This is a genomic window from Streptomyces sp. NPDC052107, assembly GCF_040680215.1.
In the GTDB taxonomy this organism is placed as follows: Bacteria; Actinomycetota; Actinomycetes; order Streptomycetales; family Streptomycetaceae; genus Streptomyces.
In genome coordinates this window covers 115344-173014 of the sequence record NZ_JBFAWG010000013.1, presented here as the reverse complement: position 1 = coordinate 173014, position 57671 = coordinate 115344, and the positions used below count along the sequence as shown (strand labels likewise).

General features: G+C 72.0%; 43 protein-coding genes, 3 pseudogenes and 1 riboswitch (2 of these 47 cut by a window edge). Of the genes and pseudogenes, 25 read left to right on the top strand and 21 right to left on the bottom strand.

Annotation, left to right across the window (positions count from 1 at the left end):
• A protein-coding gene (locus AB0M27_RS17600; RefSeq protein WP_365722611.1) for an SDR family oxidoreductase crosses the window boundary here: on the bottom strand, positions 1–720 show its 5' portion. It extends 54 nt beyond the left edge of the window; only the first 720 of its 774 coding nucleotides appear in the window; its start codon is at positions 718–720; its stop codon lies beyond the left edge, outside the window.
• Between the two features lie 212 nt (positions 721–932).
• The gene (locus AB0M27_RS17595) at positions 933–1601 is read right to left on the bottom strand and encodes an MOSC domain-containing protein (protein ID WP_365722609.1); all 669 of its coding nucleotides are present in this window, start codon (positions 1599–1601) and stop codon (positions 933–935) included.
• Positions 1602–1681: 80 nt separating this feature from the next.
• Here AB0M27_RS17595 and AB0M27_RS17590 point away from each other — a divergent pair, with 80 nt between their 5' ends.
• A complete protein-coding gene (locus AB0M27_RS17590) occupies positions 1682–2635 on the top strand; it encodes a LysR family transcriptional regulator (RefSeq protein WP_365722607.1) in 954 nt (317 codons plus the stop codon).
• Between the two features lie 480 nt (positions 2636–3115).
• Here the strand turns inward: AB0M27_RS17590 and AB0M27_RS17585 are convergent, their stop codons facing one another.
• Positions 3116–3445 carry a WhiB family transcriptional regulator gene (locus tag AB0M27_RS17585; protein ID WP_365722605.1) on the bottom strand — a complete coding sequence of 110 codons (330 nt, stop codon included), beginning with the start codon at positions 3443–3445 and terminating at the stop codon, positions 3116–3118.
• Positions 3446–3825: 380 nt separating this feature from the next.
• On the opposite strand from AB0M27_RS17585, the gene AB0M27_RS17580 reads away from it, so the two are divergent.
• The 4 genes from AB0M27_RS17580 (at position 3826) to AB0M27_RS17565 (ending at position 9118) form a co-directional block, all read left to right on the top strand.
• Positions 3826–4437, top strand: coding sequence for a response regulator transcription factor (locus AB0M27_RS17580; protein WP_003948568.1), 612 nt, complete (start codon positions 3826–3828; stop codon positions 4435–4437).
• Between the two features lie 1196 nt (positions 4438–5633).
• Positions 5634–6221 carry a sigma-70 family RNA polymerase sigma factor gene (locus AB0M27_RS17575; RefSeq protein WP_030641278.1) on the top strand — a complete coding sequence of 196 codons (588 nt, stop codon included), beginning with the start codon at positions 5634–5636 and terminating at the stop codon, positions 6219–6221.
• Between the two features lie 164 nt (positions 6222–6385).
• The gene (gene guaB / locus AB0M27_RS17570) at positions 6386–7888 is read left to right on the top strand and encodes an IMP dehydrogenase (protein WP_365722603.1); all 1503 of its coding nucleotides are present in this window, start codon (positions 6386–6388) and stop codon (positions 7886–7888) included.
• Between the two features lie 105 nt (positions 7889–7993).
• Positions 7994–9118, top strand: coding sequence for a GuaB3 family IMP dehydrogenase-related protein (locus AB0M27_RS17565; protein ID WP_365722601.1), 1125 nt, complete (start codon positions 7994–7996; stop codon positions 9116–9118).
• 64 nt (positions 9119–9182) lie between these two features.
• Here the strand turns inward: AB0M27_RS17565 and AB0M27_RS17560 are convergent, their stop codons facing one another.
• Both AB0M27_RS17560 and AB0M27_RS17555 read right to left on the bottom strand, forming a co-directional pair.
• Positions 9183–9746: a hypothetical protein gene (locus tag AB0M27_RS17560; protein ID WP_365722599.1), complete on the bottom strand. Its 564-nt coding sequence runs from the start codon at positions 9744–9746 to the stop codon at positions 9183–9185.
• Positions 9747–9885: 139 nt separating this feature from the next.
• The gene (locus AB0M27_RS17555) at positions 9886–11094 is read right to left on the bottom strand and encodes a nucleotide sugar dehydrogenase (RefSeq protein ID WP_365722597.1); all 1209 of its coding nucleotides are present in this window, start codon (positions 11092–11094) and stop codon (positions 9886–9888) included.
• 281 nt (positions 11095–11375) lie between these two features.
• On the opposite strand from AB0M27_RS17555, the gene AB0M27_RS17550 reads away from it, so the two are divergent.
• The 5 genes and pseudogenes from AB0M27_RS17550 to AB0M27_RS17530 all read left to right on the top strand — a co-directional run.
• The gene (locus tag AB0M27_RS17550) at positions 11376–13085 is read left to right on the top strand and encodes a glycerol-3-phosphate dehydrogenase/oxidase (RefSeq protein ID WP_365722595.1); all 1710 of its coding nucleotides are present in this window, start codon (positions 11376–11378) and stop codon (positions 13083–13085) included.
• Between the two features lie 198 nt (positions 13086–13283).
• Positions 13284–15413 carry a serine/threonine-protein kinase gene (locus AB0M27_RS17545; protein WP_365722593.1) on the top strand — a complete coding sequence of 710 codons (2130 nt, stop codon included), beginning with the start codon at positions 13284–13286 and terminating at the stop codon, positions 15411–15413.
• Positions 15414–15576: 163 nt separating this feature from the next.
• A complete protein-coding gene (locus AB0M27_RS17540) occupies positions 15577–18387 on the top strand; it encodes a protein kinase (protein ID WP_365722591.1) in 2811 nt (936 codons plus the stop codon).
• A 149-nt stretch (positions 18388–18536) separates the two neighbouring features.
• Positions 18537–20228, top strand: a complete 1692-nt coding sequence (locus AB0M27_RS17535; RefSeq protein WP_365722589.1) for a protein kinase — start codon at positions 18537–18539, stop codon at positions 20226–20228.
• Between the two features lie 43 nt (positions 20229–20271).
• A pseudogene (locus tag AB0M27_RS17530) lies at positions 20272–20833 on the top strand (serine/threonine protein kinase); the annotation flags it as partial.
• A 275-nt stretch (positions 20834–21108) separates the two neighbouring features.
• On the opposite strand, the gene AB0M27_RS17525 reads toward AB0M27_RS17530, so the two are convergent.
• From AB0M27_RS17525 to AB0M27_RS17515, 3 genes and pseudogenes are all read right to left on the bottom strand, one after another.
• Positions 21109–21522, bottom strand: a complete 414-nt coding sequence (locus tag AB0M27_RS17525) for a hypothetical protein (RefSeq protein WP_365722587.1) — start codon at positions 21520–21522, stop codon at positions 21109–21111.
• A 312-nt stretch (positions 21523–21834) separates the two neighbouring features.
• Positions 21835–21998 (bottom strand): annotated as a pseudogene (locus AB0M27_RS17520) (IS5/IS1182 family transposase); the annotation flags it as partial.
• A gap of 69 nt (positions 21999–22067) precedes the next feature.
• Positions 22068–22220, bottom strand: a pseudogene (locus AB0M27_RS17515) (transposase); the annotation flags it as partial.
• 249 nt (positions 22221–22469) lie between these two features.
• On the opposite strand from AB0M27_RS17515, the gene AB0M27_RS17510 reads away from it, so the two are divergent.
• The 5 genes from AB0M27_RS17510 (at position 22470) to AB0M27_RS17490 (ending at position 30907) form a co-directional block, all read left to right on the top strand.
• Positions 22470–24686 (top strand): protein kinase, encoded by a 2217-nt coding sequence (locus AB0M27_RS17510; protein WP_365722585.1) that lies wholly within the window; start codon positions 22470–22472, stop codon positions 24684–24686.
• 79 nt (positions 24687–24765) lie between these two features.
• A complete protein-coding gene (locus AB0M27_RS17505) occupies positions 24766–26379 on the top strand; it encodes a serine/threonine-protein kinase (RefSeq protein WP_365722583.1) in 1614 nt (537 codons plus the stop codon).
• Between the two features lie 61 nt (positions 26380–26440).
• Complete coding sequence (locus AB0M27_RS17500) at positions 26441–27310, top strand: serine/threonine-protein kinase (protein WP_365722581.1); 870 nt, start codon at positions 26441–26443, stop codon at positions 27308–27310.
• 136 nt (positions 27311–27446) lie between these two features.
• The gene (locus AB0M27_RS17495) at positions 27447–29060 is read left to right on the top strand and encodes a succinic semialdehyde dehydrogenase (RefSeq protein WP_365722579.1); all 1614 of its coding nucleotides are present in this window, start codon (positions 27447–27449) and stop codon (positions 29058–29060) included.
• A gap of 41 nt (positions 29061–29101) precedes the next feature.
• A complete protein-coding gene (locus AB0M27_RS17490; protein WP_365722577.1) occupies positions 29102–30907 on the top strand; it encodes a GMC family oxidoreductase in 1806 nt (601 codons plus the stop codon).
• A gap of 66 nt (positions 30908–30973) precedes the next feature.
• Here AB0M27_RS17490 and AB0M27_RS17485 read toward each other — a convergent pair whose 3' ends face one another.
• Both AB0M27_RS17485 and AB0M27_RS17480 read right to left on the bottom strand, forming a co-directional pair.
• Entirely contained in the window at positions 30974–32005 is a 1032-nt protein-coding gene (locus AB0M27_RS17485; protein WP_365722575.1) for an LAETG motif-containing sortase-dependent surface protein, read from the bottom strand.
• A 703-nt stretch (positions 32006–32708) separates the two neighbouring features.
• Positions 32709–32987 carry a chorismate mutase gene (locus AB0M27_RS17480; protein ID WP_153539179.1) on the bottom strand — a complete coding sequence of 93 codons (279 nt, stop codon included), beginning with the start codon at positions 32985–32987 and terminating at the stop codon, positions 32709–32711.
• A 284-nt stretch (positions 32988–33271) separates the two neighbouring features.
• On the opposite strand from AB0M27_RS17480, the gene guaA reads away from it, so the two are divergent.
• Positions 33272–34852: a glutamine-hydrolyzing GMP synthase gene (gene guaA / locus AB0M27_RS17475; RefSeq protein ID WP_365722572.1), complete on the top strand. Its 1581-nt coding sequence runs from the start codon at positions 33272–33274 to the stop codon at positions 34850–34852.
• Between the two features lie 3 nt (positions 34853–34855).
• Here the strand turns inward: guaA and AB0M27_RS17470 are convergent, their stop codons facing one another.
• A complete protein-coding gene (locus AB0M27_RS17470) occupies positions 34856–35320 on the bottom strand; it encodes a pyridoxamine 5'-phosphate oxidase family protein (protein WP_365722712.1) in 465 nt (154 codons plus the stop codon).
• Positions 35321–35469: 149 nt separating this feature from the next.
• Here AB0M27_RS17470 and AB0M27_RS17465 point away from each other — a divergent pair, with 149 nt between their 5' ends.
• The gene (locus AB0M27_RS17465; RefSeq protein ID WP_365722570.1) at positions 35470–36267 is read left to right on the top strand and encodes a class II aldolase/adducin family protein; all 798 of its coding nucleotides are present in this window, start codon (positions 35470–35472) and stop codon (positions 36265–36267) included.
• A gap of 15 nt (positions 36268–36282) precedes the next feature.
• Here the strand turns inward: AB0M27_RS17465 and AB0M27_RS17460 are convergent, their stop codons facing one another.
• Positions 36283–37203 (bottom strand): DUF4429 domain-containing protein, encoded by a 921-nt coding sequence (locus AB0M27_RS17460; protein WP_365722568.1) that lies wholly within the window; start codon positions 37201–37203, stop codon positions 36283–36285.
• Positions 37204–37393: 190 nt separating this feature from the next.
• On the opposite strand from AB0M27_RS17460, the gene AB0M27_RS17455 reads away from it, so the two are divergent.
• The 3 genes from AB0M27_RS17455 (at position 37394) to AB0M27_RS17445 (ending at position 39863) form a co-directional block, all read left to right on the top strand.
• The gene (locus AB0M27_RS17455) at positions 37394–38674 is read left to right on the top strand and encodes a hypothetical protein (protein WP_365722566.1); all 1281 of its coding nucleotides are present in this window, start codon (positions 37394–37396) and stop codon (positions 38672–38674) included.
• A gap of 220 nt (positions 38675–38894) precedes the next feature.
• The gene (locus AB0M27_RS17450) at positions 38895–39131 is read left to right on the top strand and encodes a hypothetical protein (RefSeq protein WP_365722563.1); all 237 of its coding nucleotides are present in this window, start codon (positions 38895–38897) and stop codon (positions 39129–39131) included.
• Between the two features lie 201 nt (positions 39132–39332).
• Positions 39333–39863 carry a DoxX family membrane protein gene (locus tag AB0M27_RS17445; RefSeq protein ID WP_365722561.1) on the top strand — a complete coding sequence of 177 codons (531 nt, stop codon included), beginning with the start codon at positions 39333–39335 and terminating at the stop codon, positions 39861–39863.
• A 129-nt stretch (positions 39864–39992) separates the two neighbouring features.
• Here AB0M27_RS17445 and AB0M27_RS17440 read toward each other — a convergent pair whose 3' ends face one another.
• Complete coding sequence (locus AB0M27_RS17440) at positions 39993–40202, bottom strand: hypothetical protein (protein WP_365722559.1); 210 nt, start codon at positions 40200–40202, stop codon at positions 39993–39995.
• The gene (locus tag AB0M27_RS17435) at positions 40189–41640 is read right to left on the bottom strand and encodes a PspC domain-containing protein (RefSeq protein WP_365722557.1); all 1452 of its coding nucleotides are present in this window, start codon (positions 41638–41640) and stop codon (positions 40189–40191) included. Before AB0M27_RS17435 ends, AB0M27_RS17440 begins: the two co-directional genes overlap by 14 nt.
• Positions 41641–41851: 211 nt before the next feature.
• Between AB0M27_RS17435 and AB0M27_RS17430 the strand changes: the two genes are divergently transcribed.
• Complete coding sequence (locus AB0M27_RS17430; protein ID WP_365722555.1) at positions 41852–43141, top strand: PspC domain-containing protein; 1290 nt, start codon at positions 41852–41854, stop codon at positions 43139–43141.
• Entirely contained in the window at positions 43138–43875 is a 738-nt protein-coding gene (locus AB0M27_RS17425; RefSeq protein ID WP_365722553.1) for a response regulator transcription factor, read from the top strand. The genes AB0M27_RS17430 and AB0M27_RS17425 overlap by 4 nt, the downstream gene beginning before the upstream one ends.
• Positions 43876–43892: 17 nt before the next feature.
• Here AB0M27_RS17425 and AB0M27_RS17420 read toward each other — a convergent pair whose 3' ends face one another.
• Positions 43893–44954 carry an NlpC/P60 family protein gene (locus tag AB0M27_RS17420; protein ID WP_365722710.1) on the bottom strand — a complete coding sequence of 354 codons (1062 nt, stop codon included), beginning with the start codon at positions 44952–44954 and terminating at the stop codon, positions 43893–43895.
• A 428-nt stretch (positions 44955–45382) separates the two neighbouring features.
• Here AB0M27_RS17420 and AB0M27_RS17415 point away from each other — a divergent pair, with 428 nt between their 5' ends.
• Complete coding sequence (locus tag AB0M27_RS17415) at positions 45383–45736, top strand: hypothetical protein (RefSeq protein ID WP_365722551.1); 354 nt, start codon at positions 45383–45385, stop codon at positions 45734–45736.
• 3 nt (positions 45737–45739) lie between these two features.
• Here AB0M27_RS17415 and AB0M27_RS17410 read toward each other — a convergent pair whose 3' ends face one another.
• Positions 45740–46705 (bottom strand): tellurite resistance/C4-dicarboxylate transporter family protein, encoded by a 966-nt coding sequence (locus AB0M27_RS17410; RefSeq protein ID WP_365722549.1) that lies wholly within the window; start codon positions 46703–46705, stop codon positions 45740–45742.
• A 442-nt stretch (positions 46706–47147) separates the two neighbouring features.
• The gene (locus AB0M27_RS17405) at positions 47148–48344 is read right to left on the bottom strand and encodes an NlpC/P60 family protein (protein WP_365722547.1); all 1197 of its coding nucleotides are present in this window, start codon (positions 48342–48344) and stop codon (positions 47148–47150) included.
• A 7-nt stretch (positions 48345–48351) separates the two neighbouring features.
• A riboswitch (cyclic di-AMP (ydaO/yuaA leader) is annotated at positions 48352–48520 on the bottom strand.
• A 261-nt stretch (positions 48521–48781) separates the two neighbouring features.
• Here AB0M27_RS17405 and pcrA point away from each other — a divergent pair.
• Positions 48782–51274 (top strand): DNA helicase PcrA, encoded by a 2493-nt coding sequence (pcrA, locus tag AB0M27_RS17400; protein WP_365722545.1) that lies wholly within the window; start codon positions 48782–48784, stop codon positions 51272–51274.
• 51 nt (positions 51275–51325) lie between these two features.
• Here pcrA and AB0M27_RS17395 read toward each other — a convergent pair whose 3' ends face one another.
• Positions 51326–52972, bottom strand: coding sequence for a M23 family metallopeptidase (locus AB0M27_RS17395; protein ID WP_365722708.1), 1647 nt, complete (start codon positions 52970–52972; stop codon positions 51326–51328).
• A gap of 249 nt (positions 52973–53221) precedes the next feature.
• Positions 53222–54070, bottom strand: coding sequence for an alpha/beta fold hydrolase (locus AB0M27_RS17390; protein WP_365722543.1), 849 nt, complete (start codon positions 54068–54070; stop codon positions 53222–53224).
• Between the two features lie 225 nt (positions 54071–54295).
• Between AB0M27_RS17390 and AB0M27_RS17385 the strand changes: the two genes are divergently transcribed.
• Positions 54296–54718: a cobalamin B12-binding domain-containing protein gene (locus tag AB0M27_RS17385; protein ID WP_365722541.1), complete on the top strand. Its 423-nt coding sequence runs from the start codon at positions 54296–54298 to the stop codon at positions 54716–54718.
• Positions 54719–54822: 104 nt separating this feature from the next.
• Here the strand turns inward: AB0M27_RS17385 and AB0M27_RS17380 are convergent, their stop codons facing one another.
• Complete coding sequence (locus AB0M27_RS17380) at positions 54823–56478, bottom strand: DUF5691 domain-containing protein (protein WP_365722539.1); 1656 nt, start codon at positions 56476–56478, stop codon at positions 54823–54825.
• Between the two features lie 186 nt (positions 56479–56664).
• Positions 56665–57671 carry the 3' portion of an SWIM zinc finger family protein gene (locus AB0M27_RS17375; protein ID WP_365722537.1) on the bottom strand. Its footprint extends 349 nt past the window's final position, so only the last 1007 of its 1356 coding nucleotides appear in the window; its start codon lies off the right edge, out of view; the stop codon is at positions 56665–56667.

The following is a 57671-nucleotide window of genomic DNA, read 5'->3' as shown; positions in this document are numbered from 1 at the left end:
GCGCGGAGCCACCTTCACCAGGCCCATCAGCGCCTTGTAGCGGGGGTCGGGGATCGACAGGGACTTGCCGCGGGCCAGGTCGGACAGGGCCGCCGCGACCAGTTTGTCGGCGTCCAGCCACATCCAGCCGGGGATGTTGTCCGTGCCCATCCCGGCCCGCTGGTGGAACTCGGTGCGCACGAAGCCGGGGCACAGGGCCATCAGGCGGACGCCGCTGCCGGCGAGGTCCTTCGCCGCGCCCTGCGTGAACTGCACGACCCACGCCTTGGAGGCGCCGTACGTTCCCCGGGGGACGAAGGCGGCCACGGAGGCGACGTTGACGACCCCGCCCCTGCCCCGCTCGCGCATCGCCTCGGTCGCCGCCGAGGTCAGCCGGAGCACCGCCTCGCAGTGCACCTTGAGCATCTTGAGCTCGTCGGCCATGGGCACCTCCAGATAGCGGCCCTTGTTGCCGAACCCGGCGTTGTTGACCAGCAGGTCGACCGGGTTCTTCCGGTCGCCGAGGCGGTCGGCCACCGTCTCGATGCCCTTGTCCTCGGACAGGTCGGCGGTCAGCACCTCCACCACGATGCCGTGCCGGTCGTGCAGTTCGGTCGCCTGTTCGCGCAGCCGCTTGGTGTCCCGGGCCACCAGGACGAGGTCGTGCCCGTCGGCCGCCAGGCGCCGCGCGAACGCGGCACCGATCCCCGCGGTCGATCCCGTAATCAGAGCCGTTGTCATGGCCCAAGGGTATTGACCCGGAGCGAGCGCGTCCGCTCCGCTCGGACACGGGAGTTGGCCGGCGTGGATCCTGGGCCATGGACCGTGGGTGGTGTGTGCGGGGCCCTGGCCGGGGGTGGGCCGGCGCGGCGGACGCCCGCCCCGCTGCCCCGGGCCACCCGGTCGGCGGACGCCCCGCCGTGTCCCGGCCCTCTCGGTCGGCTGACTGCCGCTCAGCCCTCCTGCGCGGCCACGTACTTGCGGACCTTCTCCAGCGTCTCCGAGTGCAGCGCCTCGCCCGCCGCGAGCAGCCGCGGCAGCAGCTCCCGCTCGGTGGTGACCGCGCGGAACTGCATCGCCGCCGTCACCCCGTGGTCCGGCCGGTGCACGATCTCGATCGGGTCGCCCGCCCGTATCTCACCCGGTTCGATCACTCGGAGGTAGGCACCCGTCGCGCCCTTCTGTGTGAACCTCTTGACCCAGCCGCGTTCGCCCATATGGCCCTGGAACGTACGGCACGGGATCCGGCCCGAGGTCACCTCCAGGACCACCCTGGAGCCGATCCGCCAGCGCTCACCGATCAGCGCACCGGAGACATCCAGACCGTCCGTCGTCAGGTTCTCCCCGAAGCAACCGTTGGCCAGCGATCGGCCGAGTTCGCGCTCCCAGTCGTCGAGGTCCTCGCGCGCGAAGGCGTACACCGCCTGGTCGTACCCGCCGTGATGCCGCAGCTCGCACACCGCGTCCCCGGCCAGCCCGCTCCCGCCGACCCCCTTGGGACCCGGCGCCGCCACCCGCACCGGCCCGTCGGCCGGCTTCTTGCCGATACCCGTCACGCCCTCCGCCTGGTCCGTGTACGGCACCAGCTGCGGGCGGCCCAGATTGACCGAGAGAAGCTTCATGACCGCACGGTACGTGACCGCACCTCAAAGCGTCGAGCGAATATGGCGTTCCATCCCCAAGCTGCCCTTATGATCGAAGGGTGATCGAGGCCCGTCATCTCCGCGTCCTGCGCGCCGTCGCCGCCACTGGTTCCTTCTCGGCGGCGGGGCGCGAGCTCGGCTGCACCCAGCCCGCCGTCAGTCAGCAGATGAAGGCCCTGGAGACCTCGGTCGGCACCCCGCTGCTGATCCGCAGCGGCCGCGAGATGCGGCTGACCCAGGCCGGGGAAGCCCTGGTCAGGCACGCGTCCGGCATCCTCGCGGGGCTCACCGCGGCCGAGGAGGAGGTCGCCGCCATCGCGGGTCTGCGCGCCGGCCGGGTCCGGCTGGTCTCCTTCCCCAGCGGCAGCTCCACCCTGGTCCCCACCGCCCTGGCCGCCCTGCGCGCCGCCCACCCCGGCACCCGTGTCTCCCTGGAGGAGGCCGAGCCCCCGAGATCCGTCGAGCTGCTGCGCGAGGGCGACTGCGACCTGGCCCTGGCCTTCCGCTACGAGGGAGCGGCCGTCGCCGAGGACTGGGACGACCTGGTCGTACGGCCCCTGCTGATGGACCGCCTGGTGGCGCTGGTGCCCGAGCGGCACCGGCTCGCGCGCGCGGAGAGCGTCGCCATCGGCGAGCTGGCCCAGGAGCCCTGGATCGCGGGCTGCCCGCGCTGCCGGGGCCAGCTGGTCGACGTGTGCGAGGGGGCCGGTTTCACGCCGCGCATCGACTTCGCCACGGACGACTATCCCGCGGTCGTCGGCCTGGTCGGCGCCGGCCTCGGCGTCGCCGTACTGCCCCAGCTGGCGGTGGAGTCGGTACGGCCCAGGGGCGTGTGCACGGTACGGCTGGAACCGGCGGTACGGCGTGAGATCGTCGCCCTCACCCTGCCCGACCTGGCACAGGTGCCGGCCGTGGCGGCGACGCTGGAACAGCTGACCCGGGCGACGGTGCGTGGTCAGGCGGGGGAGCGCGGTCAGGCGACGGAGCGCGGGCAGACGGTCGAGCGCGGCTAGGGCGGGTCGGGTGTGGCTAGGGCGGGTCGGGTGTGGCTTGGGCGGGTCGGGTGTGGCTTGGGCGGGTCGGGTGTGGCTTGGGCGGGTCGGGCGTGGCTAGGGCGGTCGGGTGCGGCTTGGGCGGTCGAGGTGCGGTCCGGGTGGTGGAGCGGGGCTTGGATGGCTGGGCGCGGTTCGGGCGGTGAGGCGCGGCTTTCGGTGGGGCGCGGTTGGACGGTCGGGCGCGGCCAAGCGGTGCCGCGGTCGGGCGGAGTTGCGGCCAGGCTGTCGCGCCGGTGGCAGGGCGGCCGGGCCGCCAGGCGTGGCGCGGAGTACGCGAGCGCGACGGGCGCGGGCATCTCGCCCGGAGGTGCGATGCGACCGGAGATACGCCCCTCGGGGCGGGCGGCGGCAGAGTCAAGGGCACGCACGTGGTGACGCGACGTGCCCTGGTGGTTGGAATGAGGGCACCCATCGGGCTGTAGGTGCTGAAACGTTCCTTCAGTGATTCGGGGCGGTGTCCGCGCCGGGGGCCGAAGCCGTCACCAGGCGGTTGCGCGCGCGCCCCATCAACTCCTCACGCTCGTCCTCGGTCAGGCCGCCCCACACGCCGTACGGCTCGCGCACCGCCAGTGCGTGCGCCGCGCACTCTGCGCGGACCGGGCACCTCATGCAGACCTCCTTGGCCGAGTTCTCGCGAGCGCTCCGAGCCGCCCCGCGCTCGCCCTCGGGGTGGAAGAAGAGCGAGCTGTCCACGCCGCGGCAGGCAGCCAGCAGCTGCCAGTCCCACAGGTCCGCGTTCGGTCCGGGAAGGCGGGAGAAATCTGCCATTACGTGACCCCTTGTAGCCGTTCTGAGCGGATACGGTGCCAACGACCGTACATCTCCGGTCTAAGGAGATGAAAATATGACTCATTGCGAATCTAGCCTCGGACACCTCAAAACGGGAAGAAAATGGGCCAAACGGGGCATAGTTGTGATGAAAAGTTGTGGGTACGTTGTTCATGTCTGCACCGTGTCGAGCCCCTCACGTAGAGTGCCGAAGACGGCACGTAGCCCCGTAACTCTTTCGAGTGACCGTCGTTGAGAGTGCGGAGGCGGTTGAAAACAGAAGCGCTCGGGCAGGCGTCCGAGACGGTCGACCGCACAGGTGACGATTCCGTACCAGCCTGGAGGCTCAAGGTGACGCGCATCAGCTGCGGAGGGCGGTCATGACATCCGTCCTCGTCTGCGACGACTCCCCGCTTGCCCGAGAAGCGCTCCGCCGCGCGGTCGCGACCGTGCCCGGTGTCGAGCGTGTGACGACGGCGGCCAACGGCGAGGAAGTCCTCCGCCGCTGGGGCGCCGACCGCTCCGACCTCATCCTGATGGACGTGCGCATGCCCGGCCTGGGCGGCGTGGAAACCGTGCGCCGCCTGCTGTCCGCGGACCCCGGCGCGCGCATCATCATGCTCACCGTCGCCGAGGACCTGGACGGCGTGGCCCTCGCGGTCGCCGCCGGCGCCCGGGGCTACCTGCACAAGGACGCCTCGCGCGCGGAGCTGCGCGCCACGGTGACGCAGGCCCTCGCCGACCCGACCTGGCGACTGGCCCCGCGCCGGCTCCGCTCGGCCGAGATGGGCGCCGCGCCCACGCTCACCGCGCGCGAGATCCAGGTCCTGGAGGGCATGAGCCACGGCCGTTCCAACGCCGAGATCGGCCGCGAGCTCTTCCTCTCCGAGGACACCGTCAAGACGCACGCGCGGCGCCTGTTCAAGAAGCTCGGCGCCTCGGACCGGGCCCACGCGGTGGCGCTCGGCTTCCGCTGGGGACTGGTCCGGTAGACAGTGCCCAGCCCTGCGGGGCAGGCAGGGCCGGCCTGGCACCGGGCGCCAGTTCCGGAGGCGTATCCGCCTCCCCTGGCAGCAGCGGGATGTCTCACCGGCCCCCTCGGGGAGCCACCGGGCCGACCGCCGACCCGAACGCGACGCACGTACTGCACCATGCCGGGCTCAGGTACGGGAGCTCCGTGCCTTGGCCCAGCCCGGTGCTGGACGGCCGCGCTCTCCGGCGGCACCGTCGGTCCCAAGGTCATACCGACGCGCCCTGACGGCACGCACGCGTGCACGCAAACGCCCTGCGGCTCGTTTGCCGCGGGGGCGCGTTCCGCCCAGCCCTGCGCGCGTGGCGTGGACGACCGCCGGTGCGGTGGCGTGGGCGACGGCGCTCCTCGGTTCAGCTGCCGTACAGGCGCGTCGCGCCCCAGCCCTGCGGTGCGTGGCGCGGACGATCGTCCATGCGGGGTGTGGCGACATGCGCTGTGGGTTCGATCGCCCCTGCGAGGCGCGGCGGCCATGCGCGCCCTGCGGACGACACCCTGCGAGGCGGGGCGCCCCTGCCCTGTGCGGACGACCACCCTTGCGCGGCGTGCGGCGCTCACACGCTGTGCGGAGGACAGCCCTACCGCGGCCGCGGCGCCCAGTCGCGGCGCGGCGCCCATCCCCGGCGCGGTGCCCACGCGCGGCGCGGACGGGTGTGGACGAGCGCGCCCCTGGCTGCGCCGCCGTACCCCCACGTCCCGTTTCCGGTCCGCTCGAGGAGGTCGGTGCTGGTGAAATGCCATGCCCGGTGCTCCGGTTGCCCGTGGACGCGGTCGTGAGGGGCGCTCGCGGGGTGGACCCCGTCACAGTCGAGGAGTCGTGCGGCAGCCGTTCGGCCGGAGGGTCGGTCGCGCGCGTGAGCGGAGATCCACTCCGGCAACACCCGTGGTCGGCGCCGCACGGCGAGGTGTGGGGCGCCCCCGGCGTACGACTGCGCAGGACGCCTCGGCGGGCGAGGCGCAAGGCGGCCCGCCGGACGCGCGCTGCTCGTTTCGGCGCGGATGCCGCATCCTTGAGTTGTGGAGTCTCTCGGGGACGAGTCGGTCGAGCGGAAGGGGAGGGCGCAGGAGATGAGTGCCGGCGCACCTGCTCATAACGCTTCGGTGCACAACCACGAGCACAATGCGACGGACCGGACGGCCACAAGGCACCATGGACCGATGCGCGACGACGAGGCGGGCACGGCCCATGGGGCGATCGGTGCGCTCGTCCATCGCGCCGTCGACGGTGACGAGCAGGCCACGCACGATCTGCTCGCCCATGTCCACCCGCTGGCGCTGCGCTACTGCCGGACCCGGCTGTCCCGGCTGCCCGGCGACGCGCGTCACTTCGTAGAGGACCTCGCCCAGGAGGTCTGTGTCGCGGTCCTGCTCGCGCTGCCCCGCTACCGCGACACCGGCCGCCCCTTCGAGGCGTTCGTCTTCGCCATCGCCTCCCACAAGGTCGCCGACCTGCAGCGGGCCGCGATGCGCCACCCGGGATCGACCGCCGTGCCGTCCGATGAAATGCCCGAGCGGCCGGACGACTCCCTCGGCCCCGAGGAGCGCGCCCTGCTCAGCAGCGACGCCGAATGGGCCAAGAAGCTGCTGGCCAACCTGCCGGAGAATCAGCGCGAACTGCTCCTGCTGCGCATCGCCGTGGGCTTGACCGCGGAGGAGACCGGGCAGATGTTGGGAATGTCACCCGGCGCGGTCCGGGTCGCCCAGCACCGGGCGCTGAGCCGCCTCCGCGCGCTCGCCGAGCAGTAACACCCTTGTACGGAGCCTCTGCAGCTCCCTTTGGTGAACAGACATGCTTCGGCTTCCGTACGAACATACGAAGCCTGAAGTCACCCCGTACCGTGGAATTTGCTAGCGATGCTTCCCGTTAGCATGGACATCCGCACCGATCAAGGCCATTTGGGGAAGGTGTCATGACTGCCAACGTCGACGGAGTGCCCGGAAAATTCGCGACACTCGGGCTGACCTACGACGACGTGCTGCTGCTGCCGGGTGCCTCTGAAGTGCTCCCCAACGCGGTCGACACCTCGTCCCGCATCTCCCGCAACGTCCGGGTGAACATCCCGCTGCTGTCGGCGGCGATGGACAAGGTGACCGAGTCGCGCATGGCGATCGCGATGGCCCGGCTGGGCGGTGTCGGTGTGCTGCACCGCAACCTCTCCATCGAGGACCAGGTCAACCAGGTCGACCTGGTGAAGCGGTCGGAGTCCGGCATGGTCACCGACCCGATCACGGTGCACCCGGAGGCCACGCTCGCCGAGGCGGACGCCCTGTGCGCCAAGTTCCGCATCAGTGGCGTGCCCGTCACCGATCCGGCCGGCAAGCTGCTGGGCATCGTGACCAACCGCGACATGGCCTTCGAGTCCGACCGCAGCCGTCAGGTGCGCGAGGTCATGACGCCGATGCCGCTGGTCACCGGCAAGGTCGGCATCTCCGGCGTGGACGCGATGGAGCTGCTGCGCAAGCACAAGATCGAGAAGCTTCCCCTCGTCGACGGCGCCGGTGTTCTCAAGGGCCTCATCACGGTCAAGGACTTCGTCAAGGCCGAGAAGTATCCGAATGCCGCCAAGGACGCCGAGGGCCGCCTGCTCGTCGGTGCCGCCGTGGGCGCCAGCCCCGAGGCCCTGGAGCGTGCCCAGGCGCTCGCCGAGGCCGGCGTGGACTTCCTGGTCGTCGACACCTCGCACGGCCACAACAGCAACGCCCTCAGCTGGATGTCGAAGATCAAGTCGAGCGTGAACGTCGACGTGATCGGCGGCAACGTCGCCACCCGCGACGGCGCGCAGGCCCTGATCGACGCCGGTGTCGACGGCATCAAGGTGGGCGTGGGCCCCGGCTCCATCTGTACGACCCGTGTGGTCGCCGGCATCGGCGTCCCGCAGGTCACCGCCATCTACGAGGCCTCCCTCGCCGCCCGCCCGGCCGGCATCCCGCTGATCGGCGACGGCGGCCTGCAGTACTCCGGCGACATCGGCAAGGCGCTCGCCGCCGGTGCCGACACGGTGATGCTGGGCTCGCTGCTCGCGGGCTGCGAGGAGTCGCCCGGCGAGCTGCTCTTCATCAACGGCAAGCAGTTCAAGTCGTACCGCGGCATGGGCTCGCTCGGCGCCATGCAGTCGCGCGGCCAGGCCAAGTCGTACTCCAAGGACCGCTACTTCCAGGCCGAGGTCTCCTCCGACGACAAGCTCGTCCCCGAGGGCGTCGAGGGCCAGGTGCCCTACCGCGGCCCGCTGGCCAACGTCCTGCACCAGCTCGTCGGCGGTCTGCGTCAGACCATGGGCTACGTGGGCGCGGCCACCATCGAGGAGATGGAGTCCAAGGGCCGTTTCGTCCGGATCACCTCCGCGGGCCTCAAGGAGAGTCACCCGCACGACATCCAGATGACGGTTGAGGCGCCGAACTACGGCAGCAAGTAGTCGTCAGTCGTCCCGAGGGCGGTCCCGGAGCATCCGGGGCCGCCCTTGTCGTACCCGTCGGCGATACTGGAAGACGCTGCAACGCATCAGGGAAAGGCCACAGACGTGACTGAGATCGAGATCGGGCGCGGCAAGCGCGGCCGCCGGGCGTACGCCTTCGACGACATCGCCGTCGTCCCCAGCCGCCGTACGCGGGACCCGAAGGAGGTCTCGATCGCCTGGCAGATCGACGCCTACCGCTTCGAGCTGCCGTTCCTCGCCGCCCCCATGGACTCGGTCGTCTCCCCGGCCACCGCGATCCGCATCGGCGAGCTGGGCGGCCTCGGCGTGCTCAACCTCGAGGGCCTGTGGACGCGGTACGAGGACCCGCAGCCGCTGCTGGACGAGATCGCCGAGCTGCCGGCCGAGCAGGCGACCCGCCGCCTCCAGGAGATCTACGCGGCGCCCGTCAAGGAGGAGCTGATCGGCGCCCGCATCAAGGAGGTGCGCGACTCCGGCGTGGTCACGGCGGCCGCGCTCTCCCCGCAGCGCACCGCCCAGTTCTCCAAGGCGGTCGTGGACGCGGGCGTGGACATCTTCGTCATCCGCGGTACGACGGTCTCGGCGGAGCACGTCTCGTCCTCGCACGAGCCGCTGAACCTGAAGCAGTTCATCTACGAGCTGGACGTCCCGGTGATCGTCGGCGGCTGTGCCACCTACACGGCGGCCCTGCACCTGATGCGCACGGGTGCCGCGGGTGTGCTCGTCGGCTTCGGCGGCGGCGCCGCCCACACCACGCGCAACGTGCTGGGCATCCAGGTCCCGATGGCCACGGCCGTCGCGGACGTGGCCGCGGCCCGCCGTGACTACATGGACGAGTCCGGCGGCCGGTACGTGCACGTGATCGCGGACGGCGGTGTCGGCTGGTCCGGCGACCTGCCCAAGGCGATCGCCTGTGGCGCCGACGCGGTGATGATGGGCTCCCCGCTGGCCCGCGCCACGGACGCGCCCGGCAAGGGCCACCACTGGGGCATGGAGGCGGTCAACGAGGAGCTGCCCCGCGGCAAGAAGGTCGGCCTCGGCACGGTCGGCACCATCGAGGAGATCCTCACCGGTCCGTCCCACACGCCCGACGGCTCGATGAACTTCTTCGGCGCCCTGCGCCGCGCGATGGCCACGACCGGCTACAGCGAGCTGAAGGAGTTCCAGCGGGTCGAGGTGACCGTCGCGGACAGCCAGCACCGCCGCTGACGCGGACGACGCACAGGGCCCGGCCACCGAGAGGTGGCCGGGCCCTGCCGCTTGTGGGAAGGCGTTACGCGGCGGCCTTCTTGGCGCCGGAGAACGCCGCGAACGCGGCGATGGCGAAGAAGAGGAAGGTCAGCGGGTCGGCGTCTTCCTTCCAGACCTTCTGGACCACGTCGAAGTGCTGGAAGAACAGCTCGTTGAAGCCGACGTGCAGCTGGTCGGCGCCGATCATGGCCTCGCCCACCAGCTGGCCGATGTACACCGAGCCGAGCGCGAGGATCGCGCTCACGACGGGGAGGACGGGGTTGCGGCCACCCGCCTTGCCCGCCGCGAGACCGACGACGAAGCCGACGCCGACGGCCGCGTAGCCGATCTCGTGCTTGGTGGCGCCGATGATGACGCCGTAGAGCGCCGCGGTGGCCACGGCGGCGACGACCGCGGCGACCAGGCCGAGGACGAGGTTGTTGCGGGCCGGAGCGGTCGGCGCCGGCGGGGTGAAAGCGCCCGGCTGGCCGGCAGGGGCGCCCGGCTGCGGCGGGTACGGCGCGCCGGCCGGGGCCTGCTGCGCGTACGGGTTGCCGTCGACCGGACCGGGCTGCGGCGACTGCGGCGGTGGAGCTGACTGGCTCATGACAGAAATCCCCCCGATGTGGAGCACGACTGAAGGACGGAAACGAAAAACCCCCGGCACACGCGTGTGCGGCGAGTCCGGGGGAGACTAACAGCCGGGGACGACAACGCCCCCGGCTGTTTTCCGTTCGTGACCGGGCTCAGAGCCGGTGTGCCGCCCCCGTGGGCGTGGCCCCGCGCGTGTCCAGCAGCAACTGCGCCTTCACCGACAGCCCCTGCAGGTCGTACGTGCGGTGCTGCTGCAGCAGGATCGTCAGGTCGGCGTCGGCGGCGGTCTCGTAGAGCGACTCCGCGCGCGGGACCGGGCGGTCCAGCACGTTCCAGGAGGCCACCAGGGGGTCGTGGAAGCTCACCGAGGCGCCCAGCTCCATCAGCCGGATCGCGATCTCCTGGGCCGGTGTGCCCTGCAGATCGGCCAGGTCGGGCTTGTAGGCGACGCCGAGCAGCAGCACGCGCGCGCCGCGGGCGGACTTGCCGTGCTCGTTGAGGAGGGTGGCCGCGCGCTGCACGACGTACCGGGGCATCCGGCTGTTGACCTGCTGGGCCAGCTCCACCATCCGCAGGGTGCGGGTGGCGTGCCCGGTCAGGTCCTGCGGTACGCCGTGCCCGCCGACGCCCGGGCCCGGCCGGAACGCCTGGAAGCCGAAGGGCTTGGTCTCCGCGCACCGGATGACGTCCCACAGGTCGACGCCCAGCTCATGGCACAGCACGGCCATCTCGTTGACGAGTGCGATGTTGACGTGCCGGAAGTTGGTCTCCAGCAGCTGTACGGTCTCCGCCTCGCGCAATCCACGCGCGCGTACCACCTTGTCGGTGAGCCGGCCGTAGAAGGCGGCGGCCGACTCGGTGCAGGCGGGGGTGAGGCCGCCGATGACCTTGGGGGTGTTGGCGGGGACGTGGTCGCGGTTGCCGGGGTCGACGCGGCTGGGGGAGTAGGCGAGGTGGAAGTCGCGGCCAGCGCGCAGCCCCGAGCCCTCCTCCAGCAGGGGGCGCAGGAACTCCTCGGTCGTGCCGGGGAGCACCGGCGACTCCAGGATGACGGTGATGTGCGGGCGGAGCCGCTCGGCGAGGGTGCGGGCGGCCGCCTCCACCTGGCCGAGGTCGAGTCCGCCGTCGGCGCCGCGCGGGGTCGGCGCGCAGATCACCGCGGTGCGCACCCGGCCGAGCTGGGCCGGGTCGGTGCCGGGCCGGAAGCCCGCGGAGTGCATCCGGCGCAGCTCGGCGGGACTGAGCGAACTCGCCTCGGGGCCGGTGGCGTAACCGACGGTGGGGATGCGTGCGGCGACGGCGGCCTGAGCGAGCGGCAAGCCGTAGGGGCCGAGTCCGATGACGGCGAGGTCTGCGGGCATGGCGTGGGCGGTCCTTCCCGATAGCCGAAGCGGGACAGGCGCGCAACCGCTGTGGACAGGATGAGCGCATGCAATGTCAGACTAGGTACACATATGACTGTTATGTGTGATTCTGTTCGTGTGTCTTCCGAGGGTTGTGCGTGAGTTGTCCACAGGTTGGGAACTCGTGGTGGCTGAAGTCGGGCAAGCCGGTCAGAATTTGGGCATGAGGAGGGGATGAACCGGGCTTCGCCCGCCGGGGTGCGGCCGACGCGAGTGAGTCTGCGACAGCGGGAGGCAGCGTGAGGACAGCGACTCTGGGGCCGACGCAGCGCGCCGAGGCACTGGCGGCGATGGCGGAGCGTGAGCTGGACGTGCTGGTGATCGGCGGCGGAGTCGTCGGCGCGGGCACCGCGCTGGACGCCGTCACGCGCGGCCTGTCCACCGGTCTGGTCGAGGCCCGCGACTGGGCGTCCGGCACCTCCAGCCGGTCCAGCAAGCTGATCCATGGCGGTCTGCGCTATCTGGAGATGCTCGACTTCGCTCTCGTCCGCGAGGCCCTCAAGGAGCGCGGACTGCTCCTGGAGCGGCTGGCCCCGCACCTGGTCAAGCCGGTGCCGTTCCTGTACCCGCTGCAGCACAAGGGCTGGGAGCGGCTCTACGCCGGTTCGGGCGTCGCGCTCTACGACGCGATGTCCATGGCCCGCGGCCACGGCCGGGGCCTGCCCCTGCACCGCCATCTGACCCACCGTCAGGCCCTGCGTGTCGCCCCCTGCCTGAAGAAGGACGCCCTGGTCGGCGCCCTGCAGTACTACGACGCGCAGATGGACGACGCCCGCTTCGTGGCCACCCTGGTGCGCACCGGGGCGTCCTACGGCGCGAAGGTGGCCAACCGTGCCCGCGTGACCGGGTTCCTGCGCGAGGGCGAGCGGGTGGTCGGCGCCCGGGTGCAGGACGTGGAGGGCGGCGGGGAGTACGAGATCCACGCCAAGCAGATCGTCAACGCGACCGGGGTGTGGACCGACGACACACAGGCCATGGTGGGGGAGCGGGGCCAGTTCCACGTGCGCGCCTCCAAGGGCATCCACCTGGTCGTGCCCAAGGACCGTATCCACTCCACCACCGGCCTGATCCTGCGCACCGAGAAGTCCGTCCTCTTCGTCATCCCCTGGGGCCGGCACTGGATCGTGGGCACCACCGACACCGACTGGAACCTCGACAAGGCCCATCCGGCCGCGTCCAGCGCCGACATCGACTACCTGCTGGAGCACGTCAACTCGGTGCTCGCGGTGCCGCTCGGCCGCGACGACGTGCAGGGGGTGTACGCCGGTCTGCGCCCGCTGCTCGCCGGCGAGTCCGACGCCACCAGCAAGCTCTCCCGCGAGCACACCGTCGCCCATCCGGCGCCGGGACTCGTGGTCGTGGCGGGCGGCAAGTACACCACCTACCGCGTGATGGCGAAGGACGCGGTCGACGAGGCGGTGCACGGCCTGGACATGCGGGTCGCCGACAGCGTGACGGAGGAGACCCCGCTGCTGGGCGCGGAGGGCTACCAGGCGCTGTGGAACGCGCGCGCCCGGACGGCCGCCCGCACCGGGCTCCACGTGGCCCGCGTGGAACATCTGCTGAACCGGTACGGCTCCCTGGCCGAGGAAGTCCTCGACCTCGTCGCCGCCGACCCCGCCCTGGGCGAGCCTCTGCAGGCGGCCGACGACTATCTGCGCGCCGAGGTGGTGTACGCCGCCTCGCACGAGGGCGCCCGGCACCTGGACGACGTGCTCACCCGCCGCACCCGCATCTCCATCGAGACCTTCGACCGGGGCACCCGCAGCGCCCGTGAGGCGGCCGAGCTGATGGCACCGGTCCTCGGCTGGGACAAGGACCAGATCGAGCGCGAGGTAGAGCACTACGAGAAGCGGGTGGAGGCCGAGCGAGAGTCCCAGCGCCAGCCCGACGACCTGACGGCGGACGCGGCGAGGCTGGGCGCGCCGGACATCGTGCCGTTGGTTTGAGCGAGCGCGGCCGAAGCCGGCCCATGCGCCAGGTGCCCGGCGGCAGCCGAACACCCGTCACCCCCGCCGAAACCAGGCGCATTTCCCCGAAACCGGCGCACCGGCTCCCGCCTGAGGCGAAGGGCACCCTGGGCGCTCGGCACTTGTCGGGTGAGAGACAATGGAGGCTCTGTCAGGGCGGGTTGTTTGAGGGGACGCATGTCGGAGGCGGAGCGGGCGGGTACATCTCGTCAGGGGACTCGTCAGGACAAGAGCGAGCGTCGTCTCCTCGCCGGGCGGTACCGGCTGGGAGATGTGCTGGGCCGGGGCGGGATGGGCACGGTCTGGCGCGCCGAGGACGAGACCCTGGGCCGGACGGTCGCCGTCAAGGAGCTGCGGTTCCCGTCGAACATCGACGAGGAGGAGAAGCGGCGCCTGATCACGCGCACCCTGCGCGAGGCCAAGGCGATCGCCCGGATCCGCAACAACAGCGCGGTGACGGTCTTCGACGTGGTCGACGAGGACGACCGGCCATGGATCGTCATGGAGTTGGTGGAGGGCAAGTCCCTCGCCGAGGTCATCCGCGAGGACGGCCTGCTGGAGCCGAAGCGCGCCGCCGAGGTGGGGCTCGCCGTCCTCGACGTGCTGCGCTCCGCGCACCGCGAGGGCATCCTGCACCGGGACGTGAAGCCGTCGAACGTGCTCATCGCCGAGGACGGCCGGGTCGTGCTCACCGACTTCGGTATCGCGCAGGTCGAGGGTGACCCGTCCATCACCTCCACCGGCATGCTCGTCGGTGCCCCCTCCTACATCTCCCCCGAGCGGGCCCGCGGCCACAAGCCGGGGCCGGCGGCCGACCTGTGGTCGCTCGGCGGCCTGCTGTACGCGGCGGTCGAGGGCGTGCCCCCGTACGACAAGGGCTCGGCGATCGCCACGCTCACCGCGGTGATGACCGAGCCCCTGGAGGAGCCCAAGAACGCGGGGCCGCTCAAGGACGTCATCTACGGCCTGCTCACCAAGGACCCGGCCGAGCGGCTCGACGACGCGGGCGCCCGGGCCATGTTCAACGCCGTGATCCATGCGCCCGAACCGGAGCCGATGGACGCCACGCGGGTGGTGCCGCTGCCGCCGCAGCCGGGTTCGTCCCAGGGCAGGCGGGGCGAGGAGGCCGGGGAGAAGCTGCGCGGCGCGCTGCGTTCGGTCCGCAAGGCGGCCGGGGCGGCCACGGGAGCCGGGTCCGCCCGGACGAAGAACGGCGGCGACACGGCCGCGCCGGGTGCCGGTGAGGCCGCGGGTGCGGGCGGTGCGACGGCCGGCGGGGCACGCCCTGCCGCGCAGGGCGGGGGACGACTGGCCTCCTCCGGCGGAGTGCGACCGGCGTCCTCCGGCGGAGCGCGGCCCGCCTCCTCCGGTGGGTCCGGCGCCGGGGCCGCCGGCAGACAGGCGGGTCCTGCCGTCGGCGCCTCCAGTGTCTCCGGTGCCGCCGGTGTGACGAACTCCAGCGCGAACAAGCCGAGTTCGGGTTGGCCCGTGATGCCGCCGCCGGACCTGGACCTGCCGCCGCGGCCGGTGCCGCGGGCACCGCTGACCGACGTGGTGCCCAAGCGCACGCTGGTGATCATCGCGGTGATCGTCGCCCTCGCCGTGCTCGGCACGGTCCTGGCCATCGCCCTGAGCGGCGACGACAAGAGCGGCAAGAACAGCGGGGCCAAGGCGGCGGCGAGCGCCAGTGCGTCCACCAAGCAGGACAAGGACGACAAGACCACCGGCAGCGGGGCGCGGACGGACGGGACGAGCACGTCGTCGTCCGGCACCGGAGCCGCCCCGGGCGCCGCCGCCGACGCGAGCGCGTCCACCGACGACTCAGGCTCGGCCGACTCCTCCGGCAAGTCCGGTGCCAAGGACGGCGGAAGCGCACCGGTGGTGTCGACCCGCAAGGGCGGCCAGGGGTACTCGATCGGGCTGCCCAAGGGATGGACGTACCAGTCCACCGGCAGCGCGGGTGACCGGTACGCCGGTCCGGACGGGCAGAAGCTGCTCATCGGCTGGACCAGCAGCCCCAAGAGCGACCCGGTGGCGGACTGGAGGAACCAGGAGGGTTACATGGTGCGCTCCCAGTACCACAGGATCCGCATAGAGAAGGTCGACTACCGCGACTGGAACACGGCCGACTGGGAGTTCACCTACGTCGACGGTGGCACCAAGTACCGCACCATCGACCGCGGGTTCGTGGTCGACGGCCATCTCGGTTACGGGCTGATGTACACGGCGAAGGCCGCGAACTGGGACAGCGACCTGCGCAAGGACACGTGGAAGACGCTCACCGCCTCCTTCCAGCCCAAGCCATAGGCTTCGGGCGTCGGTTCGGGGCGTGAGAATCCGTCATCCACTCCGTGCGGTTTGCCTCCGGCACGTATCGTGAATGGTTGCGGACCGTACGCAGCCGGAAGTGTGTGCGAAACGGGTCGCGAGGCGAACGGATGTGACCAGCCGGGCGGCCGGGGGAGGCAACGTGGACGACTACGCGGGTCGGGTGCTCGCCGACCGCTACCGCCTGCCGTTGCCGCCCTCCGACGAGTACGAACTCACCGAGACCCGCGCCTTCGACACCTACAGCGGTCAGGAAGTGCTCGTCCGGCAGGTGCCGTTGCCGGAGGTCGTCGAGGCCGAGGTGCTCGACGCGGAGGGGCTGCCCGCGGGCTTCACCGCGCGTGAGCGCGGGGCCGGGACCCGGCGGACGCCGGACGCCCGGACCGCCACCCGGCGGCCCGCCGATCCGGCCGTACGGCGTGCCGTCGAGGCCGCGCAGGCCGCGGCCCGCATCCCCGACCATCCGCGCCTCGACCAGGTCTTCGACGTGTTCGCCGAGGGCGGTTCGCTGTGGATCGTCAGCGAGTTGGTGGCCGCGCGCCCGCTGGCCGCGCTGCTCGCCGAGCAGCCGCTGTCGCCGTACCGGGCGGCCGAGGTCGCCGCCGACGTCCTCATGGCGCTCCGGGTGCTGCACGGCCATGGCTGGGTGCACCGCAACATCACCGCCCGCACGGTGCTCGTCTGCGACGACGGCCGCGTGATGCTGACCGGTCTCGCCATCGGCGCCGCGGAGGAGGCGCTGTGCGGGTACGACCCGGTGCCGGGCCGGGAAGGACGGGAAGAGGGGGCCGTCGGAGGAGCGGGGACGGAGGCCGAACCTACCGGACCGACCGGGCCAGGCGCCGGTCCCGGGGTGGCAGTTCGGGCCGCTGGTGGTCTGGGCGTTCCTCCGGGGTCGGGCGGTGGCCTGGATGTGCCACCGAGGCCGGGTGGGCTGGGAGCGGGCCGGGGGCCGGGAGGGACTCCCTTCGCCGGAGCCACCGGGGACTCCCCCGGTTCCAGCGACCGGCCGAGGGGTGTGGCCGGCGGGGCGGCCGGAGCGAGCGGTGTGCCCTCCGCGGACGTCGACCCCGAGGCCGCGCGCCGGGCCGCGATCCAGGCAAGGGCGGCCGGAGGGCTGCCGGTGCCGGGGGCGAACGGGGTGTCCGGCGGGCCCAACCCGGCGGGTCAACGGCCCCTGGAGAACGGGGCGGACATCCGTGCCGCCCGCGCCGGGGCCATCGCCGCGTACCGTGCGGGTGCCCGTGCCGCCGCCCGCGTGCAGGAGGCCCGGCAGAGCGGGCGCCCCAGCCTGCCCGGGGCCCGGCCGCCCGCCGAGGGCGACGCCGGCCCCGCCCGGGCCGACGGCACGCCGCAGCCGCCGTACTCCGGTGGCCCGGGCACCACGACCCCGCCCGGACGGATCGCCGACCCGTACGGAGTGCGGGGCGCCCCCTGGCACGGCGCCTCACCGCGCCCCGCTGCCGGCGGCCCCTCCCCGGCCCTGCCGGGCGGCCCACAGCGCCCGGGGCTCCCCTCGGCGAACCCCCGACCGTCAGTCCCCGGCCAGGCCCCCGCCTCCGCCCCGGACCCCACCGTCGACCTCGCCCACCAGGCCTCCGACCTGGCCCCCTACGCGACCCCCGCAGCCACTCCCCACACCGGCCCCCACCCTGCCGACCCCCACTGGAACGAGCCGGGAGCCGCCGTTGCCCGCCGGGGCCCCGCGACTGCCCTGGCGGCCGAGCGGGCCCGGCAGGTGCGGATGACCGTCGTGGGGCCGGTGACCGAGCGGTGGGCGCCGGAGCAGGCCGGGCCCGTGCACGAGAACTGGCAGCTGGCGGCGCCGATCGGGCCCGCCACCGATCTGTGGGCGCTGGGCGCGCTGCTGTTCCGGGCCGTGCAGGGGCATGCGCCCTACCCGGAGGAGTCGACGGCCGAACTGGTGCAGCTGGTGTGCGCCGAGCCGCCCGCCTTCGCCGAGGAGTGCGGCCCGCTCCGGCCGGTCGTGGAGTCGCTGCTGCGCCAGGACCCCACCGAGCGTCTGGACGTCGAGGAGCTGAACGGCTGGCTGCGCTCGCTGGTGCGCTCCGCGCCCGAGCCGGACGCCGGCACCCACGTCGTACCCGTGCCGCCAGCCGACCCGAGCCGGCTGCCGATCGTCCGGCGCCGCGGCGAGCTGGTGCGGATGCGGCGGCGACGCGCCGGGCTGCCCGAGGTCCATCCACACGGCCGGCACAAGCGCGGCCGGGCCCGGGAGGAGGCGCGTTCGCCGCGCAGTCTGGGCCGGACCCTGCTTGTGCTGATCCTGATCCTGCTGGCCGGCGCGATCGCGTACGCGATGCTGTTCATGCCCAAGCAGGGGGAGAGCGGGGCCGCGGGGAGCACGGACCGTACGGGCAGCGCGGGTGAGGCCGGTCCCGCGCCCTCGCCCACCCGGCAGTCACCCTCCGAGCAGGGCGGCGGCCCCTCCGCGTCCGCGCCCGCCACCGAGCCCCAGACCGGCGGCGACCCGTCCGTCGCCGACGGCTTCACCCTGCGCAAGGATCCGGAGGGGTTCCAGGTCGCCGTCGCAAAGGGCTGGGACCGAACCCCGAAGAACGGCAGCGGCCAGGTGGCGTACGGGCACGGGAACTTCGAGCTGATCGTCGTACCGGGCAGGGACAGCGCGTCGACGTACGGCAGCGACCCGATGGCCTACCAGCGGGACAAGGAGAGCGAGCTCCAGCCGTACCGCGACTCCAGCTGGGCCACGGCCACCGGCCTGAGAACCATCGAGGTGGGCGGACGGACCATGGCCGAGGGACAGTTCACCTGGACCGACGGCCAGGGCCGCGACCTGTTCGTGCGCAACATGGCGATCCTGCTGAACGGCCGGTACCACCTCATTCAGGTCCGTGGCCCGGAAGCCGAACGGGACCAGGTGACACGGCTGTACGAGCAGGCGACGGCGACGTACCGCTACACCGGTTGAGCGCCCCGTATACCGGTTGGCCGGTACCGGCCGATTCCTGCGGCGACAAGCGTCACAGTGCTGTCACCTTGGGACCCCGCCGGTTCCCAGTTGGTTGACGGGTCCTTAGTCTGACCCTGTCAAGAGCATTGCGGGGCAACGTGAATCAGATGCAGGGCCTGCTCATAGCGGGCCGCTACCGGCTCGCCGAATCCATCGGCAGCGGCGGCATGGGCCGGGTGTGGCGCGCCCACGACGAGGTGCTGCACCGGACGGTCGCCGTCAAGGAGTTGACCGCCGCGCTCTACGTCTCCGACAGCGACCGGGCCGTGCTGCTCGCCCGCACCCGGGCCGAGGCCCGCGCCGCGGCGCGCATCAACCACTCCGCGGTCGTCACCGTGCACGACGTCCTCGAACACGACGGCCGCCCGTGGATCGTCATGGAGCTGGTCGAGGGCAACTCGCTGGCCGACGCGGTCAAGGAGCGGGGACGGGTGGAGCCCAGCGAGGCCGCCCGCATCGGGCTGTGGGTGCTGCGTGCGCTGGGCGCCGCGCACTCCGCCGGCGTGCTGCACCGGGACGTCAAGCCCGGCAACGTCCTCCTCGGCCGGGACGGCCGGGTCCTGCTCACCGACTTCGGCATCGCCCAGATCGAGGGCGACTCCACCATCACCCGCACCGGAGAGGTCGTCGGCTCGGTCGACTATCTCGCGCCCGAGCGGGTGCGCGGCCACGACCCCGGCCCGGCCTCGGACCTGTGGGCGCTCGGCGCCACGCTGTACACGGCGGTCGAGGGCCGTTCGCCGTTCCGCCGCACCTCGCCGCTGACCACCATGCAGGCGGTCGTCGAGGAGGAGGCCACCGAACCGCAGTACGCCGGTCCGCTCGGCCCTGTCATCATCGCCCTGCTGCAGAAGGACCCGGCGCAACGGCCCGGCGCGGACGAGACGGAGCAGATGCTCGCCGAAGCGGCGGAGGGGCGGCGGCCGAACGCGGCGCAGGTGTACGTGCCCACGCAGCACGGCCGCTTCCAGCCGGAGGCGCAGACGGGTCCCACGCGCTCCGGCGCGGAGAGGACCACCGGAACGCCGTATCCGCCGGTGACCGGGCCGACGCGGGTCGTCGGTCCGTACGACAGGGGTTCCGGGCACCACACGCCCGTCCCGCAGGGGCAGCCGGTACAGCCGGTACGGCCGCCCAAGCGCCGCAGGCTGCGCACGCTCGCCCTGGTGGTCGTCCTCGCCGCGATCGTCGGCGGAGGTGTCGCGGTCGCGCTGCAGCAGTTCGGCACGGGCAGCCCCGGCGACTCCGCCTCTATTTCGTCGACTCCGAGTGTCAGCGCCAGTGCCAGTGCCACGCCGAGCGACGAGGGCGGTCAGGGGGCGGTTCCCGCCGGTTGGGAGCGGCGCAACGACCCTGTGGGCTTCAGCATCTCCCTGCCCAAGGGGTGGAAGCGGTCCGTCTCCATCGACCAGGACGGCCTCCGGCAGGTCGACTACTCGCCCGACAAGGGCAAGCACCTCGTGCGCGTCGCCGTCGACACCGCGCCGGACTTCCGCACCTCGTACGAGCACATGAGCAACCTGGACCAGCGGGTCTCACGGCGGCTGCTGGACTACAAGCAGCTGAGCCTCAAGGAGGAGCTTTTCCGCGACCAGCCGGGCGTCCGCTGGGAGTACACGTGGAACGCGCTGGCCAAGGACCCGCCGCACTACTTCCCGGGGCCCTACCATGCGATCGACGTCGGGTACATGGAGAGTGACGGCACCGAGTACGCCATCTACGCGGCCTCGCCGGCCGACGACTGGGCCACCACCAGAAAGCAGTTCGACTGGATCGTGCGGGGCTTCCAGGAGGGTTGATCCGAGTGGAACAGAAGGTTCCGCTGTCACTGTGGTCGCTCTCATCGCCCCGGAGCGGGTGTTGGGGAAGCGGCCGGGTCCTGCCTCCGATCTCTGGTCGCTCGGCGTGGTGCCGTACGCGGCGGCGGAGGGCGTCTCGCCGTTCCGCCGCAGCAACACCCCGGTGACCCTGCAGTCCGTCCTCAACTCGACGCCGCCCGCGGCGCCGGCCTCGGCCGAGGGGCCGCTGGCCGACGTCATCAACGGGCTTCTGCAGAAGGACCTTCGCGCCGTCCGGACGCCGGGCAGGTGCGGGCGTTGCTGGAGACGGCCGCGCATCCGCCTGCTCCGGCCGGCCGCGACTCAGGCGGTGCAGTCGGCCGAGGGGGCGTCGAAGGGCGGCATCCGGCTCGGCCGCAAGACCCTGTTCGGGCTCGGCGCGGCGGTCGTCGCGGCCGCGGTGGCGGCGTATCTGGTGATCTCGGACTCGTTCGTGGGGCCGCTGCCGGACGGCTGGGAGCGGGTCAAAGAAAAGGACGTCGTCGGCGGTGCCGGAGGGCTATGTGCGGGGTGTCCCCAGCCGGGAGTCGGGCAAGGAGCACTGGGTTACCTACACCGACCCGAGCCACGTTGTGTCGGCGGGCCTGTCCCTGTAACAAGAAGTCCGAGAACGTCGTGACCTACGTGGAGAACGACTTCAGGGAACGCGGTCGCGTATCGGCCCATCCGAAAATCGCGTGGGCCGATACGTCAACGATTCGAGGCCGACCCCGAGCGCTTCCCGTCTGCTCTCAGGTGAGCGAAGCTCGCTGGCGAATGACAGTAAAAGAGGGCGCCGACAACCACTGTGCTTCAGCGAGGGGTAATCCGCAGTCGGTCGGCGTCACCTTCATCGCGGGGCTCAGGCATAGTCCGTGCAAGAACGGACTATCGTACTCCCTTCTATGACCGCCACCTGCGCGCCGATGTAGTCGAGATCATCGCCGGAGGGCGACGCGTAAGTGGTGAAGGAGGTAGTCGATCCGTTTCCGTCGTATTCGGAATGCCAGGGCCACTCGGTTACCCACCCAGTGCCGTCGTCAATGGAAACCAGTCGAATGGCCACATGGTGACCATCGGCAGCGGTGTCCTTGACCCAACCGCTGATGTCCACATGGTGGGCTGTCCAGTTGGTGAACGTGAGACTCCCCGAGGCGCCGGTCACCGAGCACGCGGCTCCGCCACTCGCCGCGCTGGCATTGGTCACTGTGGCCGTAGCGAATATTGCCACCGCCGCGACGCTCGTGACGGAAAGGCGCTTAAGTGTGTTTCCCATAAGGAAAAGGTAAGGGTTCCATGATTCACATGACAGCATGATTCAAGCCACCCGTTTTACCCTGTATGGCGTGTATCCCTTGGTAATTTGCCATGTTTTGTATCTTTTTCAAAGCAGGTTGTGGCCGAAAATGATCGCCCCTGGCCGCCCGGCCCGACCTGGTGTTGCTCCCGGATCTTCGTAGACAAGGCGTCCGGCAGGAACAGGGCCAGTCGGAGCTCGGCAAGGCGCTGGACTACCTCCGTGAGGGCGACTTTGCCGGTGGTCACCCAGGGGCCGCCGCCCTGGTAGGCGAGGTCGGCCCAGGTTGGGGACGCGGTCGCACTCGGCGAGGGTGCCGTCCAGCAGGGCGAAGTCCGGTGGGCCTCGCGCAGGACCTTCAGCAGACCCGGCGCGCGTTCGGCGAGCAGGTGGATGACCGCGAGGGTGTAGGCGTGAGCGGTGGACTCGCTGATCCCGACCTCGGCAGCGATCTTCGGACGCCGGTATCGGGCGGCGAGGTAGGTGTCCTTGGTGTGACAGGCGGAGATCGCGGCCTGGACGAGCGCTCCCTTGAGCCACGGGTCACCGGGGCGGGGCTTGCCGGAGGGGCTCTTGCCCACGGACTCGTAGTTGCACGGACGCAGTCCAGCCCAGGAGGCGAGCTGGCCGGCGGACGGGAAACGGGAGATGTCCGCACCGATCTCGGCCAGGATCACCAGAGCGGCGCGCACTCACCCCGGGGATCGTGGCCGGCAGCTCGACCTGCCGTTCGAACGGCCGCATGTGTTCCTCGATGCGAGCGTTGAGGCGCCGTTCCATCGCCGTGGCCTCGTCGATCCGGTCCGGCATGGTCCGCGCCGAGGCCTGAGTTCCCAGGAGTGTGCCACCGGCTGTCTCGGGACGGCGGCATACTTGGCCGATCGCCGCCCCGGAAGGCGTCCGTCCGATGCGGCATGATGGGGCGCATGGGGACCGAGGGGGACGTCTTCCGTGTGATCGCGGGCCGTTACCGCCTGGAGGCGAGGATCGGGCGCGGGGGCATGGGCGTCGTGTGGCGGGCCCTCGACCAGGTGCTGGAACGCCGGGTCGCGGTCAAGGAACTCCTCCCGGACGACTCGCTCTCCGAGGGCGACGCGCGGCGCCGCCGGGAGCGTACGTTCCGTGAGGCGCGGGCGGTCGCCCAGCTGCGGCATCCGCACATCATCGTCGTGCACGACGTGGTGGAGCAGGACGAACGTCCCTACCTTGTCATGGAGTTGGTCGACGGGGGTTCGCTCGCCGACCGTATCCTCCGGCAGGGCCCGGTCGACGCCGGCGAGGCCGCGCGGATCGGCATCGCCCTGCTCGGCGCGGTCCGCACCGCGCACGAGGCCGGGGTGCTGCACCGGGACATCAAGCCCGCGAACGTGCTGATCGAGTCCGGTACCGGCCGGATCGTGCTGACCGACTTCGGCATCGCGCAGGTCGCGGGCGCCACCACGCTCACCGAGACCGGCTCGTTCGTCGGCTCGCCCGAATACACCGCGCCGGAGCGGATGTCCGGGGTCCGCACCGGGCCGGAGTCCGACCTGTGGTCGGTCGGCGCGCTGCTGTGCACGGTGCTCAGCGGCGAGTCGCTGTTCCGGCGCGACTCGCTCGGCGGCATCCTGCACGCCGTGGTCGCCGCCGAGATCCGGCCACCCGTCGAGGCCGAGCCGCTGCTGCCGGTCGTACGGGGGCTGCTGGAACGCGACCCCGACCGGCGCCTCGGCGCGGCCGACGCCGAGCAGATGCTGTGGACGTTCCTCGAGACGGGCCGGACCCCGGAGGCACCGGGAACGCCGGGCGGGCCGGCCTCCGGGCGAGGCCACCGGATCGGCGGGGGCCGGGCACCGAGGTCGGGAGTGGCGGGGGGTTGGACGCATAGGTCCCGGGCGGCGGGGAGCCGTAGGCCTGGGTCCGATGCGGTTCACGGCCGTCCATCGGGGTCCGATGGGGCCCCGGACGGTATGCCGGGGATCGGTGCGGCGCAGGGCGGTACGCCGGGGTCCGATACGGCCCGGGGGCATACGTCGGGGTCCGATGCGGCGCAGGGTCGTACGCCGGGGTCCGGGGCGGCGGGGAGTCGTCCCTCGGAATCCGATGTGGTGCAGGGGCCTGTCTCGGGGTCCGAGGCGGCCCACGGCCGTACGTCGGGGTCCGATGCGGCGCAGGGTCGTACGCCGGGGTCCGGGGCGGCGGGCAGTCGTCCCTCGGAATCCGATGCGGTGCAAGGGCCTGTCTCGGGGTCCGAGGCGGCCCACGGCCGTATGTCGGGGTCCGATGCGGTCCAGGACCGTACGTCCTGGTCCGACGCTGCAGGGCCGCGTGTACCGAGGTCGGATGCGGCCTCGGGGTCTGCGCCGTGGGCCGATGTGGCCCGGGGCCGTACGCCGGAGGCCGCCGCGGCCTACTCGCCGACCCGGCAGGACCTTCCGCACGGCGGACCCCACTCGCCGCCCACCGCATCCGCGGCGGCGGAGCCCCCGGCCCGCACGTTCACGCGCGGGGTGCTGATCGCGGCCCTGCTCGTCGCCGCGCTGGCGGGGGCCGGTGTGTCGGCGGCGACGCTGCTGCTGCACGGGAGCGGGGACGGCGGCGGTGGCAGCCCCGGCGGGACAGCGACCTCCCCGGCGACCGGGACCGGAACGAGTCCGTCCGCGCTGCCGTCCCCGTCGCCCAGCGGGACCCGCCCGACGGCCTCGGCCGGCTCGCACACCGCGCCCTCCGGATACCGCACGGCCCGGGACCCGGCCGGCTTCTCCCTCGCCGTACCGGAGGACTTCACGCGCAGTCCGCAGGGCGAGCGCGTCTTCTATCTCTCACCCGGTGAGACCTTCCGTCTCGGCGTCAAGGTCGCCGATCCCCAACCGGGCGGCCCGCAGGCCGTGATGGATCAGTCGGCCGCCAAGGGCCCCGTCACCAACCCCGGTTACCACGACGGCCGGGTCACCTCCACCACACACGGCGGACACCCGGCGGCGCTCTGGGAGTTCAGCTGGAACGGCTTCAGCGCGGCGGAGGGACCGCGGCACACCTACGACCTGTGCTGGGAGGAGAGCGGGAGGATGTACGACGTGTGGGTGTCGGCGCCGGTCGGCAAGGTGCGGGAGGCGCGGGAGTACTTCGACGTGGCGGTCGACACCTTCCGGGCGGGGTCCTGAACGGCCGCTCGGTCACGGGTCGGTGACCGGTTCGTCTTCCCTGTGGCTGTGGGGGCCGATGGCGCGATATGGATGATGCATGAGCAGTGACGGGGGAGTCGGTCACGGCACCGACGACACGACGAGTTTTGTTCTGCAACCGCCGCAGCCGCCACAACCGCAGCCGAACGCACAGCCGCACCCCATCCCGGCTCAGCAGGAGGACCCCGGCGCCGGGCGGCTCGTCGCCGGCCGGTACCGACTGCTCGGCAAGCTGGGCCATGGCGGGATGGGGACCGTGTGGCGGGCCCAGGACGAGACGGTGGACCGGGAGGTCGCCGTCAAGGAGCCGCGCGTACCGGACAGCCTTCCCGAACGGGAACGCGCCAACGCCTTCGAGCGCATGCGCCGCGAGGCCCGCGCGGCGGCCCGTCTCGACCACCCGGCGGTGGTGAACGTCCACGACGTCGCGGTGGTCGAGGGCCGGCCCTGGATCGTGATGGAGCTGGTGCGCGGCCGCACCCTCGGCGACGTCCTGCGCGAGGGCACGCTGGACGCCCGCGAGGCCGCCCGGATCGGACTGCAGGTGCTCGGCGCGCTCGAGGCGGCGCACGCGGCGGGTGTCCTGCACCGGGACGTCAAACCCGACAACGTCCTGCTCGGCCGGCACGACCGGGTGGTCCTGACGGACTTCGGGATCGCCCGGATCGAGGGCGACACGCGGCTCACGGACACCGGCGGCTTCGTCGGCTCGCCCGAGTACATCGCGCCCGAGCGGGTGCTGGGCCGGCGGCCCGGCCCGGCGAGCGACCTGTGGTCCCTGGGCGTGCTGCTCTACACGGCCACCGAGGGTGTCTCGCCGTTCCGCCGCAGCAACACCCCGGCCACCCTCCAGTCGGTCCTCAACTCCACCCCGGCCCCGCCCGCCTCCGCCTCCGGCCCGCTGGCCGAGGTCATCAACGGGCTGCTCCACAAGGACCCCGCGCACCGGCCCCATGCGGACCGGGTACGGGCGCTGCTTCAGGAGGCGGCCAAGCCCCCGGCGCCGCCGACACCCACCCAGCCCGTCCAGATGGTCGCGCCCACCCCGGTCAGGCGGCTCGGCCGCAGGGCGTGGCCGGTCGCGGGCGCGGCGCTGGTCGTGACGGCGGTGGCGGCGTACCTGGTCCTGGCCGATCCCTTCGCGGGCCCGCTGCCCGACGGCTGGGCCGAGCGCCCGGCCCCGAAGCTCGGCGCCACCCTCGCCGCCCCGGCGAGCTACAAGGTGGTCACGCCCGGCAAGGACGACCAGGACCGGAACTGGGTGACGTACGAGGACTGGAGCGGCGGCGTCTGGATCACGCTGGAGCTGGCGAAGAAGTCGCAGGACTCCCTGGGCGAGATCAAGAACACCGCCCGGTCCCAGATGTACGCCGACGACGAGAAGTTCCGCGGCGACGGCGACTACTCCCTCGACATGCCCGGCGGTGCGAGGACACACCCGGACGACACCGCGACGTACCACGGCAAGGAGGCCGCGAAGAACACCGTCGTCTACAAGAGCAACGACGGCGGCAACCCCAGCCCGCGCGAACTCCAGATCTTCTACTACCGCACGGGCGGCGGCGACCTGTACAAGCTCACCGTCGGCTACCCGAACAAGGGCGACTTCACGGCCCGCGGCCGGGAGGTGGCCGAGGCGGCGATCGCGAACCTGGACATCAAGAAGCTGTGAGCGCCGGGTTTTTGAGGGTCCCGCTTCGACAAGGGCCTGGTGCTCGCGGTACTCATGTGACATGAGTGGAGACGGTGAACGCCCGCCCGACGCACGTCTGATCGGTGGCCGCTACCGGCTGGCCGGACGCCTCGGGTCCGGGCCCACCGGGACCGTCTGGCGGGCCCTGGACGAACAGGAGCCGGGTCGCCGGGTCGCCGTCAAGGAGCCGCTGCTGCCCGGCGATCCGGCCGACGACGAGGACAGCCGCCGTATCGCCCACCGGCTCTACCGGGAGGCCCGCGCCGCGGCCCGGGTGCGCCATCCCTCCGCCGTCACGGTGTACGACGTCGTCACCGAGGGCCATGTTCCCTGGATCGTCATGGAGTTGGTGGCGGGCGATTCGCTGCGGGAGGTCCTGCGGAGCGGCCCCCTCCCGCCCGCCGAGGCCGCCCGGATCGGGCTCGCCGTTCTCGGTGCCCTGCGCGCCGCCCACGCCGTCGGCATCGTGCACCGGGACGTCAAACCGGCCAACGTCCTGCTGGAGTCGGGCACCGGGCGGGTGGTCGTCACCGATTTCGGGACCGGCGACGGACACCCTGCGGAAGCGCCCTCCGGTTTCGTCGCTCCCGAGCGTGCCGCGGGACCCGGCGCCGGCCCGGCCTCCGACCTGTGGTCCCTCGGCGCCCTGCTCCGTGCCGCCCTCGCGGACACGGACCCCGGCCCGCTGGGCCCCCTGCTGGACCGGCTGCACGCCGACGAGCCGGAGGCCCGTCCGGGTGCGCAGGAGGTCACGGCGGCCCTGCGGGACTACCTCGGGCTCACGCCCGTACCGGACCCGGCACCCGAAGCCGCGCCCGAGCCCCCTTCGCCGCCACCCTCCGACCCGCCTCGCCGCACGCCGAGGACGGCGCTGGGACTCCTCCTGGCGAAAAAAGCCGGACTGGAGTGATCCTTCTGCTCGCGACCGTGTCAACGCCCTGATCAGCACATTCGCTGCCAGTGATCACTGGCGGTATGTGTGCAGTCCGTGAATCCCCGTTACCGACGGGTACACAAAGGCTGTCCCGCGGCATACCCTGCGCGTCATGACGGACACGCAGGCCCCGGACAGCACCGGCACCAACCCCCTCGCGCCCGCCCCCGAGGGCGCCCGCACCGCCGCCGACGTGGTCACGCCGGAACTGGTGGCCCAGCTCACCAAGGGCGTCGCCGGCTCCGGCCGTACCGCCAACCACACCCCGTTCACCGGCGAGAAGCTGGCCGACCTGCCCGAGTCCACCCCCGAGGACGTACTCAAGGCCTTCGAGGCCGCCCGCGCCGCGCAGGCCGTGTGGGGGAGGACCCCGGTACGGCAGCGGGCCGCCGTCCTCCTGCGCTTCCACGACCTGGTGCTGGAGCGGCAGGCCGAGGTGCTCGACCTGATCCAGCTGGAGACCGGCAAGGCCCGGCTGCACGCGCACGAGGAGGTGCAGGCCGTCGCCGTCGCGGCCCGCCACTACGGCCGCAAGGCCCCCGCCTACCTGCGGCCCAAGCGGCACACCGGCGCCGTCCCCACGCTCACCAAGGTCACCGAACTCCGTCATCCGCGCGGCGTGGTGGGCCAGATCGCCCCCTGGAACTACCCCCTGGAGCTGTCCGTCGGCGACGCGCTGCCCGCCTTCGTGGCCGGCAACGCGGTCGTGATGAAGCCGGACACCGAGACGTGCCTCACCGCGCTCTGGGCGCGTGACCTGCTGATCGAGGCCGGGCTGCCCGAGGGCGTCTTCCAGGTCGTGCTCGGTGAGGGCCCGGTCGTCGGTCCCGAGCTGGTCAAGCACGCCGACTACGTCTCCTTCACCGGCTCGACCCGCACCGGCCGCGAGGTCGCCCAGGGCGCCGCAGCCCGGCTGGTCGGCGTCTCCCTCGAACTCGGTGGCAAGAACGCCATGCTGGTGCTGGACGACGCCGACATCGAGAAGGCCGCCGCCGGTGCCGTACGCGCCTGCTTCTCCTCCGCCGGGCAGCTCTGCATCTCCATCGAGCGGCTGTACGTCCACGAGTCGATCGCCGACGCCTTCCTGGAGCGCTTCGCCGCCCGCACGAAGGCCATGCGGCTCGGCAACTCCCTCGCCTACGGCGCCGACATGGGCTCGCTGGTCGGCGAGCGCCAGCTGAAGACCGTTCAGCGGCATGTCGAGGAGGCCGTGGCGAAGGGCGCGAAGCTGATCGCGGGCGGGGCCGCCCGTCCGGACATCGGCCCGTACTTCTTCGAGCCGACCATCCTCGACGGCGTCGAGGACTCCATGGCCGTGTGCGAGGAGGAGACCTTCGGCCCGGTCGTCTCCATCTACCGGTTCACGAGCGACGACGAGGCGATCGAGCGCGCCAACGCCACGCCGTACGGCCTCAACTCCTCCGTCTGGACCAAGAGCGCCCAGCGCGGCCGGGAGGTCGCCGCCCGCCTGCGCACCGGCACGGTCAACGTCAACGAGGGCTACGCACCCGCCTACGGCAGCGTCCAGTCCCCGATGGGCGGCATGAAGGACTCCGGCCTCGGCCGCCGCCACGGCTCCGAGGGCATCCTCAAGTACACCGAGGCCCAGACGGTGGCCCAGCAGCGGTTGCTGCCGATGGCTCCCTCGCTGGGCATGACCGACGAGGGCTACGCCCGTTTCATGAGCACGAGTCTGCGCCTGATGAAGGCATTCCGGTTCCGCTAGAAGCACCGTTCGCCCACACCCGTTCTCGACGAGGAGAGCACGTGTCGCAGGAGAAGTCTGTCCAGACCCGGGACGAGGACGGGTACGACTACGACGTCGTCGTGGTCGGATCGGGGTTCGGCGGCTCGGTGACCGCCCTCCGCCTGACCGAGAAGGGATACCGGGTCGGTGTGCTCGAAGCCGGCCGCCGCTTCACCCGGGACTCCCTGCCGAAGAACTCCTGGGACCTGAAGAACTACCTCTGGGCGCCCAAGCTCGGCATGTTCGGCATCCAGCGCATCCACCTGCTGGGCAATGTCATGGTGCTGGCCGGCGCGGGCGTCGGCGGCGGTTCGCTCAACTACGCCAACACCCTCTACGTACCGCCGAAGGCGTTCTTCGACGACCCCCAGTGGCGGGAGATCACCGACTGGCAGGAGGAGCTGAGGCCGTACTACGACCAGGCCCGGCGCATGCTCGGCGTACGGCTCAACCCGACGATGACCCCCTCCGACGTGCATCTGAAGGCGGCGGCGCAGCGGATGGGCGTCGGCGACACCTTTCACCTCGCCCCGGTCGGCGTGTTCTTCGGCGACGGCAAGGACGCGGACGGGAAGGCGAAGGCCAGGCCCGGCGAGCAGGTGAACGACCCGTACTTCGGCGGCGCCGGTCCGTCCCGCAACGCCTGCACCGAGTGCGGCGAGTGCATGACCGGCTGCCGGCACGGCGCGAAGAACACCCTGAACGAGAACTACCTCTACCTCGCCGAGAAGGCGGGCGCGGTGGTCCACCCCATGACGACGGTCGTGTCCGTCACGGACGACTCGCGCGGCGGGTACGCGGTGGCGACCCTGCCGACGGACCGGAAGAAGAAGGGCGAGAGCCGGCTCTTCACCGCGCGCAGGGTCGTCCTCGCCGCCGGCACCTACGGCACCCAGACCCTGCTGCACCGGATGAAGACCGGCGGCCAGCTGCCGTATCTCTCCGCCCGGCTCGGCGACCTGACCCGCACCAACTCCGAGGCGCTGGTCGGCGCGCAGACCGACAACCGCCGCTACCGCAAGGCGACCGGCGAGCCGAAGGCCGACTTCACGCGTGGTGTCGCCATCACGTCCTCGATCCACCCCGACGAGAACACCCACATCGAGCCGGTCCGCTACGGCAAGGGCTCGAACTCGATGGGCGGCCTGTCCATCCTCCAGGTCCCCTACGCCGAGGGCTCCTCTCGCGCGCTGGCCTGGCTGGCGAACGCGGCCCGGCATCCGCTCCTGGTCCTGCGCTCCCTGTCCAACCGGCGCTGGTCCGAGCGGACCATCATCGGCCTGGTGATGCAGTCGCTGGACAACTCCCTGACGACGTACCTGAAGCCGGGCGGCGTCGGCAAGGGTCTGCTCACCGCGCGGCAGGGGCACGGCACGCCGAATCCCAAGCAGATCAAGGCCGCCACGGAGGCCGCCTCCGCGCTCGCCGCCGAGATCAACGGCTTCGCCGGCAGCAACGTCGGCGAGCTGATGGGCACCCCGCTCACCGCGCACTTCCTCGGCGGCTGCCCCATCGGCGACTCCGCCGGGACCGGCGTGATCGACCCCTACCACCGTCTCTACGGCCACCCGGGCATCTCCGTCGTGGACGGCGCCGCGGTCTCGGCGAACCTGGGCGTGAACCCGTCGCTGACGATCACCGCGCAGGCCGAGCGCGCGATGTCCTTCTGGCCGAACAAGGGCGAGGAGGATCCGCGTCCGGCGCAGGGTGCCGTGTACGAGCGGCTGAAGCCGGTGGAGCCGCAGGCCCCGGCGGTTCCCGCGGAGGCGTTCGGCGCGCTGCGCCTGCCGTTCCTGGGGATGCCGGCGGTGCCGCCGAAGCAGTAGCGCGGGCACGCCGAAGGGGCCTGCACCCCCCTCCTGGCGCAGGCCCCTTCGGTTGTGCGACCGCGCTTACGCGGCTGCGTTCGAACCGGCGCCCTTGCGGCGGCGGACGGTGAACACCGCTCCGGCGCCGGCGACGACGGCCACACCGCCGACGAGACCGATGGTCGGCAGCATGGAGCTGGAACCGGTCTCGGCGAGCGAGCCGGTGACGGTCTGGGTGTTGGTCTTGCTCGGCTTCTGGGTGGGAACCGGGACCTTGCCACCCTCCTGGGGCTTCGTCCCGCCCGTGTCGGTGCCGGCCTTGACGATCTTGATCAGGTAGCTGGCCTGGTCCGAGCCGATGCAGTTCTCGTCGTCGTCGAAGTACATGCCGCCACCGATGGTGAGGCCCTCACCGACCGGCGCGTTCGCCTTGACGTTCAGCCGGAGCTGGTAGTCCACCGTCTGGCCGGCCTTGATGTCGGCGAGGTCGAGGTAGCCGTTGGAGTGGCCGGCTCCGTCCTCGACGTCGTACCAGGCGCCGGCGTACTTCACCTGGAGCTGGACCTGGCTGGTCTTGAACGCGTACTGGGCGTTCGGGTCGCTCGGGCCGACGCCCGCGTAGAAGATGACGTCCTTGAGGTTGGTCGACGTCGGGTTCTTGACGCTGAGCGTGAAGGGGTGCCAGCCGCTGCCCACGGCGATCTCGCCGGGCAGACCGCTGAGCGAAACGTGGATCTTGGACTTGTAGTTGGCGTCGTCCTCCTCGCAGATCCCGGACGGCGTCGTCGGCTCGTCACTGGGCTCGGCGCTCTCACTGGGCTCGGTGGACGTGGACGCCGACGGGGATGCCGACTCGGACGCGGAGGCGGACTCCGACGCGCTCGGGCTCGCCGAGTCGGAGGCGGACGGGCTGACCGACGTCTGGCCGGCGGGCGAGCTCTCGTCGGCGGCCGGGCTGGTGCTCGGGTCGGCCGCGGGAGTCGTCTCGGTCGAGGTCGAGGTGCTGACCGAGGGGCTCGGGGAGTCGTCGGCGAACGCGGCAGGGGCACAGACCAGTGCGAGCGGCGCGAGGGCAGCCGTCGCGGCCGCGGTCATCATGGCGCGGCGAAGCTTCATTGAGGACCTCTTGTGGGGCTCCCGTGCTGCCACGCGGCAGCACGTGTCTCGGAGGCCTCCGTGTGTGGGGCACGGGCATGGCCGTTGGTTGCGTAGGTGAGACCCGTGACCTGTGAGAAGGGTTGTGCGCATGCCGGGCGTAAGACTGTGTGATGCCAGTCACATTCGACCGGGCGTTCGACCGGGCATTCCGCCGGGCATTCGGCCGGGCATTCGGCCGGGGCATGACGAAGGGCCCCGCGGGACGGAGAGACCGCGGGGCCCTTCTTCTGGTCAGCACCGACGTCAGGGCAGCGCCGGTGCCTGGGGCGGCGCCGGGGGCGCACGCTGGTTCGTTGGTCCTGCCCCCGGGGGGCGGACGGTGTGCAGCAATACCGTTTCGGTGCGGGCACCCGGCAGGTGACCCGGCACTGGTGCGTATGTGCAGTTTTCCGCCGGTCGGCCCCGGGCGTCCCCGGAGCCGACCGTTCTCTTGGGTGACCGGGCTGCTGTCCCCTGCCGTCCGGTCACTTCCCTGGAGCGAGGTCCCACGGCGTACGGCACGACCCTTACGCCTCATCGCTCCAGCGAGCCACGCGTGGTTCTGTCGGGCCCGCCCCTGGCTGGCACGGACACCTCGATCAACGAAGTGCCGCGCGAGCCAGTCACGCGCCGTATGGGTGAGGCAGCTCTCGAACTCACATACGACGCTGGGTTGCGGCGCTCAGATGCGACCCCGGCACAGCTCCAGCAGGGTCATGGCGAGGCCGGTGCCCGGCTTGCCGAGGGCCTCGCGGTAGCGGCCGAGGATCTCCATCTCACGGGAGAGGTGCACCCGGCGTCCGCCGGAGGCGATGCGGGTCTGCTGGACGACGGCGGAGACGGCCATCCGCTCCTGGATGAGACCGATGATCCGGTCGTCGAGCACGTCGATGCGCTCACGGGCGCCGGCGATGGTCTCTTCCGGGGTCGAGGTGGTCTCTTCCGGGGTGGTGGTGGTCATGTCGGGGGCTCCTGGTGAAGGTGGCTGGGACGCCCCGGAACGGCAGGACCCGGAAACGACAGACGCCCCGGGCCTTGTCGGCCCGGGGCGCCTGGTAAGTCGCTTGGCGTTGCGCTCAAGCAGCACGACCATGGCAGCCGGCGGGCCGGATGCCATAGGTAAAGACGAAGGTCGAGTGCTTGCGCATGGGGTCAGTATGCCATGGCTCGGCGCAGGGGAAGCCTCCGCGCCCACCCCGTTAGACTCGTTAGCACAGACCCCGCCCGACCACCAGAAGGCACCCCGTGTCATCAGCGACTTCCACTGCCGCCACCCCGGACACCGTCCTGGTCGTCGACTTCGGCGCGCAGTACGCCCAGCTCATCGCCCGTCGCGTCCGCGAGGCCCGGGTCTACAGCGAGATCGTGCCGAGCACCATGCCGGTGAAGGAGATGCTCGCCAAGAACCCCGCGGCGATCATCCTCTCCGGCGGCCCCTCCTCGGTGTACGAGGCGGGCGCCCCCACCCTCGACCGCGAGATCTTCGAGGCCGGCGTCCCCGTCTTCGGCATGTGCTACGGCTTCCAGTTGATGGCCCGGTCCCTCGGCGGCACCGTCGACAACACCGGCGCCCGCGAGTACGGCCGTACCGATCTGCACGTCTCCCGGACGTCCTCCACCCTCTTCGAGGGCACCCCGGACGAGCAGCACGTGTGGATGTCGCACGGCGACGCCTGCTCCGCCGCCCCCGAGGGCTTCACCGTCACCGCGTCCACGGACGTCGTCCCGGTCGCCGCCTTCGAGAACGACGAGAAGAAGCTCTACGGCGTCCAGTACCACCCCGAGGTCATGCACTCCACGCACGGCCAGCAGGTGCTGGAGCACTTCCTCTACCGCGGCGCGGGTCTGCAGCCGAACTGGACGACCGGCAACGTGATCGAGGAGCAGGTCGCCGCGATCCGCGAGCAGGTCGGCGACAAGCGGGCGATCTGCGGTCTGTCCGGCGGCGTGGACTCCGCCGTCGCCGCCGCCCTCGTCGCGCGGGCCATCGGCGACCAGCTGACCTGCGTGTACGTCGACCACGGCCTGATGCGCAAGGGCGAGACCGAGCAGGTCGAGAAGGACTTCGTGGCCGCGACCGGCGTCAAGCTCGTCGTCGTGGACGCCGAGGAGCGCTTCCTGACCGCGCTCAAGGGCGTCTCGGACCCCGAGGAGAAGCGCAAGATCATCGGTCGTGAGTTCATCCGCGTCTTCGAGCAGGCGCAGGCCGACATCATCGCCGACGAGGGCCCAGCCGTGGAGTTCCTGGTCCAGGGCACCCTGTACCCGGACGTGGTCGAGTCCGGCGGCGGCACCGGCACCGCCAACATCAAGTCGCACCACAACGTCGGCGGCCTGCCCGAGGACCTCGAGTTCAAGCTGATCGAGCCGCTGCGCAAGCTGTTCAAGGACGAGGTCCGCATGGTCGGCCAGGAGCTTGGCCTGCCGGAGGAGATCGTCCAGCGCCAGCCGTTCCCGGGCCCGGGCCTTGGCATCCGCATCGTCGGCGAGGTCACCAAGGAGCGCCTGGACCTGCTGCGTGACGCCGACGCGATCGCCCGCGAGGAGCTCACCGCGGCTGGCCTCGACCGCGACATCTGGCAGTGCCCCGTGGTGCTGCTCGCCGACGTCCGCTCCGTCGGCGTCCAGGGCGACGGCCGCACCTACGGCCACCCGATCGTGCTGCGCCCGGTGTCCTCCGAGGACGCCATGACCGCCGACTGGTCCCGGCTGCCGTACGACGTCCTGGCCCGCATCTCGACCCGGATCACCAACGAGGTCCGGGACGTCAACCGGGTCGTCCTCGACGTCACCTCCAAGCCGCCGGGCACCATCGAGTGGGAGTAGGCCCTAGGCGCGCTTGAGCGTGCGCAAGGGCGCACCGGGCTTCCAGACCTGGACGACGAGGTACTTCTCGTCCTCGACGTAGGTCCGTACGACCTCCGTCAGCTCGGTGCGGAAGAGGTGGAACGGCTCCGGCGGTTCCACCTCTTTCGTGTACCAGGACTTCCGCTCACCCCCGACCTCGTACGCCCGCCCCGCGATCCGTACGTCCCCGCCGCCCATGTCCGTGCCCTCGCCCGGGTTGGCCTGGAGCGAGAAGCGGGGGTCGCGGCGCAGGTCGAGGGCTTTCAGCGAGCCCGCCATCATGCCGAGCCACAGCTCGCCGCCTCGGAAGTCGGCCTCCAGCCCGGAGGTGCGCGGCGAGCCGTCCTTGCGCAGGGTGGCGAGGACGTGGTGACGGAAGGCGCCGAAACGCTCCTCGACGAGCCGCGCCGACCCGGGTTCGGCGGAGGCGAAGGCCGCCCAGTTCATATGTGCCATGCACGCCAGTCTGACCGGCAAACCGGACATCCTCTGTCGTGTTTCCACCGCGAACGTCATCTTTACAAAACAGCTCTGCCCTTTTGCGCTGCCCGGCGGTAACTTCCGGCGCGTACAGCAATCCCAGTGCTGGAGGACCTATGCACGGGCCCACCCCGCCGCCCCTGCCGCTGCCCACCGACCAGCTGCAGTTCGCCATGCCGCCGATGTTCGGCTCGGTCGAGGACGAGCGCCGGCACCGCAAGGAGCGGCTCGCCGGTGCCCTGCGGATCTTCGGGCGGTCCGGGCTCGAGGACGGAGTCTCCGGGCACATCACCGCCCGCGACCCGGAGTTCACCGACTGCTTCTGGGTCAACCCCTTCGGGATGCCGTTCAAGCACGTCACGGTCGGCGATCTCGTCCTCGTCAACCAGGACGGGCAGGTCGTCGAGGGCCGCTACCACGTCAACCAGGCCGCGTTCACCGTGCACGCCCAGGTCCACGCCGCCCGCCCGGACGTCGTCGCCGTCGCTCACTGCCACTCCGTGCACGGCCGCGCCCTCGCCGCGCTCGGCGAGCTGATCGACCCCATCACCCAGGAGAGCTGCGCCTTCTACGAGGACGTGGCGCTCTACGACGCCTACAGCGGAGTCACCGTCGACATCGAGGAAGGCCGCCGGATCGCCGGGGCCCTCGGCTCCCGCAAGGCGCTCGTGCTGCGCAACCACGGACTGCTCACTGTCGGCGACTCGGTGGACGCCGCCGCCTGGTGGTTCCTGTCCATGGAGCGGTCCTGCCAGGTGCAGCTGATGGCGAAGGCGGCCGGCCGCCCGATCCTCATCGACCACAAGCTGGCCGTCGCCACCCGCGAACAACTCGGCGGCGACCTGGTGGCCTGGATCAACTACCAGCCCCTGTGGCAGGACATCAGCCGCAGCGAGCCCGACCTGCTGAGCTGAACCCTCCGGGCATGCTCAGCCGAACCCCCTGAGCACCGCCGCCTTGGTCATCGCGAACTCCTCCTCCGTGAACACCCCGTCCCGGTGCAGCTCGCCCAACTCCCGCAGCCGGCGCAGCAGTACGTCATGGTGGTCGGCCTGCTCCGGTACGGCCGCCCGCTGCCGGTCCCGGCCGTCGTACGCGCCGCCCGTGCGCGTGGAGGGATGCGGCAGCCGGGCGGTGACGGCGGTCGCGACCAGCGCGGTCAGCAGATCGCGCCGCACGCTGCCCCACAGGTCCAGGGTGTAGGGGTCCCGCTCGGGCGGCAGCTTGGAGAACACCGTCTCCGGGGTCACGAACCGCAGGAAGCCGTCCTCGTACCCGGAGTTGGGCAGCCACTCCACCTGCACCAGGTCGCCGAGGGCGATGATCCGCGGGCCGGTCGCGCGTTTGACCCGGTCGGAGGTGTCGGCCCAGTCGATGCGCACCTGCGTGCCGTCGAAGGAGACCGTGCCGTCGGAGGACCGCACGGACACCGGCACCGGCGGGCCCGGCAGCAGATAGGCGTTCGTGGGCTCCTTGGGGATCCGGTCGAGGAGCAGGGCGTGCCGGATCTCCTCGGCGACGTACTCCGCGACCCCGCCGCGGTCCGCCTCCACCGTCAGCCGGTAGGGGTCGGCCGGGTCCGGCAGCCGCCCGCCCGTCGCCTGCAGCTGGGGGCACCGCCCACGCCCTTGAGGCAGTGGGGGAGGGTCGGCGCCCTCGCGCAGCCGCATCCGCAGCCGGCCACGCCTGCGCTCGGGTTCCCAGACCACGTCCGAGACCGCCTCCAGCGGCACGGAGATCTCCCCGTACGTCTGCCGGAACAGCGGCACGCAGCGGTGCAGTCCGGGGGTGATCCGGATCGTGCTGCCGTCGAAGGCCCAGGTCCCGTCCCGCTGGATGATCTCGGCCATACGGAAATTCTCGCAGCCGGGTCAACACGCTGGCTCGTACTTCACCCGCCACGACGCGGCCCGACGGTCCCGGACGGCCCGGCGTAGGGCACAATTCGCTGTCGACGCAGGGCAGTTGCGCGGGGGTGAGTCCTTCCATCGAGGGACCGCCGGCCGTGCCGGGAGGTCGTGGGGAAGGCGGGCGCCGGTCGTGGCGGTGCAGGAGGCGAGACAGGGCACGGGTGCCGACGGGATCCACGAGGGCGGCTGCACCTGCGGGGACTGCCCGCACGGCGCCCGGGAGGGACACCGGCGGGCCGTCGCCGCGTTCCTGCGCCGGCGTGACGAGTTCGCGGCCGGGCTGGGTCTGCCGGCGGCCGTGGCGCACTCGGCCTCGGCTTCCCGCCAGTGGGTCTCCGAGGAACTGACCCAGCGGGCGGAGGCCGTCGCCGAACGCGGCCGCGCCGAGGGTGAGGCCTGGCTCGCCCGGCTGTGGCTGCGGACGGTGTGCGTCGTGTGGGGCGTGGTGCTCGCCCTGCTGCTCGGCGAGGCGCTCACCGCGGTCGCCGCGGGCTGGACCGGTGCCCGCACCGCGGCCCTGACCGCCGCGCTCCTCGTCGCCGGTGTGCTCACCGCCGCCTCCTGGCTGCACCGGGCGCGCGGCGGGGCGCCGGCCCCGTTGATCGGCGAGGACAACCGGATGTCCACCTCCCGTACGGTCGCCGCCTGCTGGGTGCTGTTCGTCGGCTACGCCGTCCTGGTGCTGGCCGTCCGGCTGGCCGCCGCCTCCGACCACACCGAACGCGACGCGCTGATCTCGGGCCTCGACCTCGCGCGCGGCGCGGGCGTGGTGACCGTCCTCGCCGTGGTGTGCGGCATCGCCGTCCTGGTCCGCCGGGTGGTGGGCCTGCGCATCCTCGCGCAGCGGCTGCAGAAGGTGCCGGCGCACCGGCCACGCGCCGCCGACCTGCTCACCGACGACTCCGGCCGGGGCGCCTTCACCGACATCCAGTACGTCGCCATCAGCGCCGTCGCCCTGCTGTTCGCCGCCGTACGCCTGGCCCGCCGCCCCGACCAGCTGCCCGACCTGCCCTGGGGCCTGGGCGTGGTGGTGCTGATCTCGGCCGTGACTTACCTGGCCGGCAAGTACGCCGAGGGCGGCCGCCCGGTCGTCCTCTCCGTGGTCCGCGCCCGTGAACCCGGCGACCTGGACGGGCCGATCCGCACCGGCGACGACATCGAGATCCGTGGCGCCGGTTTCGTGCCACCCGGCGCCCAGAGCGCCGACCGGCTCTCCCGCATGGTGGTCCGCATCGGCAGCGTCGACGTGCACGTCCCGCTGGTCCCCGTCACCGGCGGTTTCAGCAACCCCACCGACAGCGTCCTGACCGTGCCCGTGCCGGCCGAGGTCGAGCCCGGGGCGGTGGAGGTGCAGGTGGTCACCGCGGCCGGGGTGGCGACCAACCGGTGTGTCGTCCAGGTCACCGAGTGAGCAGCGGGGGAGCGGTCGGCCGATGAGCGAGAGCGTTCTGTCGGTGATACCGACCGACCCGCACCGGCAGCCGGCACCGGACGCCGGGAAGCGCGTCGCAGCCCTGGTCCTGTAACTGGTCTCCGGCTCCCCCGACGACCTCCACGCCGACCCCGACGCCGTCGAACTGGACGTCGACTGGCACGAGGCGATCACCGCCGTCGACTGCGGCTCGAACCTGGTGAGCATCCGCTGCCCGCACTGCGACGGCGCCATCGGCCCCGAGTGGTACGGGGCCCTGCTCGACGCGTACGACGAGCAGGGCCACGACAGCCTGCCCACCCTCGACATCACCGCCCCCTGCTGCGCCACCGACACCTCCCTGGACCGACTGGACTACGACTGGCCGTGTGGTTTCGCCCGCTTCGAGATCGCCGCCTGGAACCCGCAGCGCTCCCTGCTCACCCCGAGGAACTGACCGCCGTCGCCCGGGTCCTCGGCCATCCCGTGCGGCAGATCATGGCCCGCATCTGAACGAGGTCCGACAGGCCCTTCCCGGCCTCCCGCATGAGGGGCCGAAATCCGGAAAAACATCCGAGTCGGGATTGAACTGCGTCCCCTCGTCGTACGTATGGTCAAGTGAGGGGCGGGACGGCGGGCGAGAGGGCGGTTTGCGACGATGACTCACGGCATTCGGACGGACACGCACATGAACCGGCTCAACGGCACCGGCGGCTGGCGGGAGACCGCCGGCCACTACGCCCTGCTGCCGCTTCGTGTCTTCCTCGGCATCACCTTCATCTACGCCAGCCTGGACAAGCTCACCAGCAGCTCCTTCCTGAAGTCCGGCGGAGCCGGATCCATCGGTGACACCATGCGCTCGGCCCGCGACTCCGCCGCCATCCCGGCCCTGGTCGACCTGGCCCTGAAGTCCCCGGTCGGCTTCGGCTACGCCATCGCCCTCGGTGAACTGGCCGTCGGCATCGGCACCCTGCTCGGTCTGCTCGGCCGGCTGGCCGCGCTCGGCGGCGCGCTGATCTCGTTCAGCCTGTGGATGACGGTGAGCTGGTCGACGACCCCCTACTACTACGGCAACGACCTCGCCTACTTCATGGCCTGGATCCCCCTGATCCTCGCCGGCGCCCCCTACCTCTCCGTGGACGCGGCCTGGCGAGCCCGCCGCCGACAGCGACTGGGCGGTTACCGATAGCCGACGGACGGTCCCATGGCGCCGACGCCCTGGCCGCCGGCGGCCATGGGGCCGGCGGCCGCGGGAGACCCACCGCCGTCGGACGACCACTGGCCGCCGCACGCCGACCGGCCCGGTGTACCGGGACCGTCAGACGCGCTCGGCGTGACCCCGTCCGCGTATGCCCCGGGCCACCGCTGCCGTGGCACCGGCGAGGAACAGGCCGCCCACGATCAGCGGCACGACCGCGAACCACGGCGTCTCCCACAGTCCGCCCGCGTCTCCCGCGAAGACCACGCCGGTGGCGGTGAGGAAGAGCCCGGCGACCAGCCTCCCGGGCTGGAACTCATGGCGCAGCACGATCCACCTCCACCTGTCCGACCCCGACCTTCAGCGTGAGGTCGAGCGTGCCGGCCTCCTGGGCGCCCTTGGCCGGCGCCAGCGTCACGTTCTTGAGCCTGCGCGGCTGCACGTCCACGTCCTTCCTGCTGTCGCCGGGCAACCGGATGTCGCCGACGCCCACCTCGATGCTCATCCGTACCGTCGCGTCCGCCAGCACGATCACCTTCAGCTGTCCCGCACCCACGTGGGCGTCCGTCGTGACCGTCCGCCCCTTGCCCGGATGCACCCGGCTCAGATCCAGCGTGCCGCGCCCGGTGCCCAGGTCGTACGCCGGTCGCACCTGCGCCGTCGCGGCGGGCGCCCAGGAGGTGTCTCTCCAGTGGGTGGTGATGTCCTTGGGCATGGCCGACGCCCCGGCGAGCAGCGCCGCCGTGACGACCGCCAGGAAGACCGTCCCGGCTCCCGTACGGCCCAGGAACGCGCTGATCGTGATGCCCAGGCCGAAGACCGCCAGCGCGCACGCCAGACCGGTCTGCAGACTGGTGCCCAGCGGGTGCGTGTCCCAGGTCAGCCCGGTGCCCAGGCCGCCCGCCACCAGGGCGAGCAGGAACACCCAGCCACCGATCCAGCGCGGGCCGCGTGGTCTCGGGGGCGCACTGGTCCGCGGCTGTACGGAGCCCTGGTGGCCGTGGGTCCAGGGGGTGGCGATGCCGACGTCGACCATCGAGGTGAGGTCCCGGTCGCGGGCGTCGCCGGGCCCCCACAGATAGCCGGTGCCGCCGACATGGGTGCCGTCCTTGACGATCGGGTCCCGCCACCACGACGGGAAGACGGTGACGACCGGGGGGGCCTGGGCCTCCGGCGGTGCGTCGGCGGCGGCCTGGGCGGCGAGCGGGTCGGGGCCGGGGGCGCCGCGGCGCCGCGACCAGTACCCAGCGCCCGCCAGCAGAAGGGAGAGCACCACCGCGAAGGCCAGCACCCCGCCGTTTCTCAGCATGGTGAGGAAGATCCCGCAGCCGACCAGGGCGAACAGCACGGCGGCGAGCGCCTGGCCGTCGACCCGGCCCGTCAGCAGCTTGCGGACCTCGTTCTCCTCCTCGTCCTCGTACGGCACCAGCAGCCAGGCGAAGCCGTAGAAAATGAGGCCGATGCCGCCGGTCGCCGACAGCACGGCCAGGGTGATCCGGAAGATCACCGGGTCCATGTCGGTGTGCCGGCCGAGGCCCGCGCACACGCCCGCGATCATCTTGTGCCCGTGGTCGCGCCGGAACCGCTCGGGGGCCCCGGCTGCGGGCTGTTCCTGATCCTGCTGCACTGCGTCGGCTTGCGTGCCGGCGCCGGCCGCTCCCGTCTTCTCCGTCGCGGCGGGCGCGGCATCCGTCGGTCCGGTGCCCGGGGCCGGGCGCGGGCCGGAGCCGGGTCCCGGACCCGTCGCGGCGTGCTCGTGATCCGTCATGCGTCCATGGTGACGGCCAGGCCGCCGCCGCGGCAGTCGGGACGACCCTGGCCGAACCCTGAAATCGGCCCTGAGACAAGGCGGGGAACCGTTCGAGCCGCACCCGGCCGGCCCCGCGAGGAGCTCCCCGACCCGGCCCCGAGGAAGATCAGGGGCGTCTCGGGGGCCGACCCTGATGCCTGGCCCCGCCGGGCATGTGACCATCGTTGGCATGCCGGAAGCCGCAAGCCTGCCAGTCGACGACCCGCGGCCGCCGCGCAAGCTCTACCGCAGCAGCGACGGACGCTGGCTAGGCGGAGTGGCGCGGGGCCTCGCCGGGCATCTCGGGCTGCCCGTCATCTGGGTGCGGCTCGCCTTCGTCGGCCTGTTCATGGCGAACGGCCTGGGCGCGCTGCTCTACGCGGCGTTCTGGTTCTTCGTCCCGCTCGGCGTCGGCGGCGTCGGCGGTCACAAGCAGCCGTTGGTCGCCACCGAGACCGCGCCGGGCGGCCGACGCAGACTCGTGGCCCGCAAGCCGGACCGCGGGCAGATCGTCGCGCTGCTCCTCATGGTCGTCGTGTCCCTCGTATTCGTGGGCAGCGTGAACCTGACCAGTGCGGCCAAGGCGTATCTGCTGCCCGCCGTCCTCGTCGCGGCCGGTGTCGCCCTCGTCTGGCGCCAGGCGGACAACGCCCGCCGGGCCCGCTGGGTCGAGGTCGGCGGCCGGCGCCGCACCCTCACCCTGCTGCGCGCGGCCGGCGGTGTCCTGCTCGTCACGGCCGGTGTGTCCGCGATCTTCTGGCTGCAGGGCTCGGCCGCCCATCTCGGCGCGGTCCTGCAGGCGGCCCTCGCCGTCCTCGTCGGCATCACGCTCCTCGCTGGCCCGTATCTGGTCCGCATGACCCAGGACCTGTCCGAGGAACGCCTGATGCGCATCCGCGCCCAGGAGCGTGCGGAGGTCGCCGCCCACGTCCATGACTCCGTGCTGCACACCCTCACCCTGATCCAGCGCAACGCCGACAACGCGAACGAGGTGCGCCGCCTCGCCCGCGCCCAGGAGCGCGACCTGCGCACCTGGCTGTACAAGCCGGAGGGCACCGGCAAGGACGAGGCCGACGAGCCGGACACGGTCGCCGAGGCGGTGCGGCGCAATGCCGCCGAGGTGGAGGACAAGCACGGTGTGCCCATCGAGGTGGTCATAGTCGGCGACTGCCCGCTGGACGAGAGGACCGGCGCGCAGATGCAGGCCGCGCGCGAGGCGATGGTGAACGCCGCCAAGTACGGTGGCGAGGGCGGTGCCGTACAGGTCTACGCCGAAGTCGAGGGGAGGACGGTCTTCGTGTCCGTGCGCGACCGGGGACCCGGTTTCGACCTCGACTCGATACCCGCCGACCGCATGGGCGTCAGAGAATCGATCATCGGCCGTATGGAGCGCAACGGCGGCACGGCCCGGCTGCGGTCGGTGCCGGGCGGCGGCACGGAGGTCGAGCTGGAGATGGAGAGGGCGGAGAGGACGTCATGAGCGACGCGACCGAGGCGAACGGCACGGCGGGCGCCCCCGAGGGGGCCGGTTCCGCCGATGGCGGCGCGGGCGGACGGCACGTACGGGTGGTGCTCGTGGACGACCACCGGATGTTCCGCACCGGCGTCCAAGCCGAGATCGGGCAGACCGCCCAGACCGGCGTCGAGGTGGTCGGCGAGGCCGCGGACGTCGACCAGGCGGTCACGGTCATCACCGCCACCCGGCCCGAGGTGGTCCTCCTGGACGTGCACCTGCCGGGCGGCGGTGGTGTCGAAGTGCTGCGCCGGTGCGCGGCGTTGATGGCGGACACCGAGCAGCCCGTGCGCTTCCTCGCGCTGTCCGTGTCGGACGCGGCGGAGGACGTGATCGGTGTGATCCGCGGCGGCGCCCGCGGCTATGTCACCAAGACCATCACCGGCACCGACCTCGTCGACTCCATCTTCCGCGTCCAGGAGGGCGACGCCGTCTTCTCCCCGCGGCTGGCCGGGTTCGTGCTGGACGCCTTCGCCTCCACCGACGCCCCGCCCGTGGACGAGGACCTCGACCGCCTCACCCAGCGCGAGCGCGAGGTGCTCCGGCTGATCGCCCGTGGCTATGCCTACAAGGAGATCGCCAAGCAGCTGTTCATCTCGGTGAAGACGGTCGAGTCCCATGTCTCGGCGGTCCTGCGCAAGCTCCAGCTGTCCAACCGCCATGAGCTGACCCGCTGGGCGACGGCCCGCCGCCTGGTCTGACCCCTGCGGGCCCGCCCCTAGGACACCCGGGTCGCCCCCGCGAACGGCATCAGGTCGACCGGGGCCAGCCGGACCGGTGCCGAGGGGTTCGGGGCGTGGATGATCTGCCCGTTGCCCACGTAGATGCCGACGTGGCTGATGCCGGAGTAGAAGAACACCAGGTCCCCGGGCCGGAGTTCGGAGCGGGAGACGCGACGGCCCGCGTCGATCTGGGCGTAGGTGGTGCGGGGCAGGGAGATACCGGCGGAGCGGTAGGCGGCCTGGACCAGGCCCGAGCAGTCGAAGGCGTTCGGGCCGGCCGCGCCCCACACATAGGGGCTGCCGAGCTTGGCGAAGGCGTAGTCGACGGCCGCCTCGGCGCGCGCGTTCGGGGCCGCGGCCGACCCGGCCTGCTCCAGTGCGTCCCGGGCGTCCGAGGCCGAGCGGGAGGCACGTCCCGGTGCGCTGCCGTCACCGCTCTCGGACCGCTGCTGTGGAGTGAGCCCCGCCAGCAGCCGCCGGGCCTCCCCCAGCTTGCCGGTGATGGTCTTCTTCTGACGCTGCAGCTCGGCCTGCCGTGACCGCAGCGACTGCAGCTCGATGCGTGCCGCGCCCCGCAGCTGCTCGATCTCCCGCAGCTGTTCGCGCACCCGGGACACGGCGGCGGCCTGCCGGTCACCGGCCCGCTCCACGAACGCGGCGTCGTCCAGGTACCGGTCGGGGTCGCCGGACAGGGCCAGCTGCCAGGTCCGTGCGAAGCCGCCCTCGCGGTACTGCGCCGCCGCGAACGAGCCCAGTGCGTCCCGGGCGGTGTTGAGGTTCTGCTGCTTGCGGGCGGTCTCGTCGCGCAGCGCGTTCAGCCGCCGCTGCCCCGTGTCCGCCTTCTCCTTCACGCCGTCGTACTTCTCGGTCGCGGCCTCGGCCTCCTGGTACAGCTTGTCCACCTTGGCCTTCACCTGCGCCGGCGTCAGCTGCGGTTCGGCGTGTCCGGTCCCGTCGAACCCCGTCGCGGTGGCCGCGCCCGCCAGGGCGAGCGTGGCGGCCGTCCGGGCCGTATGGCCGCCCATCGAGCGTTGCCGGGCCTTGCGGTGCACTGCCACCTGGACCGTCACGTCCTTCCGTAGGACTCGCACGACCGAGACGTCCGTGTGTCCGGCGGCGGCCCGCACAGGGGAAGCGGGCCACCGCCGGACCCTTCTCGGCGGTGGTGGCCGACGGCCGCCCCTGGCCCGGGCGGCGGTGGGGAGCCGGTCACCTGGGGGAGGACGCTAGGCCCGACTGTGACGAGTGGGTAACGCAGTGTACGGAACTGCCCCCGACCGACGGGATGTGACCGCAAGTGACCGCATGGCCATTCTGGAGGCGTCGTCTTCACAGAGCGTGGTGACCGAAGCGCGGAAAGCGGGACGGACGGGAGGCGTGGGGTGCTATGGGGCGCATATATGCAAGATCACCTGTGTGATCGCCGACCGCTGTGACCGGGGCCGGTGGCAGGAGGCCCCTGGGCCCCTGGTTAGGCTCCGGGCCCATGGACGTACTCATCCATCTCTTCGTCGGCCTGCACATCATCGGCATCGCCGCGCTGCTCGGCGGTTTCCTCACCCAGATGAAGGCGATGGGCCAGGGCACGGCCCGGTTCGTGCCCGCGATGCTGCATGGCGCGCTGACCATGCTGGTCACCGGCGTGGCCCTGGTCGGCCTCAACCAGGCCGACGACCACCACGTCAACACCATCAAGATCGGCGTCAAGCTGGCGCTGCTGATCGTGATCCTCGGGCTGGTCTATGTGAAGCGCGACGAGGAGAAGGTCGACAAGGGCGTGTTCGGGCTGGTCGGGTTGCTGACCACGGCGAACATCCTCATCGCCGTCCTGTGGACCTGACGGTCATCCGCCCCTGCCGTCGGCGCGGGCCGCGAGCAGCGCACCGGCGGCGACCGCGAGCCACACCGCCACCGCCGCCCACAGCAGCACCCGTCCCGGCCAGTCGAGCCACGGCACGCTGAAGACGGTCGCGACGGACAGCGTCGCCACCGCCGTCATCCCCATCGGGAACACCGTCGCCCACCGCAGCACGTGGTAACCGGGCCGGGGCCGCGCCGCCTCGGCGGCCAGCAGTACGACGTAGCAGCCCAGATCCAGCACGAGCAGCGCGACCGTCACGGTGCGCAGCACGCCGCGGTCGTCGTCGTTCCACAGGTACATGCCCGAGTCCCCGGCGATGAGCAGGTTCGCCCCGGCCAGCGCCGAGATCGCGAGCGCCCCGCCCGCGATCCAGTGGTCGCCCGGCCCCTCCAGCACCTGCCGAGCGTCGAAGTGGACCAGCGCCAGGCCGTAGAGCACCAGGCCCAGCCAGAACAGCACCAGCGCGGTGTGCGCGAGCCAAGCCGCGCGCTCGGCCTCGGCCAGCGTGGCGGCCAGTACGGCGATCCCCTCCGTGGCCACACAACACAGGAACACCGCCCCTGGCATGCGCGGCCCCCAGCGCCGTACGACCATGAACAGCAGCACCGGCCAGAGCAGCGCCGCGAGCGCCAGCAGCGCCTCGGCCAGGGTCTGCAGGCCCAGCGCCGAGATCCGGGTGCCGAGCACCGTGGTCGCGGCGACGGAGGTCAGCGCGCCGGGGCTCTCCGCCTCGGTCGCCCAGCGCTGCCGCTCGCCGACCAGTCGCAGCGCGAACTCCGCGGCCAGCGCGGCCCAGGCGACGCACGCCAGCGCCAGCACCACCCGGGAGACCGCCTCGTCGCCGGTCATGTGCAGCCCCACCGACAGGATGCCGGTCGCCATCACGGCGGCCCCGGCCGCGGGGGACCGCCCCGCCCACCACGCGCGCAGATCTGAGATGCCGGGCATGGGCCCGATGCTAGGGAGCCGGGGCGTCGCTGCCCGGAAGGGCACGCGCGCGTGAAGACCGAAAACGCCGGTACGCGTGCGTGAGGCCGGAAGAGCGGGCAGCCCGCGCGTGGACACAGGAAAGCCGACACGTGCGCGTGGGCGGATGAAGGGCCGCACGCGGGCGGGGACGGAGAAGACCCCGGCACGCGCACGTGGACGAAGAAGAGGCCGCACGCGCGCGTGGGCGCGAGAAACGCCGGTACGCGCACGTGGATGGCCACGTGATTCGCCGACGCGCGCCTGGAGGCCAAGGCACCGTCACGGGCGCGTGGCAGCCCGAAACGTCGGCACGCGCGTGGCAGCCCAAGACATGGGCACGCGCCCACGCGGCCGTCCGATTCGCCGGTACGCCCGCGTGGAGCGTCGAAGGGCTGAGGCGCGCCCGTGCCCGGGGCGGGCCTCAGCCCGGGCGGACCACGCTGTGGATGATCGACTCTCCGCCGTAGTAGATGGACTCCTCGCGGACGTACGCGCCCGGCTTCGGGGCGTGGATCATCATGCCGTTGCCTATGTACATGCCGACGTGGCTGATGTCGTCGTAGAAGAAGATCAGGTCGCCCGGGCGCGCGTCGGCGAGCGAGACCGTGGTGCCCGCATTGACCTGGTCGTACGTGGTGCGCGGAAGTGAGACGCCGCCGGCCTTCCAGGCGGCCTGGGTGAGGCCCGAGCAGTCGTAGGAGTCCGGCCCGGTCGCGCCCCACACGTACGGCTTGCCGATCTGTGCGCGGGCGAAGGCGATCGCCTTCTCGGCCTTCGTGTCGTACGAGCTGGATGTGGTGGTGGACCCGGTCGAGCCGGAGCCCGTCGAACCGGATCCGGACCCGGACCCCGTGGACGAGGAGGACGAGGAGGACGAGTCGGCCTGCTGTTGAGCTGCCTGCTGCTGGGCCGCCTGCTGCTTCGCCAGCTCGGCCGCCTTGCGCGCCGCCTCCTGCTGCTTCTCCCGCTCGATGGCGGCCAGCCGGGCTTTCTCCTGGGCGTTCAGCCGCGACAGCAGCTCACGGGCCGAGGCCAGTTTCTTCTGGACGGTGGACTTGGCGGTCTGCAGGTCGTGCTGTGAGACGTTCAGCGTCTGCAGGCTCTCCGCGGCCTCCCGCCGCTTCTTCATGGTCGCGGCCTGCTCGCCGATGTAGTCGTCGACCGCGGTCTTCTCCCGCGAGGTCAGCCGGTTCATCAGCTGGGTCTGGTCGAAGTAGTCCTGCGGGTCGTTCGCCAGCAGGAAGGTGGCCGTGTCGGGAGCGGCGGCGCCGGTGCGGTACTGGGCCGCGGCGAACGAGCCCAGCTCCTCGCGGGCCTTGTTGAGGCGTTCGGTGCGCTGGGCGAGGTCGTCGCGGAGGGCGTCGACGCGGCCCCTCTGCTTACCGGTCCGCTCCTTGGCCGCGTTGTACTTCTGGGTCGCCGACTCCGCCTGGCGGTACAGATCGTCGACCTTCTTCTCGACCTCCTCCAGGCTCGGCTTGGCGTGATCGGTACTGGGGGCGGCCTCTGCGGTCTGCGAGAGCACGGCCATGGAGGTGAGGGCGGCGGTGGCGAGGGCGGGGGTGCGAAGACCCGTTCCGATGGTCCCGCCGGGGCGCGGCTTGCGGTGCGACGCCAAGGGAGGCGACTCCTTCCAATGGGCCGCCTACCGGGTTAGCTGTCGGGTTCGGGCGGTGGTTCGGAAGGGTTGCCCTACGGCGGCGTCCCGGGTGGGAGCCGGCCGATTCACCCCAAGGTCGGTGGGTCCCCGGCTCCGGGCGCCCTGCGGCGCGCCGGACTCGGCGGAGGCCGCGCGGCCCGGCGAGGTTCGCCGGTAGGGGTCGTACGGCCCGGACGCACGCTAGCCAACTCGTGTGACTCCTGTGAAGGTTGGTGCGTGATATGTCCGATACATTTTCGTGACCTGAGCCAGGTTTCGCTCCTGTGTCATCGGACGGTTCCCCTGTGTGAGCAGGATGCGGGCCGCTCGGCGGTCAAGATCAACTGTGTTCCGGACCGGCCATGTTCCGGGGACGGCGACCGGTTGTCGGTGGGGCGCCCTAGACTCGTAGAGCGATGAGCAGCCTCTTTGACGACAGCTTCCTGGCGGACCTCCAGGCCCCTCGCGGGCGTGAGGAGGAGCCCCCGCCGCCGCCCGAGGACGATCACGCTCCGGAGCCGCTTCCGGACGATCTGTTCGGCGGGAAGTTCGACGTGCCGCCGGACCGGGACGCGTACTACCGCGACGGCGCCCCGCGTCCCGCCCTCGACGCGGCGGCCCTGCTGGCGGGGCTGAACGACAACCAGCGCGCCGCGGTCGTGCACGCCGGCTCCCCATTGCTCATCGTCGCCGGCGCCGGCTCCGGCAAGACCCGTGTGCTCACCCACCGCATCGCCCACCTGCTCGCCGAGCGGCACGTGCACCCGGGCCAGATCCTCGCGATCACCTTCACCAACAAGGCCGCGGGCGAGATGAAGGAGCGCGTCGAGCAGCTCGTCGGCCCGCGCGCGAACGCGATGTGGGTGATGACCTTCCACAGCGCGTGCGTGCGCATCCTGCGCCGGGAGAGCAAGAAGCTCGGATTCACGTCGTCGTTCTCGATCTACGACGCCGCCGACAGCAAGCGCCTGATGGCCCTGGTCTGCCGCGACCTGGACCTCGACCCAAAGCGCTTCCCGCCGAAGTCGTTCAGCGCGAAGATCAGCAACCTGAAGAACGAGCTGATCGACGAGGAGGACTTCGCCGCCCAAGCCACCGACGGCTTCGAGAAGACCCTCGCCCAGGCCTACGCGCTCTATCAGTCGCGGCTGCGCGAGGCCAACGCGCTCGACTTCGACGACCTGATCATGACGACGGTCAACCTGCTGCGCGCCTTCCCGGACGTCGCCGAGCACTACCGCCGTCGCTTCCGGCACGTTCTGGTCGATGAATACCAGGACACCAACCACGCCCAGTACGCGCTCGTACGGGAACTCGTGGGCACGGGAGAGCGCTCCGCCGAGGACGGCGACACCCCGCCCGGCGAGCATGACCTCCCGCCCGCCGAACTGTGCGTCGTGGGTGACGCGGACCAGTCCATCTACGCCTTCCGGGGCGCGACGATCCGCAACATCCTCCAGTTCGAGGAGGACTACCCGAACGCGACGACGATCCTCCTGGAGCAGAACTACCGCTCCACGCAGACCATCCTGTCCGCCGCCAACGCGGTCATCGAGCGCAACGAGTCCCGCCGCCCGAAGAACCTGTGGACCAACGCCGGCCAGGGTGCGCGGATCACCGGCTATGTTGCGGACACCGAGCACGACGAGGCGCAGTTCGTCTCCGACGAGATAGACCGCCTGGTCGACGCGGGCGAGGCCAAGGCGGGCGACGTCGCCGTCTTCTACCGCACCAACGCCCAGTCCCGTGTCTTCGAAGAGGTCTTCATCCGCGTCGGCCTGCCCTACAAGGTCGTCGGCGGAGTCCGCTTCTACGAGCGCAAGGAGGTCCGGGACGTCCTGGCCTACCTGCGCGTCCTCGCCAACCCCGAGGACTCGGTGCCGCTGCGCCGCATCCTCAACGTGCCCAAGCGGGGCATCGGCGAGCGCGCCGAGGCGATGATCGACGCCCTCGCCCAGCGCGAGAAGATCAGCTTCCCGCAGGCACTCAAGCGCGTGGACGAGGCGTACGGCATGGCCGCGCGCTCCACCAACGCCATCAAGCGGTTCAACACGCTGATGGAGGACCTGCGCACCATCGTCGAGTCCGGCGCGGGCCCGGCGACCGTCCTGGAGGCCGTGCTGGAACGCACCGGCTATCTGGCCGAGTTGCAGGCCTCCACCGACCCGCAGGACGAGACCCGCATCGAGAACCTCCAGGAACTCGCGGCCGTGGCCCTGGAGTTCGAGCAGGGCCGCGGGGAGGGCGAGTCGGTGGCGCTGTCCGACTTCCTGGAGCAGGTCGCCCTGGTCGCCGACTCCGACCAGATCCCCGACGAGGACGAGGAAGGCTCCGGCGTCATCACCCTGATGACCCTGCACACCGCCAAGGGCCTGGAGTTCCCGGTCGTCTTCCTGACCGGCATGGAGGACGGCGTCTTCCCGCACATGCGCGCCCTCGGCCAGACCAAGGAGCTGGAGGAGGAGCGGCGCCTGGCGTACGTCGGCATCACGCGCGCGCGGGAGCGGCTCTACCTCACGCGGTCGGCGATGCGCAGCGCCTGGGGCCAGCCGTCGTACAACCCGCCCTCCCGCTTCCTGGAGGAGATCCCGGCCACCCATGTGGACTGGAAGCGGACGGGAGCGACGGCGCCGGCGTCCTCCGGACCCGTCTCCGGGATCGCGGCCTCGCTGTCCTCGACCCGCTCGCGTTCCTCGGCGTCGGGCGCGTCCGGGTTCGCCACGCGGCGCACCACGGAGAAGCCGGTGGTCGCCCTGGCCGTCGGGGACCGGGTCACCCATGACCAGTTCGGGCTCGGCACGGTCGTCGCCGTGAAGGGCGCGGGCGCGAACGCGGAGGCGACGATCGACTTCGGCGACGCCAAGCCGAAGCGGCTGCTGCTGCGGTACGCGCCCGTGGAGAAGCTGTAAGCCGAAGGGGCCCTCGCCGCACGGCGAGGGCCCCTTCGGAGTGTCGGATTCCTACGTCGGGTCGAGCCCGTGGCTCCGCAGCCACGGCAGCGGGTCTATGGCCGCCCCGCCCGCGGGCCGTACCTCGAAGTGCAGATGCGGACCGGTGGAGTTGCCGGAGTTGCCGGAGTAGGCGATCGGCTGGCCGGCCTTGACGTATGTCCCGGCGGGCACGCGGTAGCTGGACAGATGGCAGTACCAGGTCTGCGTGCCGTCCTTCGCCGTCACGATCATCATGTTGCCGTAGGCGCTGTTCCACTTGGTGGAGACGACGCCGTCGGTCGCGGCCATCACCGTGGTGCCGTACGACACCGGGAAGTCGATGCCCGTGTGCACGGACATCCAGTTCACCCCGGCCTGGCCGAAGTAGGCGCTGAGCCCCCTCTGCGTGACCGGCAGCACGAACTTGGGGCGCAGCCGCTCCTTGAGCGCGGCCGCCGCGGCCGCCTTCTTCTTCTCCAGCTCCTGCTGGTTCTTGAGGTCGATCCGTTCCTGCGTGCGGCTCGCCCGGTCGGCGAAGTCGTGGGCGCCTGCGGACAGGGTGTTGAGCTGGGTGTCCAGCTTGCTGTTGGCGACCGAGGCCTTGACCGTGTGCGTGTCCGAGGCGGAGGCGGTGGTGTCCTGGCCGTGGTCGGTCAGTGCGCCGACCGAGGCGGCGGCGATCCCGGCGACGCCCATCACACAGACCGAGGGCACGGCGACTGTAAGCAGCGCGGAGCGCTTGGCGGTCGTACGACGGCGGGAGCGCGCGGCGCTGCGCGATCCGGCACGGGGCGCCGGCGCGACTTCTTCCTGGTCGTCCAGCAACTCGGCGGCGGGCTGTTCACCGGTCGTGACCGACTCGTCGTCCCCGGCGCCCTGTTCGTCGAAGGCCGTGTCCGCGTACAGCGAGTCGTCCGCGTACAGCGCGTCGTTCTCGTACGGCGCGCTGTCCTCATACGGCGCGTTTTCCTCGTACGGCGCATCGTCGGTGTACGGCGCATTGTCCGCATACGGCGCATCGTCGGTGTACGGCGCATTGTCCGCGTACGGCGCATTGTCCGCGTACGGGGTGTCGTCCTCGTACGGCGCCTGTTGCTGGTACGGCACCTGCGCGAAGCCCGCGGTCGCCTGCGGGTCGCCGACCTGGCCGAAGAGGGCGGTGGCCTGCTGGTCGAACGGTTCAGCAGCCTGCTCGGCCTCCGCCTGCACGGCGTGGCCGCCGGAGTTCCACTGGGTGGCGTCGAACATGCCCGACTCGAAGGTCTGGGTGCCCCACGCCCACTGCTGGGTCGGTTCGGCGATGCCGGACTGGTCGTGCTGCAGCCAGGCGCTCGCGTCCCACTGGCCGCTGATGTCGTTGCCCGTCGCCTGGGCAGGGATGGTCCAGGCCGTGGAGTCGTAGACACCGGAGTCGTAGGCGGCGGGGTGCTGGGCCGCGTACGGGTCGTGGTTCAGGAGCTGGCCGGTCTGCCACTGCGTGCTGTCGTACGCGCCGGTGCCCTGCTCGCCGGGCATGCTGCCGAAGAGCGGGTCCGTGGAGAAGGTGCTGGTGCCGTCGGGAAAACCGGTGGTGTCGTAGTCGCCGTACGTGGTGAAGTCGCCGTAAGGGGCTCCGTGTGTCCCGTACGGCGCGTAGTGCGCGGCTGAGGCGTCGGAAGCCGGGGCCGGGGTGGTCATGGTCCCCGACGGGTGACGGTCGTTCACCAACTTCTCTTTCGCCTCGACAACAGGGGCTGCCAGAGCAGTGCGGTGACTGTACCCGCCGGTACCTGGGCGCGACAATCTTCGGCCGGTTTCGCGGGGGCCGGAAACGGGCATTCGGCGGTGTTTCGGGGGGCGCTCGACACGAGTTTGGCCGAGAGTTCGATTGGTGTTCGATGTGTGGTGACTGTTCGTCACCTGTGCGTCACTCCGCCGTCGGATACTTCACGCCACCGTCAGACCGCCGGCGACCCGCTCCCCGGGGTGCGGGGCGTCGAGCGCCTCGCGTATCCCGGCCGCGACGGCGGGGTGCACGGGCAGAGCGAGATGCCCGATGCCGGTCACCCGGACGTTCTGCACGTCCAGGTCGGGGTGCTCCAGGCAGGCCGTCTCCAGCGGCACCATCACGGAGTCCAGGTCGCTCCAGAAGCTGACGAACCGGGTGCGGCAGCCGGGCGCGGGCCGGGCCAGCTCCTCGATCACTCCCGAGCCGGGTCGCATCTGGCGCACGATCGGATGGGCGTTGGCCAGCGGCGCCGCGCTGGTCCCCGAGTGCGGTGTGCCCAGTGTGACGAGGATGCGCACCCGTAGGTCACCACCCAGACACTGCACGTAATAACGGGCGATCAGCCCGCCGAGGCTGTGGCCCACGATGTCGACCCGGTCGCTGTCCGCGCGCTCGCAGATCTCCTCGATGTGCCTGCCGAGCAACTCGGCGGCGGCGCGGATGTCGCAGGTCAGCGGGGAGTAGTTGAGCGATACGACGCGCTGCCCGCCGTGCTGGGCGAGGTTGCGGCGCAGCAGCAGGAACACCGAGCGGTTGTCGATGAAACCGTGCAGCAGCACCACCGGCGGACCGGACCGGACCGGCAGCTGGGCGGTGCCGTCGCGGGCGGGCGGGGCGGCGCGGCGCTCCTGGACGAGGCCGGTGGGATACAGCAGGAGATGGCCGGCCAGGATCGCGGCCTCGAGGGCGGTCGCCTTCAGCAGCGCCACGGAGATTCCGGCGAGTCTGCCGGGCCACAGGCGCCGGCAGAACGGGAGAAAGAGTGGCAGTACCCCGGTGACCTTCATGGGCCGACCTCCTGTCGGCACGCCGGAGGACGGCTCGATCCCCCGTGTGCCCTGATGTCCCACCATGTGATTTCCCCCTCGCTGCGCACCGTGAAACTGCCGGTTGCGGGATGCTGGAGATAACGTTCGTTCACTTCGCGACGGGTGGCGGGACGCGCCAAAAGTGCGGTACTTGTCGTTACGGACGGAAGCGATCGCTTCCGTGATCGTTTGATGGAGGCAGTGATGGGTGTGGCAGCCGGTCCGATCCGCGTGGTGGTCGCCAAGCCGGGGCTCGACGGCCACGATCGTGGGGCCAAGGTCATCGCGCGAGCCCTGCGCGACGCCGGTATGGAGGTCATCTACACCGGGCTCCACCAGACGCCGGAGCAGATCGTGGACACCGCCATCCAGGAGGACGCCGACGCGATCGGCCTGTCCATCCTCTCCGGCGCGCACAACACCCTGTTCGCCGCGGTGATCGACCTGCTCAAGGAGCGCGAGGCCGAGGACATCCTCGTCTTCGGCGGCGGCATCATCCCGGAGGAGGACATCCCGCCGCTGAAGGAGAAGGGCGTCGCGGCGATCTTCACGCCGGGTGCGACGACCGCGTCGATCGTGGAGTGGGTGCGGGAGAACGTCCGTCAGCCGGCCGCGTCGGGGGGCTGAACGGCTGCCTTCGGCGGTTGGGCCGGTGGCTCGGCGAGTGGGCGGCCCGTGTCCCTGGGGACTGCCGCCCCCGGAGCCCCGCTTCGGCCCGAACGGCCTCGCCCTCATGCCCCGGACGGGTTGTGTGCGCCGACCGGGGCCAGTTCGTGCGCCATCTCCGCCCGCAGCCGCAGGGTGGTCACCAGCCGCTGGAACGCCTCCGCCCAGTAGCCTCCGGCTCCCGGCGCGGCGTCCTCCCGTTCGTCGGGTATCGCCAGCAGCGCCTCGAGCCGGGTGGCCTGCGCGGGGTCCAGGCAGCGCTCGGCGAGCCCCATCACCCCGCTGAAGCTCCACGGGTAACTGCCCGCGTCCCGCGCGATGTCCAGCGCGTCCACGACCGCCCGGCCCAGCGGCGCGGCCCAGGGCACCGCACACACCCCTAGCAGCTGGAACGCCTCCGACAACCCGTGCGTGGCGATGAAGCCGGCCACCCACGTGGCCCGTTCCGCCGGGTCCAGGGTGGCCAGCAGCTTCGCGCGTTCCGCCAGCGACACCGCGCCCGGCCCGCCGGCCTCAGGCGCCGACGGCGAGCCGAGCAGCGCCCTCGACCACTCGGCGTCCCGCTGCCGCACCGCCGCCCGGCACCAGGCCGCGTGCAGCTCGCCCTGCCAGCCGTCCGTCACCGGCAGCGCCACGACCTCCTCCGCCGTCCGTCCGCCGAGCCGTCCCGGCCACGTGCCGAGCGGGGCCGCTTCCACCAATTGGCCCAGCCACCACGAACGTTCCCCTCTGCCTGCGGGAGGTGTGGGCACCACACCGTCGCGCTCCATGCCGGAGTCGCACTCGAGCGGGGCCTCCACCGCGATCGCCGGCGAGTTCCCCGTACAATTCAGGGCCACACACGCCGCCGCTCGTACGGCCATGCGCGCGGCGAGCGCCGAAGCGGGCAGCGCCGACAGCAGTTCGGCCGCCGTCGCCCGCACATTGCGGCTGCGGTCGCCCAACGCCTGCTCCAGGAACGGCTCGTCCGCGGCGGACAGGCCCGCGCGCAGCGAGTCGAGGAACATCAGCCGGTCCTCCGCCCGCTCCGTCGGCCAGGTCGACGCGAGCAGCTCGCGCGCGAACGCGGGCGTACCGGTGCGCAGCGCGCCCAGCAGGGCCACCCGCTCGGCGAACAGCCCCTCCTGCCACAGTCTGCCCACCGCCTCGGTGTCCTCGGAGTCGGGCAGCGTGGCGCCGCCGCCGGGGGCCGCGCGCAGCGCGAAGCGCCAGTCCGCGTTCAGCCGGGCCAGCCACAGCGCCCGCGGACCCGCGAACGCCAGCGCCCCCGGGCGCAGGTCCGTACGGCCCCGGGCCGCGTCCAGCAGGGCGGGAAGCGTCTGCGGGGGTGCCGCGTATCCGTGCGCGTTGGCCGCCGCGAGCCACTGCGGGAGCAGCTCCATGAGGTCCGGAGAACTGCCCCGGCGGCCACCGCTTCCGCCGCCGGAACGGTCGGCCAGGAGCGCGGTGAGTCTGCGGGCCGCCGCGGGCGGCAACGCCGGGCGGGGATCCTCGGGCGCCGGGTCCAGCCGGCGCGCCGCCCGCGCCGGCCGCAGCCCGGCCCGCCGCCGTACGGCCGCCACGGCGGCCTCGTCGAGCAGCGCCAGCGGGGCCTCCCGGCCGGACCCTGCGTACGCCCCGGGGCGCCGGTCGGTGCCGAGAAGAGCGGCGGTGACCAGGTCTTCCCACGAGCTTGCCGGGGCCCTGAAGTCCACGTCGGTCGGGGTCGTCGTCCCGTTCATCGCGTTCCCTTCCCTGCGAGTGTCCGAGGGGTGCCGGTGCCTTCCGCCGGGCTGGTCAGCATGGCGGTGCCGCCTCGGCGGGGTGTGCCTGAAGGCGCCGGCGCGGTTCTGGTGGGTCGGTCGGCGGCATCGGGTCGGCTCGGTGTGTTGCCTGGACGTGCCGGCTTTTTGCCGGCAGGCGGCCGGTCAGCACAGGGCCACCGCCTCGCCCGTGCCGTCCGGCCAGGCCGTGAGCGGGGTGAAGCCGCGGTGACCGCACTCGCCGAAGACCGTGACCGGGGCGCCGCCGGACAGGGCGACCAGCCGCCACAGGCCCGGGCGGGAGCGGGCGGCCCGGGTCAGCGGCAGGGCGGAGTCCGTGTCGGCGTCGGCCAGCTGCCACTGGTCGCCGTCCGGGGCCGGTATCACCCGGTCCAGCGTCGCCGGGACGGACTCCAGCCAGGGGTCGTCGCGCAGCGCCTCGCCGTACCGGGCCGCCGCCTCGGCCGTGCTGATGCCGGGCGGGCGGAACGCGGCCGGTGCGGGAGGGGCGAACCGCTCGCGCAGGGCGGACCGGTTCTGACCTGCCCTCGGATAAGCGGACAGCTCCGCCTCCAGGGCCAGCCCGACCGGCAGGGACAGCTCGGGAGCCCGGCCGGCCGCGCCGTAGGACAGCAGCAGCCGGGTGCGGCCCGAGGTGGCGCCGTGCAGCCATATCCGGCGGGTCGTCAGTTTCGGGTCCACGGTGTCGTACTGGGCGAGGACCAGCCAGCGGTCGCGGAGCGGTGCGCCGTCCGCCGTGGCGGTCAGGCCCAGCCGGGAGCGGACCGTGGCCGCGAGGGCGTCCGGCAGCCGGTCGCGGCGCAGCCAGCCCTGGTCGAGCAGGTGCAGCAGCGCGCACTCCTCCAGCAACCGGGCCGGCCAGCCCGCGCCCGATGCCGGGATCGCCCCCAACTCCCGTACGCGCGCGGCCAGTCCGGGCGCCTGGGCGTCGACCATGCGGGCCGCCGTCTCGTCCCACAGGCCGTACCCCGCCTGCTCGGCCGTGGCCAGGCCGCCGCGCAGCAGATCCGCGAGGCGCTGCTCCAGTTCCGTCGCACCCGCGGTGACCCGCTCGGCCCGGCGCTCGGCCCGCCGCCGAGCCGCCTCCGGATCGGCGGACCCGCTCCCGGAACTCGCCTCGCCCGGGCCCTGCTTGCTCTCTGTGCGTCCGC

Excerpts from the sequence above, each read along its gene's own strand:
- AB0M27_RS17595 (WP_365722609.1), bottom strand. The coding sequence starts at position 1,601 with ATGAAGCTTCTCTCGGTCAATCTGGGCCGCCCGCAGCTGGTGCCGTAC.
- AB0M27_RS17585 (WP_365722605.1), bottom strand. The coding sequence starts at position 3,445 with ATGGCAGATTTCTCCCGCCTTCCCGGACCGAACGCGGACCTGTGGGAC.
- AB0M27_RS17580 (WP_003948568.1), top strand. The coding sequence starts at position 3,826 with ATGACATCCGTCCTCGTCTGCGACGACTCCCCGCTTGCCCGAGAAGCG.
- AB0M27_RS17575 (WP_030641278.1), top strand. The coding sequence starts at position 5,634 with ATGCGCGACGACGAGGCGGGCACGGCCCATGGGGCGATCGGTGCGCTC.
- guaB (WP_365722603.1), top strand. The coding sequence starts at position 6,386 with ATGACTGCCAACGTCGACGGAGTGCCCGGAAAATTCGCGACACTCGGG.
- AB0M27_RS17560 (WP_365722599.1), bottom strand. The coding sequence starts at position 9,746 with ATGAGCCAGTCAGCTCCACCGCCGCAGTCGCCGCAGCCCGGTCCGGTC.
- AB0M27_RS17555 (WP_365722597.1), bottom strand. The coding sequence starts at position 11,094 with ATGCCCGCAGACCTCGCCGTCATCGGACTCGGCCCCTACGGCTTGCCG.
- AB0M27_RS17545 (WP_365722593.1), top strand. The coding sequence starts at position 13,284 with ATGTCGGAGGCGGAGCGGGCGGGTACATCTCGTCAGGGGACTCGTCAG.
- AB0M27_RS17535 (WP_365722589.1), top strand. The coding sequence starts at position 18,537 with ATGCAGGGCCTGCTCATAGCGGGCCGCTACCGGCTCGCCGAATCCATC.
- AB0M27_RS17525 (WP_365722587.1), bottom strand. The coding sequence starts at position 21,522 with ATGGGAAACACACTTAAGCGCCTTTCCGTCACGAGCGTCGCGGCGGTG.
- AB0M27_RS17510 (WP_365722585.1), top strand. The coding sequence starts at position 22,470 with ATGGGGACCGAGGGGGACGTCTTCCGTGTGATCGCGGGCCGTTACCGC.
- AB0M27_RS17505 (WP_365722583.1), top strand. The coding sequence starts at position 24,766 with ATGAGCAGTGACGGGGGAGTCGGTCACGGCACCGACGACACGACGAGT.
- AB0M27_RS17500 (WP_365722581.1), top strand. The coding sequence starts at position 26,441 with ATGAGTGGAGACGGTGAACGCCCGCCCGACGCACGTCTGATCGGTGGC.
- AB0M27_RS17495 (WP_365722579.1), top strand. The coding sequence starts at position 27,447 with ATGACGGACACGCAGGCCCCGGACAGCACCGGCACCAACCCCCTCGCG.
- AB0M27_RS17485 (WP_365722575.1), bottom strand. The coding sequence starts at position 32,005 with ATGAAGCTTCGCCGCGCCATGATGACCGCGGCCGCGACGGCTGCCCTC.
- AB0M27_RS17480 (WP_153539179.1), bottom strand. The coding sequence starts at position 32,987 with ATGACCACCACCACCCCGGAAGAGACCACCTCGACCCCGGAAGAGACC.
- AB0M27_RS17470 (WP_365722712.1), bottom strand. The coding sequence starts at position 35,320 with ATGAACTGGGCGGCCTTCGCCTCCGCCGAACCCGGGTCGGCGCGGCTC.
- AB0M27_RS17465 (WP_365722570.1), top strand. The coding sequence starts at position 35,470 with ATGCACGGGCCCACCCCGCCGCCCCTGCCGCTGCCCACCGACCAGCTG.
- AB0M27_RS17460 (WP_365722568.1), bottom strand. The coding sequence starts at position 37,203 with ATGGCCGAGATCATCCAGCGGGACGGGACCTGGGCCTTCGACGGCAGC.
- AB0M27_RS17445 (WP_365722561.1), top strand. The coding sequence starts at position 39,333 with ATGACTCACGGCATTCGGACGGACACGCACATGAACCGGCTCAACGGC.
- AB0M27_RS17435 (WP_365722557.1), bottom strand. The coding sequence starts at position 41,640 with ATGACGGATCACGAGCACGCCGCGACGGGTCCGGGACCCGGCTCCGGC.
- AB0M27_RS17430 (WP_365722555.1), top strand. The coding sequence starts at position 41,852 with ATGCCGGAAGCCGCAAGCCTGCCAGTCGACGACCCGCGGCCGCCGCGC.
- AB0M27_RS17425 (WP_365722553.1), top strand. The coding sequence starts at position 43,138 with ATGAGCGACGCGACCGAGGCGAACGGCACGGCGGGCGCCCCCGAGGGG.
- AB0M27_RS17415 (WP_365722551.1), top strand. The coding sequence starts at position 45,383 with ATGGACGTACTCATCCATCTCTTCGTCGGCCTGCACATCATCGGCATC.
- AB0M27_RS17410 (WP_365722549.1), bottom strand. The coding sequence starts at position 46,705 with ATGCCCGGCATCTCAGATCTGCGCGCGTGGTGGGCGGGGCGGTCCCCC.
- pcrA (WP_365722545.1), top strand. The coding sequence starts at position 48,782 with ATGAGCAGCCTCTTTGACGACAGCTTCCTGGCGGACCTCCAGGCCCCT.
- AB0M27_RS17395 (WP_365722708.1), bottom strand. The coding sequence starts at position 52,972 with ATGACCACCCCGGCCCCGGCTTCCGACGCCTCAGCCGCGCACTACGCG.
- AB0M27_RS17390 (WP_365722543.1), bottom strand. The coding sequence starts at position 54,070 with ATGAAGGTCACCGGGGTACTGCCACTCTTTCTCCCGTTCTGCCGGCGC.
- AB0M27_RS17385 (WP_365722541.1), top strand. The coding sequence starts at position 54,296 with ATGGGTGTGGCAGCCGGTCCGATCCGCGTGGTGGTCGCCAAGCCGGGG.
- AB0M27_RS17380 (WP_365722539.1), bottom strand. The coding sequence starts at position 56,478 with ATGAACGGGACGACGACCCCGACCGACGTGGACTTCAGGGCCCCGGCA.